Source organism: Streptomyces sp. NPDC004539, from assembly GCF_040610055.1.
Classification (GTDB): Bacteria; Actinomycetota; Actinomycetes; order Streptomycetales; family Streptomycetaceae; genus Streptomyces.
The window spans coordinates 1-57,671 of the sequence record NZ_JBEXLS010000009.1; the positions used below are offsets into that span (position 1 = coordinate 1).

Annotated in this window: 42 protein-coding genes and 2 pseudogenes; 21 read left to right on the forward strand and 23 right to left on the reverse strand. The window is 71.2% G+C overall.

The genetic code is table 11. The features are described 5' to 3' along the window. Positions 1-233: 233 nt before the first annotated feature. The 9 genes from ABZX85_RS20005 to ABZX85_RS20045 form a co-directional block, all read right to left on the reverse strand. A complete protein-coding gene (locus tag ABZX85_RS20005; RefSeq protein ID WP_355870013.1) occupies positions 234-1,751 on the reverse strand; it encodes a family 43 glycosylhydrolase in 1,518 nt (505 codons plus the stop codon). After that, positions 1,748-2,980, reverse strand: coding sequence for an MFS transporter (locus ABZX85_RS20010; protein WP_355870016.1), 1,233 nt, complete (start codon positions 2,978-2,980; stop codon positions 1,748-1,750). The genes ABZX85_RS20005 and ABZX85_RS20010 overlap by 4 nt, the downstream gene beginning before the upstream one ends. A 54-nt stretch (positions 2,981-3,034) precedes the next feature. Further along, complete coding sequence (locus tag ABZX85_RS20015) at positions 3,035-5,437, reverse strand: glycoside hydrolase family 3 N-terminal domain-containing protein (RefSeq protein ID WP_355870018.1); 2,403 nt, start codon at positions 5,435-5,437, stop codon at positions 3,035-3,037. A gap of 53 nt (positions 5,438-5,490) precedes the next feature. Beyond that, the gene (locus tag ABZX85_RS20020) at positions 5,491-7,545 is read right to left on the reverse strand and encodes a PKD domain-containing protein (RefSeq protein WP_355870021.1); all 2,055 of its coding nucleotides are present in this window, start codon (positions 7,543-7,545) and stop codon (positions 5,491-5,493) included. A gap of 104 nt (positions 7,546-7,649) precedes the next feature. Continuing rightward, a complete protein-coding gene (locus ABZX85_RS20025) occupies positions 7,650-8,480 on the reverse strand; it encodes an ATP-binding cassette domain-containing protein (protein ID WP_355870024.1) in 831 nt (276 codons plus the stop codon). A 3-nt stretch (positions 8,481-8,483) separates the two neighbouring features. Further along, a complete protein-coding gene (locus ABZX85_RS20030; protein ID WP_355870027.1) occupies positions 8,484-10,250 on the reverse strand; it encodes a dipeptide/oligopeptide/nickel ABC transporter permease/ATP-binding protein in 1,767 nt (588 codons plus the stop codon). After that, positions 10,247-11,188 (reverse strand): ABC transporter permease, encoded by a 942-nt coding sequence (locus tag ABZX85_RS20035; protein WP_355870030.1) that lies wholly within the window; start codon positions 11,186-11,188, stop codon positions 10,247-10,249. Before ABZX85_RS20035 ends, ABZX85_RS20030 begins: the two co-directional genes overlap by 4 nt. Positions 11,189-11,218: 30 nt before the next feature. After that, positions 11,219-12,754, reverse strand: a complete 1,536-nt coding sequence (locus ABZX85_RS20040) for an ABC transporter substrate-binding protein (protein ID WP_355870032.1) — start codon at positions 12,752-12,754, stop codon at positions 11,219-11,221. A 309-nt stretch (positions 12,755-13,063) separates the two neighbouring features. After that, positions 13,064-14,113 carry a LacI family DNA-binding transcriptional regulator gene (locus ABZX85_RS20045; RefSeq protein WP_355870035.1) on the reverse strand — a complete coding sequence of 350 codons (1,050 nt, stop codon included), beginning with the start codon at positions 14,111-14,113 and terminating at the stop codon, positions 13,064-13,066. Positions 14,114-14,376: 263 nt separating this feature from the next. Between ABZX85_RS20045 and ABZX85_RS20050 the strand changes: the two genes are divergently transcribed. The 3 genes from ABZX85_RS20050 to ABZX85_RS20060 are packed head-to-tail and all read left to right on the forward strand — an operon-like array spanning position 14,377 to position 20,683. Beyond that, positions 14,377-17,190, forward strand: coding sequence for a glycoside hydrolase family 78 protein (locus tag ABZX85_RS20050; RefSeq protein ID WP_355870037.1), 2,814 nt, complete (start codon positions 14,377-14,379; stop codon positions 17,188-17,190). 33 nt (positions 17,191-17,223) lie between these two features. After that, positions 17,224-19,623: a glycoside hydrolase family 3 N-terminal domain-containing protein gene (locus ABZX85_RS20055; protein ID WP_355870039.1), complete on the forward strand. Its 2,400-nt coding sequence runs from the start codon at positions 17,224-17,226 to the stop codon at positions 19,621-19,623. After that, entirely contained in the window at positions 19,616-20,683 is a 1,068-nt protein-coding gene (locus ABZX85_RS20060) for a family 43 glycosylhydrolase (protein WP_355870041.1), read from the forward strand. Before ABZX85_RS20055 ends, ABZX85_RS20060 begins: the two co-directional genes overlap by 8 nt. 106 nt (positions 20,684-20,789) lie before the next feature. On the opposite strand, the gene ABZX85_RS20065 is transcribed toward ABZX85_RS20060, so the two are convergent. Beyond that, a complete protein-coding gene (locus ABZX85_RS20065; protein ID WP_355870043.1) occupies positions 20,790-21,722 on the reverse strand; it encodes an alpha/beta hydrolase fold domain-containing protein in 933 nt (310 codons plus the stop codon). A gap of 262 nt (positions 21,723-21,984) precedes the next feature. Between ABZX85_RS20065 and ABZX85_RS20070 the strand changes: the two genes are divergently transcribed. The 3 genes from ABZX85_RS20070 (at position 21,985) to ABZX85_RS20080 (ending at position 24,823) form a co-directional block, all read left to right on the forward strand. Continuing rightward, entirely contained in the window at positions 21,985-22,593 is a 609-nt protein-coding gene (locus ABZX85_RS20070; protein ID WP_355870045.1) for a TetR family transcriptional regulator, read from the forward strand. Between the two features lie 192 nt (positions 22,594-22,785). Continuing rightward, positions 22,786-23,766 carry a zinc-binding dehydrogenase gene (locus ABZX85_RS20075; RefSeq protein ID WP_355870048.1) on the forward strand — a complete coding sequence of 327 codons (981 nt, stop codon included), beginning with the start codon at positions 22,786-22,788 and terminating at the stop codon, positions 23,764-23,766. 61 nt (positions 23,767-23,827) lie between these two features. Next, complete coding sequence (locus ABZX85_RS20080; RefSeq protein WP_355870050.1) at positions 23,828-24,823, forward strand: alpha/beta hydrolase; 996 nt, start codon at positions 23,828-23,830, stop codon at positions 24,821-24,823. Between the two features lie 72 nt (positions 24,824-24,895). Here the strand turns inward: ABZX85_RS20080 and ABZX85_RS20085 are convergent. Beyond that, positions 24,896-25,217 (reverse strand): annotated as a pseudogene (locus tag ABZX85_RS20085) (IS5/IS1182 family transposase); the annotation flags it as partial. A 202-nt stretch (positions 25,218-25,419) separates the two neighbouring features. Further along, positions 25,420-25,617, reverse strand: a pseudogene (locus ABZX85_RS20090) (winged helix-turn-helix domain-containing protein); the annotation flags it as partial. 515 nt (positions 25,618-26,132) lie between these two features. On the opposite strand from ABZX85_RS20090, the gene ABZX85_RS20095 reads away from it, so the two are divergent. Together ABZX85_RS20095 and ABZX85_RS20100 are read left to right on the forward strand one after the other, a co-directional pair. Then, on the forward strand, positions 26,133-26,939 hold the full coding sequence (locus tag ABZX85_RS20095) for a pectate lyase (RefSeq protein WP_355870053.1): 807 nt from the start codon (positions 26,133-26,135) through the stop codon (positions 26,937-26,939). Positions 26,940-26,950: 11 nt separating this feature from the next. Further along, a complete protein-coding gene (locus ABZX85_RS20100) occupies positions 26,951-27,760 on the forward strand; it encodes an endo-1,4-beta-glucanase (protein WP_355870056.1) in 810 nt (269 codons plus the stop codon). A gap of 173 nt (positions 27,761-27,933) precedes the next feature. Here ABZX85_RS20100 and ABZX85_RS20105 read toward each other — a convergent pair whose 3' ends face one another. Then, positions 27,934-28,587: a transposase family protein gene (locus ABZX85_RS20105; RefSeq protein ID WP_355870059.1), complete on the reverse strand. Its 654-nt coding sequence runs from the start codon at positions 28,585-28,587 to the stop codon at positions 27,934-27,936. Positions 28,588-29,076: 489 nt separating this feature from the next. Beyond that, on the reverse strand, positions 29,077-30,054 hold the full coding sequence (locus ABZX85_RS20110) for a LacI family DNA-binding transcriptional regulator (RefSeq protein WP_355870062.1): 978 nt from the start codon (positions 30,052-30,054) through the stop codon (positions 29,077-29,079). Between the two features lie 168 nt (positions 30,055-30,222). Here ABZX85_RS20110 and ABZX85_RS20115 point away from each other — a divergent pair, with 168 nt between their 5' ends. Both ABZX85_RS20115 and ABZX85_RS20120 read left to right on the forward strand, forming a co-directional pair. Then, a complete protein-coding gene (locus ABZX85_RS20115) occupies positions 30,223-31,749 on the forward strand; it encodes an FAD-dependent oxidoreductase (RefSeq protein WP_355870065.1) in 1,527 nt (508 codons plus the stop codon). Between the two features lie 87 nt (positions 31,750-31,836). Then, positions 31,837-32,304, forward strand: coding sequence for a DIP1984 family protein (locus tag ABZX85_RS20120; protein ID WP_355870067.1), 468 nt, complete (start codon positions 31,837-31,839; stop codon positions 32,302-32,304). 309 nt (positions 32,305-32,613) lie between these two features. On the opposite strand, the gene ABZX85_RS20125 is transcribed toward ABZX85_RS20120, so the two are convergent. From ABZX85_RS20125 to ABZX85_RS20140, 4 genes are all read right to left on the reverse strand, one after another. Beyond that, the gene (locus ABZX85_RS20125; protein ID WP_355870070.1) at positions 32,614-33,048 is read right to left on the reverse strand and encodes a hypothetical protein; all 435 of its coding nucleotides are present in this window, start codon (positions 33,046-33,048) and stop codon (positions 32,614-32,616) included. A 276-nt stretch (positions 33,049-33,324) separates the two neighbouring features. After that, complete coding sequence (locus ABZX85_RS20130; RefSeq protein ID WP_355870073.1) at positions 33,325-33,885, reverse strand: TetR/AcrR family transcriptional regulator; 561 nt, start codon at positions 33,883-33,885, stop codon at positions 33,325-33,327. Between the two features lie 688 nt (positions 33,886-34,573). Further along, positions 34,574-35,041 carry a bulb-type lectin domain-containing protein gene (locus ABZX85_RS20135; RefSeq protein ID WP_355870076.1) on the reverse strand — a complete coding sequence of 156 codons (468 nt, stop codon included), beginning with the start codon at positions 35,039-35,041 and terminating at the stop codon, positions 34,574-34,576. A gap of 221 nt (positions 35,042-35,262) precedes the next feature. Beyond that, on the reverse strand, positions 35,263-37,590 hold the full coding sequence (locus tag ABZX85_RS20140; RefSeq protein ID WP_355870079.1) for an immune inhibitor A domain-containing protein: 2,328 nt from the start codon (positions 37,588-37,590) through the stop codon (positions 35,263-35,265). 294 nt (positions 37,591-37,884) lie between these two features. On the opposite strand from ABZX85_RS20140, the gene ABZX85_RS20145 reads away from it, so the two are divergent. After that, positions 37,885-38,523: a histidine phosphatase family protein gene (locus ABZX85_RS20145; protein ID WP_355870082.1), complete on the forward strand. Its 639-nt coding sequence runs from the start codon at positions 37,885-37,887 to the stop codon at positions 38,521-38,523. Between the two features lie 37 nt (positions 38,524-38,560). Here the strand turns inward: ABZX85_RS20145 and ABZX85_RS20150 are convergent, their stop codons facing one another. Next, entirely contained in the window at positions 38,561-39,172 is a 612-nt protein-coding gene (locus ABZX85_RS20150) for a helix-turn-helix domain-containing protein (protein ID WP_355870085.1), read from the reverse strand. Positions 39,173-39,237: 65 nt separating this feature from the next. On the opposite strand from ABZX85_RS20150, the gene ABZX85_RS20155 reads away from it, so the two are divergent. From ABZX85_RS20155 to ABZX85_RS20180, 6 genes are all read left to right on the forward strand, one after another. Further along, complete coding sequence (locus ABZX85_RS20155; protein WP_355870088.1) at positions 39,238-39,741, forward strand: MaoC family dehydratase; 504 nt, start codon at positions 39,238-39,240, stop codon at positions 39,739-39,741. Beyond that, positions 39,738-40,895: an acyl-CoA dehydrogenase family protein gene (locus ABZX85_RS20160; RefSeq protein WP_355870091.1), complete on the forward strand. Its 1,158-nt coding sequence runs from the start codon at positions 39,738-39,740 to the stop codon at positions 40,893-40,895. The genes ABZX85_RS20155 and ABZX85_RS20160 overlap by 4 nt, the downstream gene beginning before the upstream one ends. After that, a complete protein-coding gene (locus ABZX85_RS20165; RefSeq protein WP_355870094.1) occupies positions 40,892-41,371 on the forward strand; it encodes a MaoC family dehydratase in 480 nt (159 codons plus the stop codon). Before ABZX85_RS20160 ends, ABZX85_RS20165 begins: the two co-directional genes overlap by 4 nt. Then, positions 41,368-42,267, forward strand: coding sequence for a CoA ester lyase (locus ABZX85_RS20170; RefSeq protein ID WP_355870097.1), 900 nt, complete (start codon positions 41,368-41,370; stop codon positions 42,265-42,267). Before ABZX85_RS20165 ends, ABZX85_RS20170 begins: the two co-directional genes overlap by 4 nt. Further along, the gene (locus tag ABZX85_RS20175) at positions 42,264-43,805 is read left to right on the forward strand and encodes an AMP-binding protein (RefSeq protein WP_355870100.1); all 1,542 of its coding nucleotides are present in this window, start codon (positions 42,264-42,266) and stop codon (positions 43,803-43,805) included. Before ABZX85_RS20170 ends, ABZX85_RS20175 begins: the two co-directional genes overlap by 4 nt. A 63-nt stretch (positions 43,806-43,868) precedes the next feature. Beyond that, complete coding sequence (locus ABZX85_RS20180) at positions 43,869-45,170, forward strand: DUF3533 domain-containing protein (RefSeq protein ID WP_355870103.1); 1,302 nt, start codon at positions 43,869-43,871, stop codon at positions 45,168-45,170. Positions 45,171-45,218: 48 nt separating this feature from the next. Here the strand turns inward: ABZX85_RS20180 and ABZX85_RS20185 are convergent, their stop codons facing one another. The 3 genes from ABZX85_RS20185 to ABZX85_RS20195 form a co-directional block, all read right to left on the reverse strand. Then, complete coding sequence (locus ABZX85_RS20185; RefSeq protein WP_355870106.1) at positions 45,219-46,112, reverse strand: VOC family protein; 894 nt, start codon at positions 46,110-46,112, stop codon at positions 45,219-45,221. A 138-nt stretch (positions 46,113-46,250) separates the two neighbouring features. Then, the gene (locus ABZX85_RS20190) at positions 46,251-48,239 is read right to left on the reverse strand and encodes an acetate--CoA ligase family protein (protein ID WP_355870109.1); all 1,989 of its coding nucleotides are present in this window, start codon (positions 48,237-48,239) and stop codon (positions 46,251-46,253) included. A 224-nt stretch (positions 48,240-48,463) separates the two neighbouring features. Continuing rightward, positions 48,464-49,258, reverse strand: coding sequence for a GntR family transcriptional regulator (locus ABZX85_RS20195; RefSeq protein WP_355870112.1), 795 nt, complete (start codon positions 49,256-49,258; stop codon positions 48,464-48,466). 215 nt (positions 49,259-49,473) lie between these two features. Between ABZX85_RS20195 and ABZX85_RS20200 the strand changes: the two genes are divergently transcribed. The 4 genes from ABZX85_RS20200 (at position 49,474) to ABZX85_RS20215 (ending at position 57,008) form a co-directional block, all read left to right on the forward strand. Then, positions 49,474-52,686: a glycosyltransferase family 39 protein gene (locus ABZX85_RS20200; RefSeq protein WP_355870115.1), complete on the forward strand. Its 3,213-nt coding sequence runs from the start codon at positions 49,474-49,476 to the stop codon at positions 52,684-52,686. A gap of 155 nt (positions 52,687-52,841) precedes the next feature. Continuing rightward, positions 52,842-53,378 (forward strand): TetR family transcriptional regulator, encoded by a 537-nt coding sequence (locus ABZX85_RS20205; RefSeq protein WP_355870118.1) that lies wholly within the window; start codon positions 52,842-52,844, stop codon positions 53,376-53,378. A 79-nt stretch (positions 53,379-53,457) separates the two neighbouring features. Then, positions 53,458-55,485, forward strand: a complete 2,028-nt coding sequence (locus ABZX85_RS20210; RefSeq protein WP_355870121.1) for a M36 family metallopeptidase — start codon at positions 53,458-53,460, stop codon at positions 55,483-55,485. Positions 55,486-55,580: 95 nt separating this feature from the next. Then, positions 55,581-57,008 (forward strand): amidohydrolase family protein, encoded by a 1,428-nt coding sequence (locus ABZX85_RS20215; protein WP_355870124.1) that lies wholly within the window; start codon positions 55,581-55,583, stop codon positions 57,006-57,008. Positions 57,009-57,119: 111 nt separating this feature from the next. Here ABZX85_RS20215 and ABZX85_RS20220 read toward each other — a convergent pair whose 3' ends face one another. Beyond that, a complete protein-coding gene (locus ABZX85_RS20220) occupies positions 57,120-57,572 on the reverse strand; it encodes a cupin domain-containing protein (protein ID WP_355870127.1) in 453 nt (150 codons plus the stop codon). Positions 57,573-57,671: the final 99 nt, after the last annotated feature.

A 57,671-nucleotide genomic window follows, 5' to 3' on the forward strand; every position in this document is an offset into this window, starting at 1 on the left:
AGATCAGACGGGTAAGCATCCCCAGCAGCACTCACACACCACCCAACGACTCACCCGTACAGCCGATACGGCAGATCTCAGACACGCTCTTAGATTCGCCCCGGATTCGACCCCGAAGGTTTGTTCAGCTAGTAAACATGGACTCTGACCTGCGGAAGTACGGAACGGCAGACGAGCCGGGCCGTACGCCGGGTAGTAGGCCGCGCCGAACAGGACGCCGCGAGGCAGGGCGGTCACGACGAGCCTTCTCCGTGGTAGCGGAAATCGGTGAAGTGGACGGTCCCGTGCTCGGCGAACATGCCGGTGACGCGGCCGGTGAAGGGGGCGGCGAGTTCCACGGACCAGAAGCGGCCGTCCAGTTCGGCGAGCAGTGTCTCGGTCCCGGACCCGTCCACGGCGACGAGCCGGATCGTGTCCCCCGGCGGCAGCCAGGGCACCTCGTGCGGGGCGGGGACACGGGTCTCGATCCGCAACAACACCTGTTCGCCCGCCAGTTCCCTGGTCCACGCCTGGGACATCCCGGGCAGGTCGCCGCGGGCCGTGACGAGAGTCCGGCCGTCGGCCGGGGCGCGCTCGGCGACCAGGCTGACCGTGAACTCCTCGTCGAAGCGCAGACCGAGCCCGCCGCTGCCCTCGCCCGGCTCGACGCGGGCCTCGAACACGCTGTTCAGGTGGCGCTGGCGGCGGCCGACGAAGTCGGGCCGGAAGACCCTGAGGCCGCCGGAGTCCGCGGTCAGGGTGAGGCAGTCGGGGCGTTCGGTGAGCGAGGCCACCTCGCCGGGGGCGCGGCCCACCGCCAGCCAGCCGGGATCGGCCAGGGCGACCGGGTCGGTGAACTCGAAGTACTCGTCAAGGGGTTCCGGGCGCGGGTTCAGCTCCACGGGCGCCGGGCAGGGCCAGCCGTCGCGCCACTCCACGCCGGTGACGAACGTTTCACGCCCCAGGGGTGTGGCCTTGCCGGCCGGGCGGGTGCCGAGCAGCACCAGGACGTCCTCGCCGTGCGGCCCGCGGACCAGGTCGGCGTGGCCCGTGCACTGGACGGGGCGGTCGGTGCCCGAGGCGCACAGCACCGGGTTGCCCGGCGCGCCTTCGAAGGGCCCCTCGATGCCCGGTCCACGGGCGACGCTCACCGCGTGCCCGTACCCGGTGCCGCCCTCCGCGATCATCAGGTACCAGTGGTCGCCCCGCCGGAACACGTGCGGTGCCTCGGGGGCGACGAGTCCCGTTCCGGACCACAGCTCACGGGGTGCCTCCAGCACCCGTCCCTCGGCGAGGTCGACCCTGGCCTGGAGGATGCCCCGGTGCTCGACGACCGTCGTGCCGTCCAGGTGCAGGCCGCTGTAGGTGACGTACGCGGCGCCGGTGTCGTCCCAGGCCAGGTCGGGGTCGATGCCGATGATGCCGTCGAGGGCGGTGCCGTCGCTCCACGGCCCGGCGGGGTCGGTGGCGGTGAACACGACACAGCCGCGGGGGCTGACGGCCACCGTGACGATCACGTGGAAGAGGCCGTCGTGGTGGCGGATCGTCGGCGCCCACACTCCCCCGGAGTCCGGTACGTCCGCGACTCGCACCTGCTCCTCACGGGTGGCGACGTTGCCGATGTGCTCCCAGGTGACGAAGTCGGTGCTGCGGTGGACCGGCAGCGCCGGCAGGTACTCGAACGACGAGGTGACGAGGTAGTAGGTGCCGTCGACGAGCACACAGCTCGGGTCCGGGTTGAAGCCCGGGATCAGCGGGTTGGGAAGCGTCATGTGCGGTCGTGCCTTTCCGTGCTGGAGGGTGTTGCGGGGCGGGTGTGCGGATGCGCCGCGTCGTCCGGGTCGGCGGCGCCGCGCCCGGGCCGGGTCCACGGTTCGCAGACGAGCGCGGCGAGCAGGCCGAGCCCGCACGCCGCGACGAGCGGGGCGCGGGCTCCCCACTGGGTGATCAGCAGGCCGCCGAGTGCGGTGCCGGCCACGTTCCCGGCGGCGAACATGCTGTTCATCCATCCGAACGCCTCGGCGGCCGAGCCGTCGGGCACCGTCGCGGACAGCCGCTCGAACAGGCCGGACATGGCCGGGGCGACCGTGAGTCCCCAGAAGAAGAGGAGGACGGTCAGGGTCGCCTCTCCGGTGGCGAGCGGCAGGACGGCGAGCCCGGCCGTCAGGAGCAGCATCAGGTGCCGCAGTCGTGCCCGGTGGCCGCGGGTGCCGTGGACCAGTCCGCCGACGAGGGAGCCTAGGCTGCCGACGGCGATCACGAAGCCCGCCTCCGAGGACACCTGCCGTCCGCTCACCGTGGCGACCACGCCGAGCACCTGACCGGCCAGCGCGCCGGTCAGCAGGAATCCCGTCGCGTACAGGCGCGGCAGTCCGGGCCGCCGCAGCAGGCTCCCGCCCTTCGCGGCAGCCGCCGTGGTGCGTCCGGCTTCGGCGTTGCGGTCCCGTACGTAGGCGAGCGTTCCGACGAGGACCAGGGCGCCGCAGGCGCCGAGTGCGAGGCGGGGTCCGCCGAACGCGGCGAGCGAGGACGTGATCACCGGTCCGGCCACGAAGATCACTTCCTGTGATGTCGCTTCGAGCGCGAAGTAGGTGCGCCGCTGGCCGGAGCGGAGCAGTGTCGGCAGGGCGGCCCTGACCGCCGACGTCATCGGTGGCGTGCAGAGGCCGAGGAGCAGGGACAGGCCGACCAGTGCGGCCGGCCGCGGCGGCGCCAGGATCAGTGCCGCCATGGCCGCCGTGTGCAGCGCGGTGGTGGCGGTGAGGACCCGGCGGCGTCCGTGGGTGTCGGCGAGTCTGCTCAGCAGCGGCCCGGCGACGACGGCTCCGGCCACACCGGCGGCCGACACCGCGCTGTAGACCGTGTAGCTCGCGTGCTCGGTGGTGAGCATCATCAGCGCGAGGCCGGTCATGCCCTGGTGGAAGCGGCCCACGATCGACGTGACGAACAGCCAGGGCACCGAGGGGGTGCGCATGAGCTCCCGGTAGGCGGCTACCGGCACGGCCGGGGCCCCGTCGCGGAGGTGCCGTGCCGGAGGTCGCGCGGGCCGGCGCGGTCAGACACGCTCGACCGCTGTCTCGGAGAGGAAGGTGCGCTCAGCGCTCGCGAGCACCCGCTCCTCGCCCCGGATCTCGAACGACCCCTCGGCGCGCCGGTCGTCGGAGTCGAAGCCCAGGAAGAAGTCCACGCGCGCGGGTTCCACGACGAAGTCCCTCGCCGCGTTCGTGTGTCCGAGCTGGGCGGCCCGCACCTCGAACGTGACTCGGCGGGACTCCCCCGGTGCGAGGCCGACCCGGCGAAAGCCGGCCGACTGCTGTGCGGGGCGGGTGACACCCGAGGTGTTGATCCGGACGTAGAGCTGGACGACGGCCGCGCCCTCGGCCGCGCCGGTGTTGGTGACCGTGGCGGCGATCCGGACGGCGCCGGAGGTGTCGGCCCACGCGTCGTGCTCCAGGTCGGCGAGGGTGAAGTCGCCGTAGCTCAGGCCGTGTCCGAACGGGTACAGCGGGGTGGCCTCCATGTCGAGGTAGAGCTGTGTGGTGCCGGGCGGCAGCGGGTTGCGGTAGCCGGTGCCGGCCTTCTGGTGGTGGTACACCGGGATCTGCCCCGTGTGCCGCGGAATGCTGTAGGGCAGTTTTCCGCTGGGGTTGACCGCTCCGAAGAGAACCTCGGCGACGGACTTCGTCCCGAAGGGGCCTCCGTAGGGCGCCACCACGATCGCGGCGGCGTTCCTGACCACCTCGGGCAGCGCGTAGGCGCGCCCCTGGAAGAGGACGACGACGAGGGGGGTGCCGGTGGCGGCCACCGCCTCGGCCAGCCGGGTCTGTGCGGCGGGCAGGGAGATGTCCGCCGAGTCGCTGCCCTCCCCCTCGGTGCGTTCGCCGTTGAACCACAGGCTCGCCCCGCCGAGGGCCAGCACGACGACGTCGGACCGTCTCGCGGCGTCCACGGCCCGGTCGAGGTGTTCCTGGTCCAAGGGCTGTGTGAGCGTGCTGCCCGCCTCGGTGAGGACGTGTCCGGCGAAGTCGGCGATCTCCTCGGCGAGCGAGCGTGCCCCGTAGCGTTCGCGGACGAAGCTCTCCGTGTCGGCGCGGCCCAGCATCGCGTCGTTCCATGCGGTGTGCGCGGTCTCCGCGCCGACCATGTTGATCATCTCGCCCCGGCCCATGGCGAACGCGGCGTCCCGCCAGGCCGGATAGGTGTACGTCGGGAACTGGAGCGCGGCGGCGTCGGCGTGCGGGCCGATCACGGCGACGGTCCGGCCGCGCGGAGCGAGCGGGAGGATTCCGTCGTTGCCGGCGAGCACGACCGACCGGCGGGCCAGTTCCCGGGAGAGGTCCTCGCCCTCGCCGGCGACGGCGGCCACGTCGATGTGCTCCCGCGGGTACGGGTTCTCGAACAGCCCCAGCTGGAACTTGGCCCGCAGCACGCGCAGGACGCACACGTCGACGTCCCGCTCGTCCAGCGCGCCGCGCCGCACCTCCTCGGCGAGGGAGCCGTAGGCGTACGGGGTGGGGAGTTCGACGTCGAGACCGGCGAGGACGCCGAGGCGGGCGGCCTCACCGGGTGTCGCGGCGGCCCGCTGGCGGGTGACGACGTGTTCCAGGGTCGTGTAGTCCGAGGAGACGAAGCCGTCGAAGCCGAGGGTGTCGCGCAGCAGGCCGGTGAGCACCTCGCGGGAGATGCCGACGGGGATGTCGTCGACGTCGGCGTAGGAGTTCATCACGGACTTGAGGCCGGCGAGCTGGATGGCTGCCTCGAAGGGGTGGGCGAACAGGTCCCGGGTCCTGCGGGCGCCTCCCTCGTAGGCGGACAGGTTGATCCCGCCGGCCGCGAGGCCGTAGCCGAGGAAGTGCTTGGCCGTGGCGGCGACGCCGAGCGCGAGGTCGTCGCCCTGGAGTCCCTGGGTGTAGGCGACGGACAGCGCGGCGCAGAGGTAGGGGTCCTCGCCGTACGTCTCGTGCACGCGTCCCCATCGGGGGTCCAGGGCGACGTCCATCACCGGGGACAGCGCCTGGGCGAAGCCGAGGCGGCGCATCTGGCGCCGGATCAGGGCGCCCATCTCCTCGACGAGGTCGGGGCTGAAGGCGGCGGCGAGGCCGACGGGGGTCGGGAACACCATGTGCCCGCCGGTCATGAACCCGTTGAGCGCCTCCTGGTGGATCAGGGCCGGGATGCCGAGGCGGGTGCGGGTCACGAACTGGCGCTGGACGGCGCCGACGACGCGGGCGAGCCGCACCGGGTCGTCGCCGGCCAGGGCCGGGACATGGCCGGGCGGACACCGCAGCAGCGTCTCCACGCCCTCGGCGTCCTTGCCGTCCGCGTCGACGAACGTCCACGGCCAGGCTCCGCCGAGCTGGCCGCACTTCTCCTCCGGCGTCATCTCCTTCAGGAGCAGTTCGGCGCGGGTGTCGGCGGACAGTTCGGGGTCACGGTGAGTTCGGGGTGATGCGGTCACGATGGTCCTTCTGTCGGGAGGTGCGTGTCAGGTGCGCGGGGCGGGCGGGCCGGTCATCTCACGACCACACGCACCCGGCCCAGGTTCCGCACTCTGGCGAACGGTGTGTGCGCGTCGCCCTCGCGTTGGGCGGTCGCGCGCAGTGCCACGAAGTACGTGCCGGGTCTGTCGTAGGTGAAGGACGCCTGTACCTCGGCGGTCTCCCGCGCGGGGCCGCAGGGGTGTGCGGTGAAGGTCCCGGAACCGGTGAAGTCCCATTCGGCGGCCACGATCCGGCCGGCCTTCGGGGGCGTCTCGATGCGGGCCCGGAAGACGACCGGCCGTCCGGCGACGGCCTCGATCCGGTCCCGGCCGTGCGCGGTGAGGTCGACGACGGGCTGGACGCCCAGCCGGGCGCGGGCCCGGGCCGGCACGGCGATCTGGCTGTCGCTCACGCGGTAGGAGGTGGTTCGTGCCGGTGCCCTGCCCTGTTCCACCCAGGCGCACAGGTCGCGCAGGGCGTGCTCCAGGATGCCGGTCCAGTCCACCAGCCGGTTCGTGCCGGCCCCGGTGGGGGGTTCCTCCAGGTGGTTGGCGCTGTCGTTGTACCAGAGCCGGAAGGTGTCGTCGAACCGGCCGCCCATGGCCTGCTTCACCTGGGTGCCGTACCAGTCGCCGGGCCAGGGGCAGGCGTCCGGGTCCAGCAGGTTGGCGACCACGATGACCTTGCCGTTGACCTTGCCCGTGTGCGTGCCGCCGCCGCTGGTGTTGGCGGACACGAGCGGGCCGATCTGGACCGCCCGCTGCGGGTACAGGGGCTTTCCGTCCGGTCCTCGGTACTGGTCGAAGGTGTAGAGACCGGGCCGGGTCGGAACCTGGTACCGGTGGTAGGCGTGCAGGGCGAGGAACCAGTGGTTGTCGGCCCGGAGCCGGTCGCCGCTGTCCAGTGCCTTGAGGACGTCCGCGCTGTTTCCGGCCGCGAGCGTGAACACCTTGGCGGCGACGTCCAGCGAACCGGTCAGCGTGCCGATGCTCGTCGTGCCGTCCGCACTGCGGACCGTGAAGTCGAGGGGTGTCCTGATCTCCGTGGCCGGCACGCTGTCGAGGAGCAGCGCCGTCGGCATGCCGCCCGCGTCGCGGCGCACCTCGGTGACGGTCGCCGTGTGGTCGATCCTCGCGGCGCGGACCAGGTCGCCGAGGGGGGAGCGCTCGGTGCCGAGATAGCCCGGCTTCGACCAGAAGTCGTCCGCGTACGTGGGATCGATGCCGCGCACGATGGCCCCGATGCCCAGCAGGTTGTCGGGGTCCACCGGCAGCCGGAGCACGTAGGAGTAGTCCTCCCACGTCCGGAGCGGCACGCCCATGGTCGACACCTCGCGCAGCATGGCGCGCTCGACGCCGTCGAGCCCGGCGTAGGGGTCGCCCGAGCCGCCGGGGGCGACCGCGTCGCCGATGCGGGCGGCCTTGTCCCGCAGTACGAGTCTGGCCAGGGCGCGGACGGTGAAGCTGTTGGGGACGGACACCGGGCTGCCGGGTATGAACGGCACCGCTCCGTCCCACACGCCCACGGTGTTCTCGATGGCGCCGATGGTCTGGTAGGAACCGCCGCTGCCGCCGTAGACGTAGCCGTAGATCCGCCGGCCGGAGCGGTAGTACTTCGCCGCGACCGTCCGGGAGAACTTGGCCGCCGCCGCCTCGACGCGGTAGCCGATGCCTCCGTTGGTCTGGACGGTGTAGGCGCCGCTGGCCGCGCCGAAGGCGACGAGGGCGTCCGGGGCCTGCTCGTCCTGGGTCGGGTAGACCTTGTGGAAGAACCTCCCCTGCCACTGCTTCTTGGGGGGCAGGTAGATGGTGAACTTCTTGGAGGTGCCCTCGAAGTGACCGGACACCTTCCGGTGCCGGACGGGGGTGGTCAGGTCCTCCTCGCTGTCGATCACGGGACGGTCGTACTGCGGGTCGTCGCAGTCGGGGGTGATCCGCATGGGGCCACCGGGGCCGCTCGCCGAGCACACCGGCCGTGTCTCGGCCGAGGCTGGCGTGCTCAGCAACGGTGTGGCACCCAGCGCGACGGCCGTGCCCGCGGCCGAGGCGCGGACGACATCACGTCGGGAGGGTCGTCGTACGCTCATGTGCTGCTCCTGGAAAGGGAGATGCTGCGCTGGTTTCTGGTGCGGGGCATGCCGGGGAGCCGCCGGTGCTCGGCGGTGTACGGGCCGGCCGGCGTGGCGGTGTGTCAGTGGGCGTCCGTGGGCTCGGCGGCGAGGCTCAGTCGCTTCGCCCGGCGCAGGCGCTGGCGCTTCGGGTCCGCGACCGGTGCCGCCATCTGGAGCTTGCGGGTGTAGGGGTGCTGCGGGTTCGTGGCGACGTCGTGGGCGTCGCCGATCTCGGCGATGCGCCCCTGGTTGAGGACGGCGATCCGGTCGCTCACCTGGTTCACCACGCCCAGGTCGTGGCTGATGAACAGATACGCCACGCCTCTCTCGCGCTGGATGTCCTGGAGGAGTGTGAGGACCCGGGCCTGCGTCGTGACGTCCAGGGCGCTGGTGGGTTCGTCGCAGATGATGACCGAGGGGTCCAGGGCGAGGGCCCGCGCGATGGCGACGCGCTGACGCTGCCCGCCGGAGAACTCCCGCGGGTGCCGTCCGCCGGAGTCGGCCGGGAGACCGACGGCGTCCAGGAGCTCCCGGACCCGCGTGCGCCCGTCCCGGGAGCCGGCGGCGAGGAGGGGTTCGGCGAGGATGTCCTCGACGGCCATCGACGGGTTGAGCGACGAGTACGGGTCCTGGAAGACGACCTGGATGTCGCGGGCGACCTTGCGGCGGCGGGAGCGGGAGATGTTGCTGATGGGCTCTCCCCGGAAGCGGACGGAGCCGGAGGTGACCGGGGCGAGCCCGAGGATCGCCCGGCCGATCGTCGTCTTCCCCGATCCCGATTCGCCCACCAGACTCAGGGTCTCCCCCGCGCGCAGGTCGAACGAGACGTCGTCGATCACCGTGGTGCTCCTGCCCCGGCGCCCTCCGTAGCACACGACGAGGTTCTCGACCTTCAGAACGGTCTCCGTCATCCGTCACACCTCCGCGATCTCGACACGGCGTGCCGACGAGAGCAGTTCCCTCGTGTACGCCTCGGCGGGCGCCTCGAACAGCGGGTCCACGTCGCCGCGTTCCACGATGTGGCCGTCCTTCATCACGCTGACCCGGTCGCAGAGGTCCGCCACGACGCCGAGGTTGTGCGTCACGAGGATCACGGCGAGGCCGCGTTCGTCCCGCAGTTCGCGGAGCAGTTCGAGCACCTCGGCCTGAACGGTGACGTCCAGGGCGGTGGTCGGTTCGTCCGCGACGATCAGGTCGGGGCCCGAGGCGATCGCGCCGCAGATGAGGACGCGCTGGGCCATGCCGCCGGAGATCTCGTGCGGGTACTGCCCGAAGACGCGTTCCGGGTTCTTGATGCCGACGCGCGTGAGGAGGGCCAGGAGTTCCCGCTCCGCCTCCCGCTTCGTGAGGTTCTTCACCGCGCGCAGACCGTAGGTGAGCTGCGCGCCGACCGTGAAGCAGGGGTCGAGGTTCGACATGGGTTCCTGCGGCACGTAGGCGATCCGCCGGCCGCGGGCCTCACGCATGTGGTGCTCGTCGGCGAGCAGGTCCTTGCCGTCGAGGACGATGCTGCCGCCCAGGACGACGGCCTCCCGGGGCAGGATGCCCAGGGTGGAGAACGCGATCTGCGACTTGCCGGACCCGGACTCGCCGACCAGGCCGTGGATCTCGCCGCGCCGGACGTCGAGGTCGACGCCGTGCACCACCTCGGTCACCCCGCCCTCGCCGTCCGGGTAGCCGATGCGCAGGCCGCGTACCGACAGGACCGCGTCCGCCGGAGCGTCCGTCTCGCGCGCCCCCGCCGTCAGGTCCCTTGCCTGCCGGGTCAGTTCACGCGGTCGGCGCGGGGTGACCGTCCTGCTGTGGGCGGACGACTGGAGCACGTCGCGCAGGGCGTTGCCGAGCAGGACGAGCGACAGGACGGTCAGGCTGATGAGGAGCGCGGGCCACAGGACACCGGCCTTGTTGTTGTAGATGTTGCCGAACGCCTCCTGGAGGACGCCGCCCCAGGACGCCTTGGCCGGGTCGCTCAGGCCGAGGAAGCCCAGTCCGGCCTCGATGCCGATCGCCGAGGCCAGGACGAACGCGCTCTGGATGATCACGGGCGCGCGGACGGCCCAGAGCACATGCCTGCCGACGATCCGCAGGTCGGAGAGTCCGACCACCTTGGCGGCGTCCACGTACAGCTCGCCCCGGACCCCGAGGACGACGTTCCTGACCAGACGGAAGTAGGACGGTGCGACGATCAGCCCGTAGGTGGCCATCGCCGCCACGATGTCCGCGCCGGTCCGCGTGTAGAGCGCGATGAGCAGGATGATGCCGGGGGTGGCCATCACGACGTCGGAGGCCCAGTTCGACACGGCGTCGACCCTGCCCCGGTAGAAGCCGGCGACGAGGCCGGTGGTCACACCGAGCACCATGGAGACGAGGAGCACCACCAGGCAGGCGAGCAGGGTCTGCTGGGTGCCGCTCATGAGCCGGGACAGGATGTCGCGTCCCGTGGAGTCCGTTCCGAGGAGGTGCCCGGCGGAGAACGGCGGGGTGTTCACCGAGTTGACGTCCGTCACGTTCTGGCCGTGCGGGGCCAGCCAGGGGCTGGCCAGTCCCGCGAAGGTCACGCAGCTCAGGAAGGCCAGGCAGATGACGGCCTGCGGGTTGGTGAGCAGCCGCCTGACGAGCGAGGCTCCCTTGGCGGCCGGCTGGGCCGGTCCGGCCGTGGTCAGCGGGGGCGTCGTGGTCATCGCTTCCTCGCTTTCGGGTTGACCGCCGCCATGACGAGGTCGCCCAGCAGGTTGACGACGAGGACGACGAAGATGGTCACCAGCACGCATCCCATGACCAGAGGCACGTCGCCCTTCTGGGCGGAGGTGTTGCTGAGGTCGCCGAGGCCGGGCAGCGCGAACACCGACTCGATGATGACCGCGCCGCCGATGAGCCCGAGGGTCTGGAGGCTGAGGGTGGTCAGTCCGGGGCCGGCGGCGTTGCGCAGCACGTGCCGGAAGACCACCCGTGACTCGGGGACGCCGCGTGCCCGCAGGGTGCGGACGTAGTCCTGCGAGAGCGTGTCGAGGACCGCTCCGCGGAACTGCGCGGCGGCGTTGGCGACGGAGCCGATGAGCAGCGCGATCACCGGGAGGGTGATCGATTCGAGCCAGCCGCCGAGGCTCTGGTCCGGCGACACGTACCCCGTCGCGGGGAACATCCGGACCGAGACGGCGAAGGCGAAGACGAGGCCGATGGCGATGATGAACGGCGGTACGGCCGCGCCCAGCACCGACATGAACTGCACCGTCCGGTCGATCCACCCGCCGCGGACGGCGGCGGCGACCCCGATGAGGACGCTCACCGCCGTCGTGAGCGCGATCGTCAGCACGATGAGGGCCAGGGTCACCGGGACCCGGGACGAGAGGGCGGACGTCACGGACTCGCCCGTGAAGAAGGACTCGCCGAGGTCACCGGTGACGGCCCCTTTGAGCCAGTCCCAGTACTGGACCAGGAGCGGCTTGTCCAGCCCGAGCTTGACGACCTGGGCGTGGACGTCGCTCTCGGTCGCTCGTACTCCGAGGACCGACCGCGCGATGCCTGTCGCGTTGCCGTACATCAGGGCGAAGGTCGCGAAGCTCACGAGAAGCAGCACGCTCACCGCGCGGACCAGTTTCCTCACCACTGCACCCAACATCTGCGGCTCCGTTCGTTCCCCTCCGCCGGTCTACTGGAAGTCCCACAGCATGGGGTGCAGACCGGACGGGTCGCTGGACTGACGGACGTCGACCTCGGGGTTGTAGGCGTAGTGCATGCTCGCCTGCACCATGGGCACGAACCATGCCTGGTCGACGATGTAGCGGTTGAGGGCCTGCTGTTCCTCGGCGGACTGGGCGGCATCGCTGGTCAGGATCTTGTCCCAGCCCTCGGCCACCGTCGCGTCCTTCTGGTGCATCACGTTCCAGATGCCGTCGGGCAGCAGGTAGTCGCTGATGTCCTGGAGCGAGTCGCCGTAGTTGCCGAGCTGCCAGAACGGGACGGGGTACTTGCCGCTGAGCAGTTCGCTGATGGCGTTGGGGCCGGTCAGGTTGACCTGCTTGACCTTGATGTTCAGCAGGCCCAGCTGCTGGATGACGACGGGCATCAGCGGTTCGAGGTTCTGGCCCTGCATGAACGGGATCTCCAGCTCGAAGCCGTTCGGGTAGCCCGCCTTCTTCATCAGGGCCTTCGCGGCCTCGACGTCGAAGGGGTAGGGGTCCTTGAGGCCGTCGAGATAGGCCGCGCTGCCCGGGCGGAAGATCTGGGCGGCCGGGTCGGCCAGCCCGCGGTAGATGTTCTTCGCGATGGCCGCCTTGTCGAAGACCATGTTCATCGCGCGGCGCACGTCGACGCTGCCGAGGGCCGGGACCTTCTTGCCGAGGTGGTCGGTCAGCAGCAGCCGGGTCACCTGGGACTTCTGCGACTGGATCTTCAGCTTCGCGGCCTCGGCCTGGCTGTAGGTCGCCTGGGTGATCAGGGAGCCGTCGATCTGTCCCGTCTTGAGCGCGTTGATCGCCGCGGTCTCGTTGGTGAGCACCTTCAGGACGAGCTTCTTGTACGGGAAGGTCTTGGAGTCCCAGTAGGCGTCGTTCTTGACGAAGGTGTACACCGAGCCGGCGGTCGTCGCCGAGGCGTCGAGGGTGTAGGGGCCGGAGCCGACCGGGGCCTTGTTGAGTTTCCCCGAGGCCAGGTACTTCGGGCTCGCCACGCGCAGTTCGCACAGGCGGGCGACGAACAGCGGGTTGGGCTTCGTGGTGATCCTGAAGGACAGGTCGCCCTGCGCGGAAGCCTTCCAGCCGGCGAACCGGGCGCCCGTGGCACCCTTCGCCTGGATGAAGTCGACCATCGCCTTCACCGACTCCGCGTTCACGGGCGTGCCGTCCGAGAACTTCATCCCCGGGTGCAGGGTGAACGTTCCACCAGTGTTGTCCGGGTTCAGCTGCCAGGACTTCACGGCGCCCGGCTGGGGCTTGCCCTGCCTGTCGCAGCGGAGCAGGGTGTCGTAGACGGCGGACGCGCCCCAGCCCTGGTAGCTGGGCTGGTTGGTGGGGTCCCAGCCCTGGATGTCCTGGCTCATGCCGAGCGTGAGGGTGCTCTTGTCCTTGCCGCCGCCCCCGCCGCCCGCGCTGGAGCCGGCGTCCGTGCAGCCGCTCAGCGCGGCGAGTGCGGCTGCGGCCGTGATCATGGTGACCGCTCTGCGAGCGGGTCGGATGGTGCGCCTCATCGTGGACTCCTTCGGACGCGAATGAGGGTGCCGCCGAGGCTGTGTGCCATCTGGCGGGAAATCGTCCCAGCGCCTCGGGGCAGAACGGCGCAGACCGGACGGGAAGAGGAGATGTAAAACGTTCTACGCGGCAACGTACGGAGCCGACTCGGCCACGTCAAGAGGCTGCTCCGGCCCGCATGAGTAACAGTTCCGCAACGCCCCCGTAGCCTCGCGTTCGCACACGCGGACGCGAGGACACACGTCACCGCCGACGCGGAGACCACCGCTGAACAGGGCGGATACCGACCACAGGCGCGCGAGCGCCGCTCAGTCGAACACCTTCGCGGGAGCCGCGCTGGTCCCGCGCGGCAGGAGCCGGGGCGCCACGACGTAGTGGACGGGCCGGGTACGGCCGTCGAGCCGTTCCAGCAGAAGGCGGGCGCTCGTCTGCCCGGTGAGGTGGCCGGACTGGTCGACGGTCGTGAGGGAGACCCTGCCGATCGACGAGGCGTTGACGTTGTCGTATCCGGTCACGGTGAGGTCCTCGGGCACCCGCAGACCGCGTTCCTCCGCCGCCCGCAGCACACCGAGGGCGGCGATGTCGGCGCCGGCGAAGATCGCGGTGGGCGGCTCCCGCCTGGAGAGGGCTTCGAGCGCGGCGCGGTGGCCGCCCTCCTCGGTGAAGGAGGTCTCGATGACGTCGGGTTCCAGGCCGTGCCGTCTCATCGCCGCCACGAAGCCGTCCAGCCGCGCGGTGTGCGCGAGGACGTGCGGCCGTTCCAGCGCGCCCATGGGGTGCGTCGTGTGCACGATGCGCCGGTGCCCGAGAGCCACGAGGTGGTCGACCATGAGGCGCGCGCCGCCCTGGTCGTCGTCCACGACGGTGTCGAAGCCGGCCGCGCCGCCGTGCCGGGCGACGACCACCGTGGGCAGGGTCGCCCCGAGCCGCTCCAGCCAGGGCGTGCTCATCGCGGGCGAGATGACGACGAGGCCGTCGACCCCCCGGTCCATCAGTGCCTCGACACTGCGCTGCTGACGTTCCCGGTCGAGCCCGCCGGTGATGAGTATCTCCTGGTAGGGGGTGGGTTCCAGTTCGTCCGTGACGCCCTCGACGATCTCCGGCTGGAACGGGTGCGACAGCGCCACGAGCATGACGCCCACCGTGTACGAACGGCCGCGCATCGCTCGGGCCCCGGCCTGCGGGCGGTACCCCAGCTTCTCGATCGCGGCGGTGACCTTGGCCCGCATCTCGGGACTGACGCCGTAGGCGTCGCGCAGCACCTTGGACACCGCCGAGACGGAGACCTGCGCCTCCCTGGCCACGTCCTGGATGGTGACGCGGCGGACGCCGGAGGGTCCGCCCTGTACCGCAGTCATCTCGCCCCGCCCCCCGTCAGCAGAGCTGGTGTCCACACGCCCCATGCTACAAGCGCCGTCTTCCCCGGTTTCCTCATGGATCGACGTCCTCCCTGTCCCTTGACACGCGCGAGGAGCGCTCCCTACGCTGCCCGACGTAGAACGTTATACAACACCGGCCCGCCAGACAGCGCCTTCATCACCGCGCGCGGGCGTTCCTGGGCAAGGCCACGAAGCCTGCTCCAGGCCCGGTCACCGACTGCCCAAGAAGTCTGGAGACTCGCATGGCCGTGGCAGCCGCTCCCCACGCACCCCGCTTCGAACACCTCACCGACCGCTCCCCGCTCCGGGGCATCGGAACCGGCTCACCCCGGCTCTCCTGGACCGTCCCGCACGCGGACACGGACTACCGGCAGACCGCCTACGAGGTGGAGATCCTGCGCGGCGGGCACACCGAGCGCCACCGGGTGAACAGCGCCGAGCAGGTGCTGGTGCCCTGGCCCGCCCCGCCTCTGGCGTCCCGTGAGTTCGCCTCCGTCCGCGTGCGCGTCGCCCACGGCGACGACTGGAGCGAGTGGAGCGAGCGTTCCGTCGTGGAGGCCGGACTGCTCGACGCCGCCGACTGGTCGGCGGCCTTCGTCAGCCCGGTGGACCTCGGCGGCCTGCGCATGCCGGCGCCGGTCCTCCAGGGGTCCCTGCACGTCCCGGGCGAGGTGCGCAGGGCCCGCCTCTACGCCACCGCGCACGGCCTGTACACCGCCACCCTCAACGGTCACCGGGTCGGCGACCAGGTCCTCGCACCGGGCTGGACCGCCTACGAACACCGGCTGCGCTACCAGACGTACGACGTCACGGAACTGGTCCGCGAGGGCGCCAACGACCTGCATGTCCTGCTGGGCAACGGCTGGTACCGCGGACGTCTCGGCTTCAACGCCGAACGCGCCCTGTACGGCGACCGGCTCGCCCTGCTGGCCCAGCTGGAGGTCACCACCGCCGACGGCCGGATGCACGTGCTCGCCACCGACGGCACCTGGACCGCCCGGGAGAGCGAGGTGCTCGCCGACGACCTCTACGACGGCCAGCGCACCGATCTGCGGCGGCGCGGCACGCGCTGGCCCGTGGCCGCCGGCGCGGTGGAGGTGGTGGCGGGCGACCTCGGACGCCTCGTCGCACCGGAGGGGCCGCCCGTCCGGGTCAGCTGTCTCCTCCCCGCGGAGAAGGTGTGGACGTCCCCCTCCGGCCGCACTCTGGTCGACTTCGGCCAGAACGCGGTGGGCTGGGTGCGGTTGCGCGTGCGCGGTCTGGTGCCCGGCGGCGAGGTCGTCGTCCGGCACGCGGAGGTCCTGGAGAACGGTGAACTGGCGACCGCTCCCCTGCGCTCCGCCGAGGCGACGGACAGCTACCTGGTCACCGGCGCGGCCGAGGAGACGCTGGAGCCCTCCCTCACCTTCCACGGCTTCCGGTACGCGGAGGTGTCGGGCGTGCCCGGTCTGCGCGCCGAGGACGTGGACGCCGTGGTGATCGGCTCCGATCTGCGCCGCACGGGCTGGTTCAGCTCCTCCCACGCCCTGCTCGACCGCTTCCACGAGAACGTGGTGTGGAGCATGCGCGGAAACTTCGTCGACGTCCCCACGGACTGCCCCCAGCGCGACGAACGGCTCGGCTGGACCGGGGACATCCAGGTGTTCGCGCCCACGGCCATGTTCCTGTTCGACAGCGCGGGCTTCCTCGGCTCATGGCTCGGGGACCTGGCCGCCGAGCAGCAACCGGACGGGTCGGTGCCGTACGTGGTCCCGGACGTGATCCGCACCCCGTCGCCCGCCGCGACCGCGTGGGGTGACGCCGCCGCGCTGGTCCCCTGGACGGTGTATCTGCGCACCGGTGACCGTGGGCTCCTGGAGCGTCAACTGCCCAGCATGCGCGCCTGGGTCGACCATGTGGCGGGGCTCGCCGGGCCCGACCGGCTCTGGTCGGGCGGCTTCCAGTTCGGCGACTGGCTCGACCCGACGGCCCCCGCGGAGGACGCGGCCCGCGCCAAGGCCGATCCGGACGTGGTGGCCACCGCGCACCTGGCCCGCTCGGCGGAGGTCGTGGCGCAGGCGGCGCGCGTGCTCGGCCGCACCGCCGAGGCCGACCGGTACGCCGCGCTGGCGGCCGAGGTACGGACGGCGTTCATCCACGCGTACGTCACCCGGACCGGCCGCGTCCTCTCCGACGCCCCGACGGTATACGCGCTGGCCGTCCAGTGGGCCCTGCTGCCCGACGCCGAGCACCGCGCACACGCGGGCCGGCGGCTCTCCGACCTGGTGCGCGCGAACGCGTTCCGCATCAGCACCGGCTTCGTGGGGACTCCGCTGGTGACCGACGCGCTGGTCGCCACCGGCCACGTCGACGTGGCCTACCGCCTGCTGTTGCAGACGCGGTGCCCGTCGTGGCTCTACCCGGTGACGATGGGCGCCACCACCGTCTGGGAGCGCTGGGACAGCATGCTGCCCGACGGGAGCGTCAACACCGATGGGATGACGTCGTTCAACCACTATGCCCTCGGCGCCGTCGCGGACTGGCTCCACCGCACCGTCGCCGGACTGGCCCCCGCCGCGCCCGGCTACCGCGAGATCCTCGTCGACCCGCGCCCCTCCACCGATCTGACGTCCGCGTCGGCCCGCCACCTCACGCCGTACGGCGACGCCCAGGTCGCCTGGGAGAGGGAGGCGGGGACGTTCCGCCTGACCGTGCGCGTCCCGGTCGGTGCCCTCGCCCACGTGCGTCTGCCGGGAGCCGACGAGCCCCGGACCGTCGGGCACGGGGAGCACCTCTGGGAGGTGCCCGATCCACTGGCCGGCGACATCACGGCCGGCACGCCGGCCACGGTCCGCGATCTGCTCGACGACGCGGACGTCTGGTCCGAGGTCGTGGCGTCGGCCGTCGACACCGGTGTCGTCCCGGGAGGCGAGCAGGAGGTCGCCGCGCTCCTCGCTCCGTACCTCGACGCGCCGGTGACCGCCGTCCCGAAGGCCCTCGCACCGCACGTGGTCTCCCCGGCGACGAGAACGATGGAACAGCGGCTGGACGCGATCCTCGGCCCGCGCACCGCCTGACGCCCCGTTCCGCACCACAGGAAGAACACCCACATGTCCAGCAACGACCACCTCGACATCCGGCTGCCGGCCGGTGAACGCGCCACCCTGCTGCTGCGGGAGCTGACGGTCGAGGAGAAGTGCCACCAGCTCGTCTCCGTCATGCCCTGGAGTCTCGTCCGCGCCGACGGTTCGGACTCCGACGAGGCCGAACACTGGCTCGCCCACCCGCCCGGCCACGTCGCCCAGCTGATCACCGACACACCGGCGAAGCTCGCGGAACTGGTCGGCAGCATGCAACGCCAGGCTCTGGAACGGACCCGGCTCGGGATTCCGTTGCTGTTCCACCAGGAGGCGCTCAGCGGGTTCCTGGCCGGCGGGCACATGTCCTTCCCGACCGGTACCGGGCTGGCCGCCGCCTGGAGTCCCGACCTGGTCCAGGAGATGACCGAGCTGATCCGCCGCCAGATGATCAGGACGGGCATCAGGCACGCGCTCTCCCCGGTCATGGACGTGGCGCTCGACCCGCGATGGGGCCGTGTCCACGAGACCTACGGAGAGGACCCCTACCTGGCCGCCGCGCTCGCTGTCGCGTACACCCGTGGCCTTCAGGGCGACGACCTGCGCCAGGGGGTCCTCGCCACCGGCAAGCACTTCCTCGGCTACGCCCTGCCCGTCGGCGGCGTCAACACCTCGGCGTACGAGGGAGGTTCGCGGCAGACCCGGGACCTGTTCGCCTACCCCTTCGAGGCGGCGATCCGGCTCGCCGGTCTGCGGTCGGTCATGAACTCCTACGCGGACGTCGACGGCATCCCCGTCGGAGCCTCCCGGGAGGTCCTCACCGGCCTGCTGCGCGATGTCCTCGGCTTCGACGGCTTCGTGTCGTCGGACTACACGACCCTGGACCAGCTGGTCGAGCGCCAGCGGGTGGCCGACACCCCCGGCGAGGCGGCCTGCCTCGCCATCGCGGCCGGCCTGGACGTCGAGATGCCCAAGCCGTACGGCTACGGCCAGGTGCTCGCGGAGGAGGTCGCGCGGGGCAACGCGGACCTCGCCGACGTCGACACCAGCGTGTGGCGGGTGCTGCGGGCCAAGTTCGAGCTGGGGCTCTTCGAGAACCCGTACCCGCAGGAGCGCATCGACGTGGCCGCCGTCGCCGCGGAGGGGACGGAGCTGTCGCGGGAGCTGGCCCGCCGGTCGGTGGTGCTCGTGAAGAACGACGGGCTCCTGCCGCTGGCCCGGGGCCTGGACGTCGCGGTGATCGGACCGCACGCGGACGCCGCGAAGCTCCAGTTCGCGACCTACACCTACGCCGCCTGGCGGGAGGCGACCGACTCCGTGCTGAGCGGGGAACTCGGCAACATGCTCGGCTCGGACGACGTCACGACTCCCTGGTACAACGCGCTGGTGACGCCCACCGACCCCGAGCGGCTGGTCCACGAACGGTTCGGTGCCCGCTCGATCGCGGAGGAGATCACCGGATACGCCGCGCGGGTACGGACCGAGCGAGGCACCACGCTGACCCGTTCGCTGGGGCAGGACGCCGTCGACCGGGCGGTGGAGATCGCCCGCGAGGCGGACGTGGTGGTGCTCGCCCTGGGCGGCGCGAGCCTGTGGTTCACCGGGGAACGCACCGAGGGCGAGGCCAGCGACACCGCGGACATCTCGCTGCCGGCCGTCCAGACCCGGCTGGCGGAGGCCGTCGCCGCCACCGGCAAACCCGTCGTGGTCGTACTCGTCCAGGGCCGGGCCTACGCGCTGCCCGAGGTGTTCCGGGACGCGCGGGCCGTCGTCATGGGGTCGTACGGGGGTCCGTTCGGTGCCCAGGGGATCGCCGAGGTCCTCTTCGGGGTCACGAACCCGAGCGGCAAACTGCCCTACAGCATCCCGCGCCACTCCGGCCAGATCCCCGTGTACCACCACCAGAAGGCCGGCTCCGGCTACCGCAACCCGTTGCCGCCGAGCGTCGACCAGCACTACCTGGACCTGGAGGCCACGCCGCTCTACCCCTTCGCGCACGGTCTGAGCTACACCGACTTCGCGCTCGACGACCTGACGAGCGAGCCCGAGGTCGCCACGGACGCCACCACCCGGATCGGCCTGACGGTCACCAACACCGGCCCGGTGGCGGGGGCCACGGTCGTCCAGCTGTACGTCCGGGTCAACGCGAAGGGGGGTGTCACCCGGCCCGCCCAGCAACTCGCGGGGTTCTCCCGCGTCGAGCTGGAGTCCGGCGCGTCACGCCGCATCACCTTCCATCTCGCAGCGGCCCAGTTGGGCCACACCAACGCCGCCCGCGTCTTCGCCGTGGAACCCGCGCGCGTCGACTTCTTCCTCGGCCTGGACTCCGACGACCGGCGACTCGAAGGCTCCTTCGACCTGGTGGGCTCGGCACGTGAACTGTCCGGTGCCGAGCGGGAGTTCCTCTCGGAGGCGGTGAGCGAGCGTGTCTGAGAGGTACGACTCCATCCGGCCGGGGCGGGTCTGGCTCGACACCGACGGCAAGCGCATCCAGGCGCACGGCGGCTCCGTCCTGTTCGAGGACGGCACCTTCTACTGGTACGGCGAGAACAAGGAGCACACGAAGCCGGGCAGCGACATCTGGACGTGGGGCATCCGCTGCTATTCGTCCACCGACCTCTACAACTGGGAGGACCGCGGGCTGATCATCCCCCCGGTCTTCGACGACCCCGCCTCTCCTCTGTATCCGTCGCAGTTCATCGACCGGCCGCACATCGTCCGCCACCCGCGCACGGGAAAGTACGTGTGCTGGCTCAAGATCATGGGGAAGGACGGCGGACAGCGCTCCACCGTCCTCACCGCCGACTCTGTCCTCGGCCCCTACACGATCGTGCGCACCGGCCTGCGTCCGCTGGGCATGGACGCCGGTGACTTCGACCTCGTCGTCGACCCGGTGGACGGCAAGGCGTACTACTACTTCGAGCGGGTCCACAGCGAACTCATCTGCGCCGACCTCACCGACGACTGCACGGACGTCACCGGCTACTACTCGACACACTTCCCCCACCGGCATCCCCCGGCGGTCCGCGAGGCGCCCGCGTACTTCCGGCGCGACGGCAGGCACTACCTGATCACGTCCGGCACGTCCGGCTACTTCCCGAACCGCTCCGAGGTGGCCGTGGCGGACACCTACCACGGCCCCTACACCGTGCTCGGCGACCCACACCCCTCCGACACGAGCGGCACGTCGTTCCGCTCCCAGGTCAGCTCCGTCTTCCAGCACCCGACACGGCCCGACCTGTACATCGCGGTCGCCGACCGGTGGCTCCCCCACCTGTCGGCGGAGGAGTCCGACCAGACCGAGGCGTTCCACCGGTACTTCGCCGAGCAGGCGAGGGGCGGGACCGGTGCCTCCCTCCCGCCGCAGGAGTTCGACACCTCGGTGGCCGACTACGTCTGGCTCCCGCTCCGGTTCGACGGGGACGTGCCGGTGATCGAGTGGTACGACGAGTGGCGGATCGACGACATCCCGGGCCCGGACGCCGGCTCCTGACCGGAGTCACACATGCGCCACGACCCGGTTCCGTCCTTGCCGAAGTCCCGCTCGTCGAACGGGCGGTAGCCGTCTGCCGCTGCTCGGCTCTATTTCCGCCGGGCTGTCAGGGCGTTTCCGGGGAGATGGCTTCGCGTACGTGGCGGGCGATCAGAGCGTAGATCTCCCTCGCGGTCTCCGGGTCCTTCTGGTCGTAGCCGTGGTCGGCACCGGGGACGTCGTGATGTTCCACCAGGGCGCCGGCCTTGCGCAGTCGCTCGGCGTAGCGTGTGCCTTCGGCCCGGAGCAGGTCGTGCTCCGCGGTGACGACGACGGCGGGGGCGATGCCGGTGAGGTCGGCGGTGTCCGACGGGTGGGCCGGAGAGGCCAGGGGGTCGCTGCGGCGGGTCCGGTCCGGCAGGTAGGCGTTGTCGAAGATGTCGGCCATCCACGGCCGGAGCATCGGTTTGGCGACGACGGAGCGTTTGTCGCGGGCGTCGGTCGCCAGATCGAGCGGGGGATAGTGCAGGACCTGGAGGGCGACAGACGGAGTCCCCTTCTCCAGGGCCTGGCGGGCGACGGCCGCGGCGAGCGCGCCCCCCGCGCTCTGCCCTCCCACAGTCAGCCGGCCCCCGTCCCAGCCGTTGTCGGCCCCGTTCTCCGCCACCCACCGCACCACCTCGTACGCCTGGCGGGGCGGCGCGGGGAAACGGAACTGCGGGGCGACGACGTACTCCACGTTCACCACCGCCACCCCGGCCTCCGCCGCGAGGAGACGGCACAGCGGGTCGTCGAGTTCGATCGGGGGCAGCACATAGCCACCGCCGTGGAAATTCACGTGGACCGGTACCGGCGTGTCCTTCGGAGGATGCGGCAGGTACACGACGGCACGGGCCGGGGCGACGGAGGTCGGGATGGTGAGCTCGAATCCGGTGCGCGGGTATTCCGGGTACCGCGTGTGCAGGTGCTTGGCCACGTGCCGGCCCGACAGCAACGCGTCGAGACGCTGAAGCACCCTGGCCGCAGCCGCGGCCACGACCGGCCTGGAGAGAAGAGACATCGGGGGGTCCGTTCGACTGGCTGGGGTTTCTCGGCCGACCTCGGTATCGGTCCGGGTCTTCGGGCTCTTCTCGGGAAGGGCGAGGAGGACACGGCCAGGTTAGGCATCTCCGGCCGCACGGCCACACGACCACGGACCCGAAACGGCGCTCTCGCCCGGTACCGGGGTACCGCCTGGCCTCCACCTGGAGGATGACTGTCCCGAAGGGCCGACCGGAACGACGGACGCCGCCGTCGGCCGGGCCTGTGCTAGCTTCCGGGAGGTGAGCATCCAGCCCGATCTGCGGGAGCGCCGCCGGCGCGCGACACAGGCGGAGATCGAGGACGCCGCGATCGGCCTCTTCGAACGACAGGGTTTCGACCGCACGACGGTGGACGAGATCGCCGCCGCGGCCGGGGTCTCACCGAGCACCTTCTTCCGGCACTTCCCGACGAAGGAGGACACCGCGTCGGGTGCCAACCGGGCCTTCGAGGCCGCGCTGACGGCACGCCGGGACGCCTTCGGGCCAGGCGTTCCGCGGCTGCGGGACGTGGAGGCGGTCGTGGCGGATGCGCTGGAGGAGTTGGTCACCGCGCGCGCCGACGTGACCGCGCGCATGGTGCGCGTCCGCCGTGTGGTGATGGGGGACGCGGTGCTGCGCGGCGCGATGCTGCGCCGCGAGGTCGAGCAGTGTGAGCGCTTCGTCCGCCTGCTCTCTCCTTCCGCCGGCGAAGTCGACCCTGCGGTCCGGATGCTGGCGGAACTGGTCAGTTCCGGTCTGCGGATCACCTTCGACGAATGGGCGGCGCGACAGGGTCAGGACGGCGGCCCCGGCCTCGTCGAGGTCTACCGAGGCACCTGTTCCCTGCTGCGCACGGCCGTTTCGGACTGACAGCCGCTCTTACTTCGCAGGAAGAACTCCGGCCCGGTGCAGGGCCGTTCATTGGGCTGCCCTCCCGAAAGTGAAAGTAACTATCTTCATGGGAGTCACTGTCATGATGACTCATGCTAGCTTTGTGAATGTCGCTCCCTGTTCTGGCTTTCCCCCCTCCCCCGACTCGCCCCCCTCAGGAGGAAGTACCTCATGCGCGCATTGGTACTGGACCGGCCGGGCACCTGCGACACCCTGCGCGAGGCGGAGCTGCCGGTCCCCGAACCCGGTCCCGGACAGGTGAGGGTCAGAGTCGAAGCCTGCGGCCTCAACCCGTCGGACTACCAGCGGGCCGCCTACGGCATTCCGGAGTGGGAGTGGCCCGCGGTCCTGGGCCTGGACGTGGTCGGCGTCATCGAGGCCCTGGGTGACGGAGTGACCCATGTCGGGGTGGGGCAACGGGTGGCGTACAGCGGCGACATCCGGGTGCGCGGCGGGTTCGCCGAGTACACGGTGACGGACTCCGCGGCCCTCGCTCTCGTCCCCGAAGGGCTGGAGCCGGCCAAGGCCGCCGCCCTGCCGTCGGCCGGGCTGACCGCCTATCAGGCGGTGGTCCGTCGTCTTCGTGTCGGTGAGGGCGACACCGTGCTGATCACAGGAGGCGCGGGCGGAGTCGGCGGGTTCGCGGTGCAGTTGGCGTCACACAGGGGAGCCCGCGTCCTCGCCACCGAGGCAGCCGCCAACACCGATCATGTGAAAGCACTCGGCGCCGACGAGGTCCTGGACTTCCGCAACGACGACATCCCCTCCCGCGTGCGAGAACTGACCGGCGGACGAGGGCTGTACGCCGTCGTGGACACCATCGGCCCAGACTCCGCCACCGCGAACCTCAAGTTGCTGGCACACGGCGGCGGCCTCGCCGCTGTCGCGGGACGCCCCGACCTCACCGCCGTACCGCCCTTCGGCATGGCCCCCTCGGTTCACGAGATCGCGCTCGGAGCCGCGTACACGGTCGGCGACGACCGCTCCCGCAGGCAGCTGTCCACGATGCTCACGGAACTGCTCGGACTGGCCGCCGAGGGCCGGATCGATCCGATGCTCTCGCGGACCGTCGCTCTGGAGGACGTCCCGGCGGCCCTGGTCGAACTCTCCGGCCGGGGAGTGCGCGGCAAGGTCGTCCACGTCAACGGCTGAACCACCGGCTTCGGCCGGCGGAGTGCGTCCCGCCCAGGCATCCGACACCGAGGAGAAGCCCATGACAGCGCTCCCGACCTCGCCCGCCCTCGACCCCGAGGTGGCCGCCGCGCTGGCCGCGATACCGGGTCCCCTCCTCGGTGACTTCACCCCGGAGGGAATCGCGGCGGTGCGTCGTGGCGTGGCCGCCGCGTCCCCCACGGACGAACAGTTGAGCCAGAACGGGTACTTCGAGGTCGAGGACCGTCCGGTGCCGGGCCCGCCGGGAGCTCCCGACATCACTCTGCTGATCTGCCGGCCACGAGGCGCCACGGCCTCCCGTCCGGTGCTCTACCACGCTCACGGCGGCGGAATGATGTTCGGCGACAGGCGGTCGGGGCTCGACACCCTGCTGCGGTCGGCGCGTGAGCTGGAAGCCGTCGTGGTGTCCGTCGAGTACCGGCTCGCGCCGGAACACCCGCACCCCGCACCTGTCGAGGACGTCTACGCCGGCCTCGTATGGACGTCCGGCAACGCCACGGGGTTCGGAGGTGATCCCCATCGGATCGTCCTCGCGGGCACCAGCGCGGGCGGTGGGCTGGCCGCCGCGACGGCTCTCCTCGCCCGCGACCGGCAGGGCCCGCGCCCCGTCGCCCAGTTGCTGCTGTGCCCGATGCTGGACGACCGCGACGACTCCCCGTCCGCTCGCGAGACCACGGACCTCGCGACCTGGAACCGGGCCGCCAACAAGGCGGGCTGGACGGCTCTGCTCGGTGACCGACGCGGGAGCCCGGATGTCCCTCCGTACGCGGCACCCTCGCGGGCCGACGACCTCTCGGGACTGCCTCCCGCCTTCCTGGACGTCGGGTCGGCCGAGATCTTCCGCGACGAGGTCGTCGCCTACGCCTCTCGCATCTGGCAGGCGGGCGGAGATGCCGAACTGCATGTCTGGCCCGGCGGGTGCCACGTCTTCGACGAGTTCGCCCCACAGGCGGCGATCTCCCGGGCGGCGCTGAGCGCACGGTCCGACTGGCTGCGCAGAATCCTCGCGCAGGCACCCTCCGTGTCCGGGCGGTGAATCAGGATTCGGTGCCGGCCGAATGCACGGGGCCACCCTGCTCCGAGGGTCGAACGCGTCGTGCGGGGCTTTGGGCGTGGTCGTGGGGCGGCCTACCGGTCTGGGTACGCGGAAGCGGTTCATGACCTGGGTGAACGCGGGTGCGTCGCCTACCTGGCAGGGTGAGACGACGAACGCCGGCGGTCGGGAGCGGCTGTCCGCGGCGAGGTGGACTGGTGGTCGGCCCGCCGCGGGACCGTCCGAGGCATGGCCACCCGGCCGGCCCCTTTTGACGTGCCCCGGCGGCGTGTGGGTGAGCACGGACGACGGCCGAGCCGACCGCGACGACCCGGCCGAGGTCGCCTTCGGCATCGGCATCGGCATCGGCATCGGCGAGCAGAGCGGTGAACACTTTCGTCGTGGCGGGGCCGGTAGATCAGCCGGGTCCGCCGTCGGGATCGGCCACAGACTCGGATGACGGGCGTGTGGCCTCGGCGGGCCCGGGCATGGGCGACCAGCCGCGTCATAGAGAAGCCGGGCTCGCCCTCGGAGACGATCCCAGGCGTCGGGCGCAGCCACCGGGCTTCCACGTGCGGCCAGGTCTCCTTCACCCTTCCGGTGACATGGTCTTCGTCGCGTTGGGCAGCCCGTCTGGCCGGCACCTGGCAGGGGAAGCCGTGTCGGATCAGCAGGTCACGCACTCTTTGCGGGGCGCAACTCTTGTGAAGGCGACGGCCGATCGCCGTCTTGATCCTCGACACAGTCCAGCCGCTGGTCGGGCCGGCCGAACACAGGGCCCGGGGAGCGCAGAACATCGACGAACTCGCCGAGTGGACTCAGCGTGCTTCGAACGTACTCCTGACAGCGATCGGGATCTGCCGCCATCTGCTCAGGTGCCGATGTACTCCGGCGTCGGCCACGATCGGCCGCGTGCTGAGGATGGCGGTGACGCCCTGGACCGGGCGGTCGGCACCGTCGACGCCCCGCACTCGGTCGAGGCGCACATCTCCTGACTGGTCGAGAGCAAGAAGGTCCACTACATCGCGGTGACCAAGACCAACCAGCCCACCGCCGACGCTTCACCGCCGCCGGGGCGGAAATTCATGGGTGACATCAAATTGCCGACGCTCAAAATACGCGAAGGTCCACAACCCTGGACTCGGACGCCCCGGGCTTCGCTCTCGCCTCGGACGCGGCTCGCGGGGCTCTCAACCCGACGCGAGCCCCGCACACCACCGTGACACCCCGGTTCTTCCAGGCACGGCGCGCCCGAAACACGTTCGGATCACTCGGCGTGCACATGACGTGGACTCATAGTGATGCTTCCTGCATGAAGCACCGCACACACATACTCGCTCCGCTGGCCGCCGTACTCCTGGCCGCCGGACCCGGTCTCGCCGTCGCCGACTCCTCGGCGGGGTCTGCCGACGAGGCCGTCACCAGACCCACCGCGGACTGGCCGGCGGCCAAACGCACACAGCGGGTCTCCGCGACCATCCCGGTCAGCGGGAACCGCAACTTCGACTTCACGCGCTTCGTGGGGAGCGGCGCGCTCGGGGGCGGGGACCAGAGCGAGAACCAGCCGCCGGTTCTCGAACTCGCCGACGGAGCCACGGTCTCGAACGTGATCATCGGCTCCCCGGCCGCGGACGGCATCCACTGCCGGGGGACCTGCACACTGCGCAACGTCTGGTGGGAGGACGTCGGCGAGGACGCGGGAACCTTCAAGAGCACGCGCGCGGACCAGACGATGACCGTCGACGGCGGAGGCGCGCGCAAGGCCGCGGACAAGGTGTTCCAGCACAACGGTCCCGGCACGTTCGTCATCCGCAACTTCCAGGTCTCGGACTTCGGAAAGCTGTACCGCTCGTGCGGGGTCTGCAAGAAGCAGTACCAGCGCCACGTCGTGATCGACAACGTCACGGTCGGCGCGCCCGGGGTCGACGTCGTCGGCATCAACCCGAACCTCGGCGACACGGCCAGGATCACCCGGGTCACGATCGTCGGAGACCGGAGCCGGAAGATCGTCGTCTGCCAGAAGTTCCGCGGGGTGACCTCGGGTGAGCCGGTCAAGACGGGTGCCGGACCCGACAGCAGGAACTGCCTCTACCGCACGTCCGACATCAGCTACCGGTAAGGACCGAGACCATGACCGTTTCCCGACCGCGCGCCCTGGCCCTGGCCGCCGCCACCGCCGTCGCCGCTCCGCTGCTCCTCGTCCCGCAGTCCGCTCAGGCCGCCGACAACTGCACGGCGTTCAACACGATCAGCGCCTCGCCGTACTACCTCAACAACAACGTGTGGGGCCAGCAGGGCGCCAGCGGCAAGGAGTGCACCTGGCTGAACTCCTACCGCAACGGCAGCCTGAACTGGGACACCACCTTCGACTGGACCGGCGACCGCACGAGCGTGAAGGCGTACGCCAGCGCGGTCCTCGGCTGGCACTGGGGGTGGAAGGAGAAGAACACCCGGCTGCCGATCCGCCTCGACAGCGGACGGCACGTCACCTCCAACTGGTCGTTCAAGCTCACCCAGAACAGACCGTCGATCCTGAACGTCTCGTACGACCTGTGGTTCCATCAGAAGGCCGACCCGGACTGGAAGGACCAGCCGCACGACGAGATGATGGTCTGGCTCAACCGCCAGAACGGCGCGGGTCCGCTCGGCACCAAGCGCGAGACGCTCAGCGTGGGCGGGGTCGCCTGGGACCTCTACGTCGGGAAGATCGTCAACAAGGACTCGGCCGGGAAGATCACCAGCAGCTGGAACGTCTACTCGTTCGTCCGCCGCGCCAACACCACCAGCCAGACGACCGACCTCACCGGCCTCACGGACGCCCTCGTCCGCCGCCGCCTCCTGTCCGGGACGTCTTACCTGACGAGCGTGGAAGCGGGCACGGAAGTCTTCACCGGCACCGGCCGGCTCACCACGACGGCGTACTCCGTCAACATCCGCTGACCACAAGGTCCCCGAACAACCGAAGGGCTCTACCGGACCTCTCCGGCAGAGCCCTTCGGCCACGGAACTCCGCATCGTCAAGCCCTGCCACACACAAGGCACAGTCTCAGACGATGAGGTTGTCGTGACACTTCTCCTCGGGAACGGGCAGCACGATGCCCCAGTGAGCTTCTTCAGTGTTGCCGCTCCAGCGTGAGGATGGCCTTGGCGATCGACGTCATTCGATTCGGGCTGCATCGAGACCTGCGGAAGATGCGCCAGGACTTCAGGCGGGCGACGCCGCGCTCGACCGGCGCTCGTGCAGCGGCCAGTACCCGGTTGAGGGTCGCGGATGATCCGGTGGGTGCGGGCTGGGGGCACCCCCTCTGGGGGACGGTCAGGTCGTGAGTGCGGCCCGGCAGAGCGGGTGAGAGCCACGGCAGCCGACCGTCGGGGTCGGTGACGACCTGCACGTTCACGCTGTGGCGCCGGTGTTTGTGGGAATAGTCGGCCCGTCCGTCGCCGATCCGGTCGCACTCGGCGAGGGTGCCGTCCAGAAGGACGAAGTCCGCCATGGTCTCGCGCAGGACCCTCAGCAGACCCGGTGCCCGGCCGGCGAGCAGGTCGACGACCTGGCTGGTGCAGGCGTGGGCGGTGGACTCGCTGATCCCGAACCCGGCGGCGATCTTTGCCAGGGTGGTGTGTTCGCGCAGGTACACCAGTGCCACCATCACGCGTTGGGACGGGCGGAGCTTGCAGCGGCGGTCGCCCTCACGAGTGACGATCAGCATCGTCACCCACTCCACCAGGGCGTGCGGCAGGTCGAGTGCGGCAGGACGGATGACCAACGAGGCCCCCGAGCAATGTGATGGAGACGTCAGACATCTCGATCAACAGCCCGGGAGCCTCGCTCGTTGCGTTTCACCGGCCATCACCTGATCGGTAGCCAACTCGAAGAAGCTCACTCAGCCGCATACACGGAAGTGCTGCTCGACAGGTGCGGGCCACGTCACCGAAGGCCCGCACGGTGAGGATGCCGTCGGACGAGGTGAAGAAGCCCGTGCCGGTGGTCTTCGAAGCGGTTCGGCGTCGATGATCTGGACCTCCCAGGCCGAAGCCGGCGAGGGCGACGGTTCCGAAACCGACCCGGACCTGAGCCCACTGCGGGAGGAGGTGAAGAGCGACATTCTCATCAGCCTTGCCTATGGGCGTCCACTCACGCTCCATATGCATCCTGCACCGGTGCACGACCAGGGGCATTTGCCCTCAGCCTCACAAGTGACCCCGCCAGTCACCAGCGGCACGAGGCCGACGCCGGCGATCCTCGGGAACCCCGGTCACCGTACGAGCGTGGACGAGGCGCGGACCGTGAGCCGGACGGGGGCGGTCGTGGGGGCCGGGGTGGGTGTGGGTCTTTCGATCAGCCGGACGAGTGCGGTCACGGCAGCCGCCATGGACACGTCGGGGGCGAGGGACAGGGTGGTAACCGGAGGGGCTGTGCCCATGTACGCGGGGTCCTCGCTCGCGCAGACGAGCAGCAGGTCCTGGGGTATCCGCACGCCGACGCGGGCGGCGCTCTCCAGAACGCGGCGACCGCAGTAGTCGTAGATCCCGAACACGGCATCGGGACGGTCACGTGACGAGAGGAGGCTGTCGAGGTGGCCGCCGGGTGCCTTGGAGTAGGTGTCCGGCACGACCTGGGGTGCGCGACCGTGTTCACCGCACCAGTCCGTGTAGGCGGCCACGCAGGTCCGCGTGTAGTGCTCCTCTCCCGGGCCCGCGAGGAGGGCGACATCGCGGGCGCCCTGGGCGGTCAGATGGTCCAGGACGAGACGGGTCGCGGCCGTGTGGTCGTTGTCCACCCACACTTCCCCCGGCATCGGCTCGGCGGGACGGCCGTCGAAGGCGAGCGGAACGCCACGGCCTCTCAGGGCCTCGGCGATCGGGTCCCCCGCGGGACTGTCGATCAGGACCACCCCGGCGACATCCAGCGCCGGCCACAGATCCTCGTCGCTCAAGGACGGGAGCGTGGTGAGCGCGTAGCCGTGACGGTGCGCGGTGGCTGTGGCCGTGACGATCGACTGAGCGAAGTACGGAACATGCATGAAGTTCCAGTCCGTACGGCCGTACGTCGTCACGGCCAGACCGAGCGTGCGCGCGACCGCGGCACCGCCGTAGCCGAGCAGCGAGGCCAGTGCCCGGATGCGGGCACGGGTGCCGGGAGTCATGCGGCCGGTGCCCTTCAGGGCGTGCGACACGGTGGCCGTCGAGACCTCGGCGGCGCGTGCCACTTCGGCCAGGGTTACCCGGGTCATAGGTCACAGAGTACGAGAAGCGTTGTTCACGCGGTTCAGTTCGACGGATTTCGTCGCGAGAGGGAGGTGGCAGTCAAGGCGTTAACCAAGCAGGGTTCTCACTGCACCGCGCGGCCGTCCCCCCTTCGGACAGGAGAACTTCTCATGCCTTCTGGTGGCACACCCTGGATGAGGGCGCTTCGCGCGCGGCGTGACGCGGCGGCGCAGAGCTCGGCCGAGGAGACAGGCACGACCCGGCGTACCGTGCTGCGCGGTTCGCTCGCCATGACGGGGGCGCTCTCCGTCGGCGCTGTGGGACAGTCGGCCTTCGCAGCGCCCGAGACGGTGCGCAGCAGCCCGCACGACGCACGCGTGGTCGTCGTCGGCGCGGGCCTCGCGGGACTCACCGCTGCCTACCGGCTCGCCCGGAAAGGCGTCCGGGCCCAGGTGTTCGAGGCGAGAGCCGACCGGGTCGGCGGTCGCTGCTGGACCGCGCGGGGCTTCGCGAGCGGCCAGGTCGCCGAGCACGGCGGTGAACGCATCGACACCCGGCACACCCACATTCGGAAGCTGGCCGCCGAACTCGGCCTGATTCTGGAGGAGGAGAATCCCGACCGGCGGCACGGCGAGCGCGGGGTCACCTACCTCCAGGGCGCGGTGCGGAACGAAGCCGCGGTCTACCGGGACATGGACCTCGTGGAGAAGCGCCTCAAGGCGGACGCGCAGCGCATCGGCAGCTACTTCGCCGACCACGCCTCCCGCGCGGCCCGCGACTTCGACCAGCTCACCGTACGCGACTGGCTCCAGGCCAACGTTCCCGGCGGCATGGGCTCGTTGCTGGGCGCGGCCATCGCAAACGGCGTCGCCACGTTCTATGGCAACGACGCCGACGAGCTGAGCGCCATCAACCTCATCGAGCAGTACTTCGGGCCCGCCGGAGCCGATGAGAAGTACCACGTCAGGGGCGGCAACGACCTGATTCCCCAGAAGTTGGCCGGCGCGCTGCCGAAGTCGGCCCTGCACTTCGACGCGCCGCTGCTCGCCGTGCGCCGGACCGGCGACACCTATCGGCTGCGTTTCGGAGGCGTCCAGCGGGAAGTGGTCGCGGACCACGTCGTGTTCGCGCTGCCCTTCACCACTCTGCGCCGTGTCGACCTCGACGGCTCGGGGCTCAGCGCCCGTAAGCGTGAGGCGATCGACAACCACGGCATGGGCACGGACGCCAAACTGCTGCTCCAGTTCGACCGGCAGTTCTACCGGTTCGACGACTTCAGCGGGCGGATCACCAGCGACAACCCCTTGTTCACGAGCTGGGACACGTCCTCCTACCAGACGGGCGCGGAGGGCCTGCTCACCCTCTTCGTCGGCGGCTGGACCGGCTCCTCCCAACCCGCCGAGCGTCCGCACGCCGTGCCGTCGGCCGCCGTCACGGCCGCCGCGCTCGGCCATCTCGACCGGCTTGTCCCCGGCCTGAAGCGTTCGTACAACGGCAAGGGGTGGCTGGACTCCTGGGTCGACGACCCGTGGGCCCGCGGTTCGTACTCCTCGTACCGGCCGGGCCAGTACACGAAGTACTGGGGCTGGACCGGCCGCCGCGAGGGCCGGTTCCACTTCGCGGGTGAACACACCAGCACGCACAGCCAGGGCTACCTCAACGGCGGTGTGGAGAGCGGTGAGCGGGTCGCGCGCGAGGTGCTCACCGCACTGGGCCGATAGGGGGGCGATGTTCGACGCGTGTGCCACGGCTGGATCAGCTTTGTCCACTCGCATGCACTCGGGGGAGATCAGGAGTTGAAGGGACCAGTGAAACTTGCCGAGGCTCTCGCGGAGCGCGCGGAGGCCACACGCCGGCTGGAGCAGTTGCGGGCGCGGATCGTCACGAACGCGCGCTACCAGGAAGGGGAGGTTCCTCCCGAGGACGCGGCCGAGTTGCTGGGCCAGGCGGCCGAGGTGCTGGACACCCTGGAGACCCTGATCCGGCGGATCAACCGGACGAACGCCACCGTGGAGTTCGGGTCCGGCACACTGACCGACGCGCTCGCCCGCCGGGACGTCCTGCGGATGCGTCACTCCGTGATCACCGCGGCGGCGGACGCCGCGGCGGGCTCGGACGACTACGGCTCCGGTCGGCAGCTCCGCTCCGAGCTCAGGGTGCTCTCCGCTCTGCCGGTCAAGGAGCTCCGCGCGCAGGCGGACGGGCTCGCCCGGGACATCCGGGAGGTCGACACGGGTATTCAGCAGGCGAACTGGACGGTCGATCTCCTGGACTGATCTCTCCGGTACATCACAGCGTGTGGAGCAGGTAACTGTTTCGGAGGCGTGCACACACCGAGGGCCGGCGGTTCCGGCCCACTTGTGGGGCGTGAAGAGCAACGCGGGGTTCGAATCCCCTTGAACAGCGCAGCTCAGCACAGAACACAGGTGACAGCGCATGCCGCACAGCACATCACCACGTGCAGATCCGAAGCAGTGAGGGCGGGTCAGGGGATTCCACAACGCAGGGCGCCGTACAAGTACGAGCAGTCGCCCCACTCCGCAGCACGGGCCTGCCACTGGTGCCGGGCGAGTGTCGGTCCGCGGTCAGCCTTCGGAGCGTCGGCCGCGTTCGACGGTGCCCCGGGGCAGCACGTAGCCCCACCAGTCGGCGACCATGGCCGGTGTCTCGGCTCCCTCGACCTGGAAGGTGCACCGCCTCAGCACCTTGTAGCCGCCGTCCTTGGGAACGACGTCGAGGACCTCGAAGGTCGGCAGGATGCGCTGGCCCAGATGGACCGGCGAGATGAAACGGACCCTGTCCAGGCCGTAGTTGAGCGCCCACGTCGCCGTGGAATCGGTGCTCGTGGACAGGCGTGAGACGGCGTCGACCATGGCAAGCAGCCAGAAGCCCTCCACGAGGGTGTCGGGGAACTCCTCGACGTCGTCGGGATATGCCGTGTCGAGCCAGGTGGCTTTGTGGAAGTACCGGCTGTCCTCGGCATCCAGGGTGAAGGGCTCACCCTGGATCGTGGTACCCACGGTGCTCGGCAGATCATGGAAAGAAGTCCCGGTGCCGTTCATGGCTGCACTCCGATCAGTTCGGCGAGTCGGTCCCACGCGGTGATGGTCCGGCGATGTCCGTCGGCCTTCAAGGTGTTCTGGCACACATGATGAAGCACACGATATACAGCAGTCGCTATATTTTAAAGCGCCGAGCCACACCGTCGTGGAAACCGAGCCGCACGCGTCAGCAGCGGCCGTCTACCGAACAGGCGAAGCGGACCCGCCGATCCACGGCGCATCCGCCTCCCCGGCTCAGCCCGTCGGAAGTTCCGCCGGGGAGAACATCCCGATGAAGCGCCGCAGCACAGCCATCTGGCGCTCGGGGGTCCAGATCTCCGGGTGCTCCACCACGGACAAGGCCATCCCGGACACCCAGACCCTCACCAGATCGACCGCCCCGTCCAGCTCGTCGGCCGGGACCATCTCCTCAAGCCCTCGCACCAGGACTGCCCTCATCGCCGGCTCCATGCGCCGCAGGTGCTCACCGATGATGGGCTCCGCGCCCTGGTGTGTCAGCAGCGCCACCCGTGCGCGCTCCTGCAACAACCCCTCCTCGGTGTCCGGCAGAAACCACTCAAGGGCGACCCTCAGCCGTTCACGGGGGTCCGTGATCTCGTCCAGATCACCGAGGATGGCGTCCGCATCGGCCAGTACGTATTCGAGAACAGCGTTGAGCAGGGCCTCACGGTTGGCGAAGTAATGCGTGATCAGCGTGATCGATCCCCCCATCCGCCGCGCGATCTTCCGCAACGTGAGTTCAGTCAGCCCTCCCTCGCTCAAAGCCTTCAAGGACGCCACGACGATGTCGCGCACGCGCTCTTCCGGGTCCACATATCTCGGCACCAAGACCTCCCCGCCGCTCAGCCGTACACGTTACCGGTCATCGTTATACAACAGACGCAACATAGTCGAGGACTCATAGAGCGCCGTTAGCCGTGGTCCGCCAAACCCGGCGGCGGTGCGGGTAGGTCGGCACTGCAACCATGCGCGTGGGCCGGCGGTGGCTGGGCAAGACCGGCATCGTCACAGTCACCGCGGTGTGGACCGACGGCCGGTTCCACTACCAGTCTCCCACGGCCGGCTACGGCCCCGACAGCCACTGCCGCTTGATCGTGGCCACCACCACCCCGGGCTCCTGCCCGACAAAGCCATCTGGTGGCTGACCACCGACCTACCCCACCCCGACGCCCCGCGCGCCTGCCGCCGGCCCGCACGCGCTGGGACGGTCCGCCACGTACAACTCCCGGCAGATGACCTCCAGTTCACCAGAGGCTCGACGAAGCCGCCGAGCCCGGTGCCGGCGGGCCGTCTCTCCTTCAGCCTTCTCAAGGCCCCAGCGGTCCCGCGCCCGTACGGGTGACCGGCGCGGCGGCATCCCGGCAGACGGATCTGGGGTGATTCGTGCCGATGGTGGCAGCACGAATCACCCCAGATGAGGTGTCTCATGGTCGCGGCGTACCGCAGAGGTCCCCGAAGAGGTCGGGGGTGATGTGCCGGTGGGTCAGTGGTTGGTGCCGGAGGCCCAGATCGCCTGGCTGCCGTCGTAGATGACTACGTTGCCATCGTCCTGGACGACGAGGCGGGAGCCGGGGTGGCCGGCGGTGTTCGAGGCCCAGACCGCTCGGTTGGAGGCCGTGTAGACGACGAAGTTGCCGTCGGTCTGGAAGCGGGCCGTCCAGCCCTGGTTGACGGTGTTGGAGGCCCAGCGGGCACGGTTGAACTCGTCGTAGATGACGAGGTTGCCGTCGTTCTGCATGATCAGGCGGGCGGTGTTGGAGCTGACCGAGTTGTTCCGGTTGAAGGTGTACGGCGCCGTGATCGTCCGGTTGGCGCGGAGCGCGGGGCTCGCCGCCGTCGTATCGGCGCCGGTGGCTAAGACGCCTGTGGCGGGGGCCGCGCCGGCCTGGCTGACGAGGGTCAGAGAGGCGAGGGTGGCGGTGGCGAGGAGTGCGATGACTTTCCGTCTCACGAGCGAACTCCTTGAGTCAGATTGCGCATCCAGCGATGCCCTGACCGGGCACCGCACCCGAACTCTGGCACCCCGGCGGGGCGGCGGGAGGCACTCCGCGCGGCGGTGACTTGTTCGCGGCCACGTTTGACCTGAAGCCGCAGGCACCGCCGACGCGCCGGACGGCCACGGGCACCGTCGAAGCGGTGGCCGTGGCCGTCGGAGGCGGGGGCGGTGGACGGTTACCTCGCCGCGGTCACGCGGACCGTGATCGTGGAGCCGTCGAACGCCTCACCGAGGATCTCGATCCTGGTGTTGGTGTCGGTGACGCGGACGCCCCCGGTGGGGTTGGTCTCGTCGTAGTAGGTGTGGGCCCGGTCGTCGAAGACGGGGTTGCCGCGCCGGGACGGGATCTCGGTGGGCTCGCCGCGGCGGTGGAGGGTGATGCCGTCCGTGCGGTAGCGGCTGAAGGGCGAGTCGTAGCTCTGGATGCCGTTGTCCATGAGTTCGCCGTCGGACCACTTGAGCGGGGCGGGGTGGGCGTCGACCGGGAGGAGGCGGCCCGTGCCGGGGTGCGCGCTGGTGTTGTTGTCCTCCTGCGAGGTGTCCCACTTCCAGATCAACAGGCCGTTCTGGTACGGGAAGTGCTCCACCCAGCCGGCGGCGGTGAAGTTCATCGGGCCGACCTTGAGGGTCCTGTCGTACGACACGTACTGGCGGTTCTCGGCGATGTAGTACTGCGCGTGGTCGGTGGTGTAGGTGTCCCCGGTCCGGGAGAAGCCCTGCGCCGTCCACGCGGAGTCGGCGCTCTCCGCGTCGTCCGAGAAGAGCGGGGTGCCGTCGGCGACGACGGTGATCCGGTCGGCCGCGAAGCCCTTCTGGTCGACGATCTCGTCGGTCCGGTAGCGGAAGCGGACGTCGATCTGGCGGCCCGCGTACGCGTCCAGCGGGTACGCCAGCCTCTGGTACCCGGTGGAGGTTCCGGTGAGGGCCGGCTTGCCCGCGGTGTCGCGGGGGATCGCCGTACCGTCCGCCGTGCCGTCGAGCGCCGTCCAGTCGGCGCCGCCGTTCGTGGAGACCTCGGTGTAGAGGTAGTCGTAGTCGGCCTCGATGTCGTACCAGCCGTCGAGTTCCAGGGTGGCGGAGGAGGCGTCCGTCAGGTCCACGGACCGGGTCAGGGTGTTGGAGAGTTTGTTGCCCCGGCCGCTCCACCACTGGGTCGCGCCCTGTGCGGGGGCGACCAGTTCGGCGGTGACCCGCTTCTTCGGCAGTTCGACGACGAGGGCCTGTTTGTCGGCCGTGTTGAACTCGGCGTACCCCAGCTTGTGCGTCGACGTCGTCGCGGCCCTGGCCGTGTCGTGGTCGAGCCAGCCGAGTTGGAGCTTGTCCCAGGCGGTCATGTCGCCGGGCAGGTCACCGATGGTGTCCTTGCCGGTGCCGAGCCAGGAGCCGGCGGACATCACCGTCCAGAAGGCGGTCGAGTTGGAGCCGTTCCTGCTGGTGTCGTAGTGGTCGGGCAGGCCGAGGTCGTGGCCGTACTCGTGGGCGAAGACGCCGAGTCCGCCGTTCTCCGGCTGGATCGTGTAGTCGCCGACCCAGATGCCGGTGTCGCCTATCGCGGCCCCGCCGAGCCGGTTGTCCTGCGGGCCGGACGTACCCCAGCCGTCGCCGTACGCGTACCAGCGGTGGGACCAGACGGCGTCCTCGCCCTGCGCGCCGCCGCCGGCCTCCTCGCCCTCGCCGGCCTTCACGATCTGGAAGTGGTCGATGTAGCCGTCGGGTTCGTTGAAGTCGCCGTCGCCGTCGTGGTCGTAGCGGTCCCACTGGTCGAACCGGGCCGTATCGGCCTGGATCTGGGCGGGGGTGCGGCCCACCGCCCGCTGCTGTCCGACCCAGGCGTCGAGGCCGTCGCGGACGAGGTCCCAGATGCAGTTGTCGCACTTGTTGGTGCCGTAACGGGCCTCGTTGTAGGGGACCTTGACCCAGTCCGAGACCTCGCCCTCGATCGAGTAGCGGCCCGAGGACTGCTTCTCGTAGTACTTCTTCACCGACTCGACGCCGTCTCCGGTGGCGTAGTAGAGGTCCTCGTAGTGCTGCCGGTCGTAGTCGGCCTCCCATGCCTTGCTGTTGTTCACGGCACGGTCCGGCTGGGGTATCCGGTTGTGCAGCGGGCCGGGTGCGCCGCCGTAGCGGGTGTCGGCCTCGTCGCCGAACTCGACGAGGATCGTGAAGATCCTGTCGGTCCGCTCGCGGCCCAGTTCGACGTACTTGCCGCCCGACTTGCCTCCGCCGAGCCGCACGACCCGTGAGCCGTCGCGGTCGTCGACCGCGGTGTCGCCGGATATGAGCTGTTCCAGGGCCTCTTGGCGCTGCGCCTCCCGGGTCCGGCTCAGCGGGCCTTCGAGGTCGTGGGCGCGCTCAGGGTGCGCGGGAGTCGTCGGGGTGCCGGGGACGGAGGTGGGGCGGACGTCGGCGGTCTGCGCCGCCGCGAGGGTGGGGAACGTCGCCGTGACGGTGGTGAAGGCGATGCCTACGACCGCCGCCCTGAACGTCCAGGGAGCGTTGGTCACTTGTGGGGGGTCCTTCCGGAAACGCGCCCCGTCGCGGGCGGTTGGCGGACCGGACCGGCCCGCCGCTCTCGCGGCGCGGATGCGCTTGAGGTTTCAAGTAACCTTATGCGGCGGCGAGTTGATCTGTAAAGGATTCCCTTTACCTCGACCTGGTCAACTCATGGCGTTCCAGGCCGGGTTGGCAGTGTTCTGCACACTCTGTCCACGGATCGGCCGGACGATGCGACCGGCACAGCAGAAGCGGCACAGTTGAAGCAACGAGCAGTATCCGCACCGCACAGAACGGGAATCCCCTTGCGCCTCCTGCTGATCCGTCACGGCCAGACCCCCTCCAACCTCACGCACCTGCTGGACACCGCCGAGCCGGGCCCGGCACTGACCGACCTGGGCCGCGAGCAGGCGGAGGCGCTCCCCCGCACTCTCGCGGAGGAGAAGATCGGGGCCCTCTACGCCTCCACGCTCGAACGCGCCCGGCTCACCGCCGCGCCGCTCGCCGCCGCGACGGGCCTCGACGTCCAGATCCGGGGCGGCATCAGGGAGTTGAGCGCGGGAGACCTGGAGATGCGCGGCGACGACGAGGCCGTCTCCGTCTATCTCACGACCGCGTTCGCCTGGTCCTCGGGGGACACCGGACGCCGGATGCCGGGCGGTGAGGACGGCACGGAGGCGCTCGGGCGCTTCGACTCCGTCGTCCGGGAGGCGGCCGGGTCAGGGGCGGACACGGTCGCCATGGTGAGCCACGGCGCCGCGATCCGGATGTGGGTGGCCGCCCGCGCCGCGAACGTCGACGTGTCCTGGGCGTCGCGGCACACGCTGCGCAACACCGGTGTCGTCGTCCTGACCGGCTCGCCGGACGAGGGCTGGCAGGCACTCCGGTGGGACGGCACGCCGCTCGGCCGGCCGGACTCCGCCGATCCGCTGACGGCCGCCTGAGCGGCACCTACGCACAGCACACCACGCCCCCGGCGCGTCACGCCTGCGGCGCCCGCGCGAGCAGCGCGTCGACGAGGCCGTCGAGGCCGCGCAGCGCGTCGTCGACGGGGACCGCCTCGGGGTCGAGGAGGGACTGGTAGACGGCGCCGCGCAGGGCGCCCACGATGAGCACGGCGGTCGCGGCGGCGTCGATGTCCGCCCTGGCCTCGGCCACCCGCCGCCCGATCGTGTGGCGCAGGTCGCGGTGGAGAGCGGCCATCCGCTCCCGGAGGAACGGCGTCGGGAGCACCGCCTCGAACATGAGGACGTACAGCGCGCTCATCTGGTGCGGATTACGGTCCCAGCTCACCCGCAGCTCCTCGAAGAAGCGGTGCAGCGCCGCGGCCCCGGTGCGCTCCCCCACGGCCGGTGTGAGGGTCTCGTCGGCCCAGACGACGGTGATCCGGTCCAGCAGCGTCGCGAGGAGGCCCTCCTTCGAGCCGAAGCGCGCGGTGACCAGCGCGGGGCTGTAGCCGGCGCGCTTGCCGATCGCGGTGAGCGTCATCCGGTCGTAGCCGCCTTCGGCGATCAGTTCGGCCGCGGCGTCCAGGAGGCGGGTCGTCGACAGTTCCGAGCGGGTCTGTTTGGGGGCCGGAGGCGTGTGCGTCATACCGGACAGGCTACCCGAAGAAATAATGTGGTTGACCAACCACATTTTGGTGTTACGTTGAATCCATGAACTCGCACGAACAGGTGCTGGAGCCGTCGGCGTTCCCTGTGCGAACCCGTGGCCGCCAGTACGAGGACTTCCAGGTCGGACAGCGCCTGGACCATCACTGGGGGCGAACGCTGAGCGCGGGTGACGCGACGCTGTTCGCGACCGCGACGCTCGCCTACAACCCCCTCTACTTCAACGCCGAGCACGCCCGCGAGGAAGGCCACCCCGATCTGGTGGTGCACCCGCTGCTGGCGCTGTGCACGGTCGTCGGGCTGAGCGTCGAGGACCTCTCCGAGGCCGGCGGGCCCTTCCTGGGCATCGACGACCTGACCTTCCACCGGGCCGTCCACCCCGGCGACACGCTGTCCTCGGCGAGCACGGTCCTGGCGAAACGGCCCTCCGGTTCGCAGCCGGGCTTCGGCATCGTCACCTGGCGCACCGAGGGCCGCGACCAGCACGGCGATCTCGTCGTCGCCTTCACCCGGTCCAACCTCGTCGTGATGCGGGAGGCGCAGTCGTGAGCAGCATCCATCTCACCCCCGAGCGGCTCGAACTCCAGGCGCGGGCCCGTGAGTTCGCGATGACCGAGGTGCTGCCCGTCGCCGACGAGCTCGACCGGCGCGGCGAGGACATCCCGGACTCGCTGATCGAACGGCTGGCCAAGGAGGGCTACTTCGGCATCCGGGTGCCCACCGAGTACGGCGGGCTGGGGCTCGGCGTCTTCGAGTACGCCCTCGTCACCGAGGAGCTGGGGCGGGCCTGGATGAGCGTGCCGAGTCTGATGGCGCGGGCCAACGGGTTCGGCTGCCAGGTGACCGACCCCGAGCGGCGCGCGGAGCTGCTGCGGCGCAGTGCCCGGGGTGAGTGGATCGGGGCGTTCTCCGCCTCCGAGCCGGGAGCCGGCTCCGACCTCGCCGGGGTCTCCTGCCGTGCGACCCGTGACGGCGACACGTGGGTGCTCGACGGCGAGAAACGCTGGACCGGCAACGCCGTCCGGGCCGACTTCATCGTCCTGGTCGCCCGGGAGCGGGACCCGGAGCCGGGCGAGCACCGGGCGACCGGGCTGGTCGCGCTGGTGATCGAGAAGGAGCCGGGCACACTGCCCGAGGGGATGACCGCCACTCCGATCGACAAGGTCGGCTACCACGGGATCACCACCTACCAACTGCACCTCGACGGCGTACGGGTGCCGCTCTCGGCGGGCACCGAGGGGAACGCGTTCGCCGAGGTCGTCCAGGGTCTCAACGTGGCGCGGGTGCACACCGCCGCGCGGGCGGTCGGTCTGGCGCGCGGCGCGCTGGAGGACACCCGGGAGTACCTGCTGGAGCGCCGGCAGTTCGACCGTCCGCTGGCGAGCTTCCAGGCGCTGCGCTTCACCCTGGCCGACATGGCGGCCGACGTCGAGGCCGCCCGCGCGCTCACCTATCAGGCGGCGCACGCGCTGGACGCCGGGGACGAGACGGCGACCCTGCCGTCCATGTGCAAGCTCGTCGCCACCGAGACGGCCGTCCGCGTCACCAACCAGGCGATGCAGTTGCACGGCGGCAACGGCTACACGACCGAGCGGCGCGTGGAGCGGTACTGGCGGGACGCCCGGCTGACCACCATCTTCGAGGGCACCTCGGAGATCCAGCGCACCCTGATCGCCGACGCCCTGCTGGGGAGGAGACGATGACCCGCTTCGAGGACTTCACGCCCGGCGACCGGATGCGGCACGTACGGGGCTGCACGATGACCGACATCGAGGGCCAGCTGCTGTCGAAACTGGTCATGAACTCGGCGCAGGCGCACTTCAACGACGACGCGATGGCGGGCACCCCGTTCGGGGAGCGGATCGTGTTCGGGCTGCTCAGCGCGTCCGTCACGATCGGCCTCGCGACGCAGGACACCGCCGAGGACGCGATCGCGGAGGTGGCGCTCGACAAGCTGCGTTTCCGTGCCCCCGTCGTCGACGGCGACACCCTGTACGCCGCCACCGAGGTCCTGTCCGCAGAACCAGCGCCCGGCCGCGAGGACGCCGGCCTCGTCCGCTTCAAGCACTGGGGTTTCAAGCCCGACGGCACGATCGTCTTCGAAGGCGAGCGCACCGTCCTCCTCAAGCGCGCCAGCCACCACCCCCGTGCCGGCCACCAGTCCAGGGAGTCCCGATGAACCGCCTGCGCCGCTCCGAGCTCGCCGTCCCCGCGTCCAGCGAGAAGATGATCCGCAAGGCCGCCCAGAGCGACGCCGACCTCGTCTTCCTCGACCTGGAGGACGCCGTCGCCCCCGCCGGCAAGGAGGAGGCCCGCGAACAGGCCATCCACTTCCTCAACCACCTCGACTGGGGCAGGCGGGTGCGTGCCGTCCGCGTCAACGACGCGCAGAGCCCGTGGGCGCACGACGACGTCATCGAGGTCGTCACCCGCGCGGGCCACAACCTGGACGTGCTGATCCTGCCCAAGGTCGAAGCCCCCCGGGACGTGTGGTTCTTCGAGACTCTGCTCACGCAGCTGGAGGCGAAGCTCGGGGAAGCCCTGCCGATCGGGTTCGAGATCCTGATCGAGGAGGCCGAGGCGCTGGGCCGCGTCGAGGAGCTCGCCGCCTGCTCCCCCAGGCTGGAGGCCCTGATCCTCGGCTTCGGGGACCTCGCCGCCAGCCTCGGCTTCCGCTTCGGGCACGTCGACGACCCCGCCCACGCCTACCCCGGCGACCCCTGGCACCACGCCCGTGCCCGCGTCATCGCCGCCGCACGGGCGAACGGCCTGGAGGCCATCGACGGCCCGTACCCCCTCATCGGCGACACCGACGGCTACCGCACCCAGGCCATCTGGGCGAGCACCCTCGGCGCGACCGGCAAATGGGCCATCCACCCCAGCCAGATCGCCCCCGCCAACGAGGTGTTCTCCCCCACCTCCCAGGAGGTCGAGACCGCCAGGTACATGTGCGACGCCTACAAGAGCAGCGACGGCTCGGCCGCCGCACAGGGTGCCCTCGTCGACGCCGCCACCGCCCGGCTCTTCGGCGCTGTCCTGCACCGCGCCGAACTCATCGAGGAGCGCGCCTCATGAGGCCCACCGACGTCGTCGACCGCGCGGCTCGGGCCCATCCCGACCACGTCGCCCTCGTCTGCGGCACCGAGCGCGTCACCTACGAGCAGCTCCACGCACGCTCCTGCCGGATCGCCCAGGCCCTGCACGCCCACGGCTTCCCGCCCGGCACGCACGGCGGTGTCCTGGCCCCCAACGACATCACCGGCTTCGTCTGCGCGCTGGGCCTGATGCGCGCCGGCGTCACCTGGGTGCCGCTCAACCCGTACGACGCCGTCCCCCAGATCGGCCTCCTCCTGGAGCGCTTCGACGTCGACGTGCTGTTCCTCCACCCCGACTACCGTGAGCACATCGGCGAACTCCGCGCCGCGGCTCCCGGCCTGCGGGAAGTGATCGTCTACGACACCGATCTCGACGACTGGCTCGGGGACGCGCCCGCCCAGGACGTGACCGGGGTCGGTGATCCCGACGCGATCGCCGCGATCTACCCCACGAGCGGTACGACCGGCCTGCCGCGCGGCGTGATGCACGACAACCGGCGCTTCGCGTTCTTCGTCGAGGCCCTCGCCGACGAGGCGGCGGACTCGGGCGGCGAACAGGACGTCTTCCTGGCCGCCGCCCCGCTCACCCACGTCTCCGGCCGGATGGCGCTGGCCGCCATGTACCGGGGCGGGACGGTGGTGATCCTGCACCGCCCCGGACTCGACACCCTCCTGGACGCCCTCGAACGGCACCGGGTCCACTCCACGATGCTCCCGCCGACGGTCCTCTACGCGATCGTCGACGTCCCCGGCATCGAGCGGCGCCGCTTCCCGGACCTGCGGCAGATCAGCTACGGCGCGGCGCCGATCCGGGTGGAGAAGCTCAAGCAGGCCCTGGCCCTCTTCGGCCCCGTGCTCCGGCAGGGATACGGCCAGACCGAGGCCCCCATGCTGATCACGGCGCTCACCGCCGACGAGCACCTGGTCGACGGCAGGCCCGCGCCCGACGAGCGGCTCTCCAGCGTCGGCCGCCCCACCAAGGTCTCCACCGTGGCGATCCTCGACGACCTGGGCGGGGAGCTGCCGCCCGGAGACATCGGCGAGATCTGCGTACGCGGTGACTTCGTCATGGTCGGCTACTACCAGGACCCGGAGGGCACGGCGGAAGCCTTCCGCGACGGCTGGCATCACACCGGCGACGTCGGCTACTTCGACGACGGGGGTTATCTGCACCTCGTCGACCGCAAGAAGGACCTCATCATCAGCGGTGGTTTCAACGTGTACCCCGCGGAGGTCGAGCGGGTGATCGCGGAGGCTCCCGGAGTCGCCGACGTGGCGGTCATCGGCGTGCCCGACGCCCGCTGGGGCGAGGCGGTCACCGCCGTCGTCGTCGCCAGGGCGGGCGAGACCGTCGACGAACAGCAGGTCATCGCGCACACGAAGAAGACGCTCGGCTCGGTCAAGGCCCCCAAGCGGGTCGAGGTGTGGCCGTGGCTGCCGCGCAACGCCACCGGAAAGGTGCTCAAGCGCAGCATCCGCGAGCGGTACGCACAACCGGGCGAGTCCCCCACCGACTGACCGCACACCCGCTACTCCCTCCACTCCCCCTCCCCCACAGCAGCACGCCCGGAGAGCAGAACCATGGTTGCCGAAGCAGAAGTCCCCGGACACGGACCGGGCCTTCGCCTGTGGCTCGTCCCGTCCCTCGTGGTCGCCGTCGTCATGGCGGCGCTGGCCGCGATGTACCTGGGCGGGACCGTCAACTCGTCCGACGAGCTCCACCGCTTTCCCGTGGCGGTCGTGAACGCCGACCAGGGCGCCACGACGGCGACGGGGCAGCGTGTCGGCACCGGCGCGCAGATCACCGCGGGCCTGCGTGAGCAGGTCGACCACGACAAGTTCGACCTGCGGGTCCTCAGCCTCGCCGAGGCCAGGAAGCAGCTGGGCGAGGCCAAGCTGTACGGGGCGATCGTCCTGCCGCCGGAGCTGAGCCGGGAGCTGGGCGCACTGACGGCGGGCGCGGTGTCCGGTGGGGCCGTCGAGCGTCCCGTCGTCACCGTCTACACCAACCAGCTCGCCAATTCCTCCAGCGCCTCCATCGTGAACGCCTTCGCCACCCAGGCGCTGGCGGGCGCGAACCGGACGGTGGGCGGGCAGCTCCTCACCCGGGCGACGTCGGCGGGCGCCGGCGCCGCGAAGGTGTCCGGCGCCGCCCGGCTCGTCCTGTCGGAGCCCATGAACGTGCGGGTCACACCGTTCCAGCCGGTCCCCGGGGGCACGGGCAACGGGGTGTCCGCCTTCTACTACGCCCTGCTGCTGGTCCTGGCCGGGTTCACCGGCTCACTGATCGCCGGCAATCTCATCGACGTCCGACTCGGCTTCCTGCCCTCGGAGATCGGGCCGCTGTACCGGCTGGAGGACCGTTCGGGACGCAGCCGTCTGGCGACCCTCACCCTGAAATGGGCGCTCATGGCGGGCGTCGCGGTGATCGTCAGCACGGCCTACCTCGGCATCGCGGACCGGCTCGGCATGCCCCTGCACCATCCGTGGGCGCTCTGGCTCTTCGGCATGCTGGCGATCTGGGCCGTCGCGGTCGTCACCCTGACGGTGACCGCTCTCTTCGGGAACCTCGGCATGGTGGTCAACCTCTTCCTCTTCATCGTGCTGTCGATCCCCAGCTCCGGGGGTACCGCGCCGCTGGAGGCCACCCCGGCGGTCTTCCGCTTCCTCGGCACGTTCGAGCCGATGCGCCAGGTCTACCTGGGGACGCGTTCGATCCTGTACTTCGACGCCCAGGGGGACGCCGGCCTCGGCCGCGCCCTGCTCGCCTGTGCGGTGGCCCTGGTGGCGGGCCTGCTCGTCGGCGCCCTGGTGACCCGCTGGTACGACCGCAAGGGTCTCGACCGGCTCCACGTCCCGCGCGTCGTCGGACAACAGGTCTGACCGACGGCAGGAGGGCCCGCCTCACCGAGGCGGGCCCTCCTGCCGTTCTCACACCATCCGGTCGATTCCTCTGTGGCCCCACGCGGTGTCGGACCTGGAGATGTCGTAGGACTCGGTGCGCCAGGTGGCGGGGTCGATGCCGCGCGATCCCCACCCGTACTCCATGTGCCAGCCGGAGGGCGTGCGGAAGTAGCAGGAGAACGTCCGGTCGTTGCGGTGTCTGCCGAGGGCGGCCGAGACGATGTCCCGTTCCTCCGCCAGGTCGTAGGTCGATCCGACGGTGTCGATGTCGTCGGTCTCCATCAGCATGTGCTGCATGCGGCGCGGGTTTCCCCACGCGCTCAGGAAGCCGAGCGAGTGGTGCCGTTCGTTGCAGTGCAGGAACGCGGCGACGTTCCCGAGCCCGGGGGCCACCTCCCAGTCGGTGACGCCGAATCCGAGCACGCCGGTGTAGAACCGCACCGCCGCGTCGAGGTCGGTCACGTACAGCACGACATGGCCCATGCCCCGGTCGCCGGTCACGAAGCCGCCCATCGGGCGAGCCGGTGCGAATCTCGGCCGGAACTGTGTCTCGGCCCCGGTGAACAGCTCCATCCGTACGCCGGTGTAGGGGCAGTCGAACCAGAGGAGGTCGATCACGCACCGCTCGCGGCGCTCCTCGTCACCGCCGCTCGTCACGGTGACGCCGGCCGCCTCCAGGGCCCGGCGCGCCGCCGCGAGGGCGGTGGAGTCACCCACGTCCCAGCCGACATGGGCGACGTCGTCGGTGTCTCCCGCGTAGACGGTCAGCCGGTGGTGCAGCTCGTCCATCTTCAGGTAGAGCCGTGAGCCGTCGCTGTCGGGCAGGGTCTCCAGGCCGAGGACGTCGCGCGCGAACTCGCGCCACGCGCGCAGGTCGGTGGTGTGCGCTCCGATGTAGCCGAGCGACTTCACGTACCTCATATCAGCCCGCCGATCGGGGGCAGCAGGGGGCGGAAGGGGGATTCCGGTCGGGAAATTCGGGTGTCGCTCTGTGGGGGCAGAGGCATGTCGTCGGCTCCGGACGTCGATCGGTGGGGGGTGTCGAAGCGGTGGGGGGTGTCAGTCGGTCATCAGCAGCACGGCGTCGAGTGCGACGACGTCGCCGTCGGGAAGAATCCGCAGGGAGCCGATCTCGCACTCGGCGACGCGTTCGTCCGCGCCCAGGCAGGCGAGCGCCAGCAGTACGCCGCACAGGTGCGAGCGGTCGATCCCGGCGACGTCGTGGGCGCCGAGGATCAGGTCGAGCGTGACGAGTTCGTCGAGCATCGTGTGGGTGTCGATGACCGACAGGGGCGCGAGGCGCAGGGAGACGTCACCGAGCGCGGCGGCGGCCGGTCCGCCCGCGCCGAGGGAGACGACGGGGCCGAAGGCCGGGTCGCGGCGTACGGCGACGGCGAGTTCGGGGCCGTCGGGGACGGCCCGCTCGATGAGGAGGGTCAGTCCGGGGAGGATGCCCGCGAGGACGATGTCGAGTTCCTCGTGCGTGCGGAGGCGGACCTCGATCCTGTGCGGGTACCCGGCATCGAGGCTCTTCAGCACGACCGGCCCGCCGAGTTCGTCGAACGCGCGGTGCGCCTCGGCGGGGTCGGCGCACACCCGGCCTTCCGGGACGGGGACGCCGAGTTGGGCGAGGAGGCGTTTGGCGGTGTGCTCGTCGACGGCGCCGCTGAACGGCAGCGGGGGGAACGTGGGCGGGGTGATGTCGGCGGCTGCCAGGCGGGCGCGCGCCGCCGCGTCGTCCACCAGGGCGCGGACCATGGTCGTGCCGGCGGCGGCGGAGGGGGCGCAGGGGACGCCGGCCCGGTCGAGGACCTCGCGGGCGCGCCGCAGTTCTTTCGGGGGGCCGCCCAGGACGGCTATCAGGGGGGTCGCGGGCCGGGTCTCGCCCAGGGCTGCCGGGAGGTCCGTCGCGGTGGGTCCGAGGAGCGTGTGGACCACGGTGACGTCGATGCTCGGGTCCTCGGAGACCCGTTCGACGACGTCCGGGAGCGCGGGCAGGGGGTGGCCGGCGTCGACGGGGTTGCGCTGCCCCGTGGGGGCGGGCAGCAGCCCGTCGAGCAGGCCCGCGGTGCACTTCACCAGCGGCGGGAGGTGGACGTCCTGTGCGCGCAGGTTCTCGGTGAACAGCAGCCCCGGGCCCGCGTGGGTCGTGACCAGGCCGACGCCGGGGCGCGGACGTGGGGGAAGCCGTGTCCGGCCGAGCGCCGTCACGGCGTCCACCAGGTCGCGTTCGTCGTCCACGAGCACCGCTCCCGCCTGGCGCAGCGCGGCACGGGCGACGCGCCAGGACGCCGGGCCGCCGACGCCGCCACTGCGAACGACCAGCGCCACGACCGGAGTTCGTCCCACGAGGCGCCGTACGGCGTCGGCCAGCCGGCGACCGCTCGCGACGCTCTCCACGTGCAGGGCGACGGCGCGGACGCCGTCGTCCTCGGCGAGGTGGCGCAGGACGTCGGCGTGGGTGACGTCCACCCCGTCCCCGACGCCGACCCCGAGCCGCAGGCCCACGCCCGCCTCGGCCAGCGCGAAGGCGAGCGCGTAGTGCGTGCCGTCGTCCCCCGTCACCAGCGCCACCGGGCCCGCCTCGACGGCCGTGATCCCCGGCGCGGGACCGGCGGCCAGCCGCAGGCTCGGGACGACGAACCCGGACGCGCCGGGTCCGAGGACCCTGATGCCGGTCTCCCGTACGGCGTCGGCCAACGCCCGCCGCTCGGCGGCGTGTTGGGCGTCCGTCGCGGCGGGCCGACCGGAGTGGAGGAGGGCCGCGCGGGCTCCGGCGGTCGCCGCCTCGCGCAGGGCATCGGCGGTCGAGGGGCCCGTGGCGCAGGAGACGACCAGGTCCGGCACGGTGCCGTGCGCCTCGACCGCATTCGCGAGCGTCGCGTGCACGTCCCGCTCGGGGTCCGGGCGGTCGGCGTCGATCTTGAGCAGCGGCCCGGGGAACGAGGCGAGGGCGGCGGTCAGCGCCGCCTCGCGCTCGCCGTCTGTTCCACGGACCCCGAGCACGGCGACGGCCCGGGGCGCGAACAGAGAGTCAAGGGGGTGCATGGGGTGGGCTTCCTGGTGAGATCGCTGCGGGCCGAACCCGGCCTCAGCCAACCTACCGTCAAACTGTGCACACCTTCGGATGCAAGCGTCAAAATCTTGCACACACGGGAGTCAGTTGGTCACCAAAACACCGCGCCGATTAGGCATTTGGCCGGAAATACCGTGGTACGACCGCGTGCCCCTCTCTCCGCTCCGGGGATTGTGCATACACCCTGACCGTGCGGTCACGCGGGAAAGCCGCCGCCGATCACCATCGCCAGTCCGGTGCGTGTCGACCTGGGTTCGTACTCGGGGGACAGGTCCGCCAGCATGCTCAGGCCCGTCCGCGCGAAGTGCCGGGCGAGCACGCGGACGGCTTCCGCCGGATCGTGTGCGCGCAGGGCCGTCAGCAGGGCTTCGTGCTCCTGGTCGGCGCGGGCGCACGAGACGGGGCCGCCGAGATGCGCGAGCCGGGTGTAGCGCTCGCTCTGCTCGGCCAGCGACGCGAGCATCCGCTCCATGTGCACCCCGACCGCCTGGGTGGGGATGCGGTGGAACTCCTTGTGCACGGCGTGCCAGTCGTCCACGCCGCCGGTGTCCGCGAGTTCCCGCATCCGGCGCAGGGCGTCCGCCATGCGGTCGAGGTCCTCGGCCGTCAGCGTGGGCGCGGTCACGGTCACCGCGAGGGATTCGAGCACGATACGGGTGCCGTAGACGTCGTCGAGGTCCTCCGGGTCCACCGCTCGCACGCGGGCGCGCTGGTCGGGCCGCGCGCAGATCAGCCCCTCCTCCTGGAGCAGCCGGAACGCCTCGCGCATCGGGGTACGGCTGACGCCCAGCTCACGGGCCATCGCCGCCTGCGGCACCACCGAGCCCGGGGGCAGTTCGCCGTTGAGGATCATGGCCCGGAGCCGCTGGTGCACGTCCAGGGCGAGCCGGCGGCCAGGCGCGAGCTCACCGGCCGGGTCGTCGGGCGGCACGGACGGCTCCGCGCCCTCCCCCGCCCGCGCGCCGAGTGCGTCGCTGCTGCTCCTGTCCACGGCCGGAGTCTACCCAGGCGTCTCCCGGGGGCCGGCGGTCCGTGCGGGGCGTGGGAGTTCGGCCAATGTGGGAGTGGCCGGGCATGCGGCAGTCGCTCCTGGAGACCCGCGTGAGCGCACACCGGCGACGCGTCGGCCCGGCATCCGTGCGGACACGTGCCGTCCCACCACCACCTCTCACCCCCGAGGAACCCATGACGCGGAAATCCAGTGGCATGCGTACGGCGCGCGACCTCCCGCCGTGGCCCCCGGCCGACACGGCGACCGTCGAGGTCGTGATCCCCGTCCACAACGAGGAACGAGCGCTCCCGGGCTGTGTCCGGACCCTGCACGCCCGGCTCTGCGACGAACTGCCCTACACCTGGCGGATCACCGTCGCGGACAACGCCAGCACCGACGCGACCCTCGCCGTGGCCCGCGGACTCGCCGAGGAGCTGGACCGGGTCGACGTCGTCCATCTCGACCGCAAGGGGCGCGGGCTCGCGCTGCGCACGGTGTGGGGGGCGAGCGACGCGGAGATCGTCGCCTACATGGACGTCGACCTGTCCACCGGCCTCGACGGACTGCTGCCGCTGATCGCGCCGCTGGCCAGCGGCCACTCCGACCTCGCCATCGGCAGCCGGCTGGCGCGCGGTGCCCGTACCGTGCGCGGCCCGCGCCGTGAGCTGGTCTCCCGCTGCTACAACGGCCTGATCCGGCTGACCCACGGCGCCCGGTTCACCGACGCGCAGTGCGGGTTCAAGGCGGCCCGCACCGAGGCCCTGCGCCCGCTGCTCGCGAGGACCGAGGACGACGCCTGGTTCTTCGACACCGAACTCCTGCTGCTCGCCGAGCACAACGGGCTGCGCATCCACGAGGTCCCCGTCGACTGGGTCGAGGACGTCGACACCCGGGTGAACGTCGTCTCGACCGCCGCCGCCGACCTCAGGGGCCTGTGGCGGATGGCCCGGCTCAAAGCCTCCGGCGCCGCGCACGTCCCCTTACCGGCCCGCCCGAGACCGGCCGCCGAACACCCGGACGCCGTCCTGGCCCCGGACACCGGACGCTCGCGGCTCACCTGGGAGATCGTCTGCTTCGCCGCCGTCGGGATCGCGTCGACCGCCGGACAGGCCCTCCTGTACTGGATGTTGCGTACGTGGTGGCCGCCGGCCACCGCGAACTTCGCCTCCCTGCTGGTGCTCACGCTCCTCAACACGGAGGCCAACCGCCGTCTCACGTTCCGCCACTCCACGGCCGGCGCCGGACGGGCCCACCTCGGTGCCGGGGCGCTGTTCCTCCTCGGCTACCTCGTCACCTCGGCCGCCGTTCTCGTCTACCGCGACGCCGTGCCCGGCGCGTCGGCCGGTGCCGAGACCGTCGTACTCGCCGTCGCCTCGGTCCTGGTGACCGGCGTCCGCTTCCTGGTGCTGCGGCTGGCCGTGTTCCGCACGCACCTCGTGAACCCGCCCGCCCGGGACCGGAGAACGGCTCCCGCCGCCGCGCTGGCCGCGATCCTGCTGCTGTCCGCGCTGCTGTACGGCTGGGCGCTCGGCTCGCTGGGCTGGGGGAACGGCTACTACTCGGCCGCCGTGAAGTCGATGGGCGGCGGCTGGACGAACTTCCTGTTCGGTTCGTTCGATCCGGCCGGGGTCGTCACCGTCGACAAGCCCCCCGCCGCGCTGTGGCCGCAGGTCGTCAGCAGCAAGGTCTTCGGTCTGCACGGCTGGGCCCTGCTCCTGCCCCAGGTCCTGGAGGGCGTCGCCGCCGTCTTCGTCCTGCACCGGACGGTACGGCGCTGGGCGGGCGAGGGCACGGCCCTGCTCGCCGCCCTGGTGATGGCCCTGACCCCGGTCACCGTGGCGATCAACCGCTACAACAACCCCGACACCCTGCTCGTCCTCTTCCTGGTCGGGGGCGCGTACGCGCTGACGCGGGCGCTTCAGGCGGAGCCGGGGCGGCGCGGTACGTGGTGGCTGTGCGCGAGCGGGTTCCTGGTCGGCTGCGGGTTCCTCACCAAGATGGCGGCGGCCTGGATGGTGCTGCCGGCGTTCGCGGCGGCGTGGCTGGCCGGTGCGGGCGGGCCCTGGCTCGCACGGTCCGGGCGGCTGCTCGCCGCCGGTGGGGTGTGTGCCGTCTCGTCGCTGTGGTGGGTGGCGGTGGTCGCCTGGTGGCCGGTGGGGAACCGGCCGTACATCGGGAGCAGTTCCGACGGCGGGGCCTGGGAGCTCGTGATCGGGTACAACGGGCTCGGCCGGATCTTCGGGGAGGGCGCGGGGAGCGCCGGCGGGGCCGGTCTGAGCAGGGCCGTCAGGAGTGAGCCGGGGCCGCTGCGGCTGTTCGGCGAGCAGGTGGCCGGGCAGATCGGCTGGCTGCTGCCGGTGAGCGCGGTGGCGGTGGCGGTCGCCGTGGCCGGGGCGGTGCTGCGGCGGCGCGGCAGTGGCTCGGCCGGGGAGCGGCTGCCGGGGTCCGGGTGGGTGCTGTGGGGGACCTGGCTGTTCGTGTGCGGGCTGCTGTTCTCCGTCCAGGAGGGCACGTTCCACGTCTACTACACGACCCAACTCGCTCCCCCTGTCGCCGTGTTGAGCGCGGGGCTGGTGACGGCGCTGGTCCGGGCGCACCGGGCGGGGGCACGGTGGGCGCTGCCGGTCGGGGCCGGAACCGTCCTGGTGAGCGCGATGTGGGCGGTGGCCGTGGTGCGCCGGGTGCCGTCCTGGAACGGGTGGCTGGGGTGGGCGGTGGCCGTGGTGGGGGTGGTCGCGGTGGGGCTGCTGCTCGCGGCGGTGGCGCGGCCCCGGCTCTCGGTGGCCGCGCTCGGCGGGGCGGTGCTGGCGGTGCTGCTCGCGCCGGGCGCCTGGGCGGTGAGCGTGCCGGCCGAGGCGGGAACGGTGCCGGTCGGGGTGCCGCCTTCGGCGGGGCCTGTGTCCTTCGGCGGGCGGATGCTGGGCGGCGGCGGACCCCTGCCGCAAGGGCTCACGATCCCCGGCGACGGAAGCCTGCCCAAGGGGTTCGTGCTGCCGCAGGGCTTCGGCGGCACCGCCCTCACCGCCGACCACCGCAAGATCCTCGCCTACGCGGCGCACCACTCCGACGGCGCCCGCATCACCCTCGCCGTCGACGGCGGGGCCGTCGCCGCGGGCGCCTTCGTCCTCAACACCGACGCCACGGTCATCGGCATGGGCGGCTTCGTCGGCGCCGACGACGTCCCCTCCGTACGGCAGCTGGCCGAGTGGACCGGTGACGGCAAACTCCGCTACGTCCTCGGCGCGGCCGACGGCATCGCCGCCGTGCAGGGTGGCCGAGCCGCCGCCGAACGGTCGAAGTGGATCGCCGGGAACTGCGCGAAGGTCCCCGCGAGGGCGTACGGCGCGACCGGCGCCGCGCGGGACCGCATGGCGGGCGGCGCCGGCACGACGCTGTACGACTGCGCCGCCGAGCCCCGTACCGAGTAAGCCCTCTTCGACGGAACGGGCCCCTCGACCGCGACTTCCCCTCGCGGTCGAGGACGCCCCGCCTCTTCCCAACTCTCCTTACCAACTTGTAAGTTGGCTCGCATGATCGCGTCAACCACCCGAGCGGTGGCCCACTCGTGACTCCCGAGGCTCCCGTGCGCAAGCCCGCGGCGGTACGGCGGGCCGAGATCATCGAGGCGGCCGGCGTCGAGTTCGCGGAGCACGGCCTGGCAGGGGCGCGACTGGAGGCGATCGCCGGACGGGCCGGGGTCTCGCACCCGCGCGTGGTGCAGATGTTCGGCTCGAAGCGCGGCCTGTTCCTGGAGGTTCTGGACGCCGCCTTCGACAAGGTCGAGGCGGCCTTCGAGGAGGCCGAACGAACCCTGCCCGCACTCGGTTTCGCGTACGGGCGGCTCCTGCAGGCCGAGCGCACGGTCGGGCTGGTCATCCTGCACGGCTACGCGGCAGCCGCGGACGACGGCGTACGCGAGGCCGTGCGCGAACGTCACCTCGGCCTCCAGGAGGCGGCCGGCCGTCTGACGGGCTGCGACCCGCTCCAGGTGCGGACGTTCCTCGCCACCGGTCTGTCCGTGACCGTCTCCATCCTGCTCGACCTCCCCGACCGACGCGTGGACGCGGCATGGAGCACCTGGCTACTCGACCTGGCCGCCCCCGCCGACACCCCTCGATAGGAGAGCGCCCCACGGCTGCCACCCGCACCCCCGACCCATTTACGTGACAGGTACACGACATACTATTTTGAGGCGTGACGTGAAGAGACCCCCCACACGCAGAACACGCGCGACCCTGCTGGCGACGACCGCCGGCCTCGCGCTGGCCGCCGCCGTCCTTCCCACGACCGCCGCCGGGGCCGACCAGCTGCCCGGCGTACGACAGTTACGCGCACAGCTCGGAACGCACGGCGTGCTCGCGCTCGACCCGGACACCGGCACCGCACGCCAGGTCGCCCGGCTCGACGGCTATCTGACCCGCCCCACCCACGCGGACCCCGCCGACGTCGTCCGGGACTACCTGCGCGCCCACCCCGACGTCTTCGGCCTCTCCCCCGCGCAGATCGACGCGCTGACCCTGCGCAAGCGGTACACCGACATCGCCGGCACCCACCACCTGTCGTTCATCCAGTCGGTCGACGGCGTCCCGGTGTTCGGCAACGGGGTCAAGGGCCACGTCTCCCGCGACGGACGGCTGATCAGCGTCCTGGGCGCCCCTGTATCCGACCTGCCCGCGAAGCTCGCTCCCGCCCGGGTGACCGGGGCGCAGGCGAAGACCTCCGCCGCCAAGGACCTGGCCGACCCCGAGGCCGACCCCGACGCCACCGTCAAGCAGGTCGCGTACGTGGCGCCCGACGGCGCCGTACGGCGTGCCTGGCGGACCGTCACCTCCCCGGAGGGGCAGGGCATGTGGCTGCACGTGATCGACGCCGCCACCGGCGAGGTGCTGCACCGGCAGAGCCTGTCCGCCGACTTCGACGCGCCGCAACCGGCCGCCCGCCCCCTCCTCGGCCCCGCCGCCTACGGACCAGGGGTGGTCCTCGCGTGGGACCACGCCCCGGGCGACCCGCGCGGCGGCGAGCAGCTCCCCCGCGACCTGGTCGCGCGAGGCTGGCTCCCAGCCGGCGCGCAGACCCTCAACGCGAATCCGGCGCACGTGTACAGCGACGTCAACGACAACAACAGGGTGGACGCCGGCGAGGAGATCACCCCGGCGGCCGACGGGTCGTTCGCCTTCCCGTTCACGCCGTTCACCGGACCCGGCTGCGGGACTCCGGTGCCCTGCTCCTGGGACGCGAGCACGCCCAACTCCTGGCAGACCAACCGGGCCCAGGCCGGGGCGCAACTCATGTACTTCCTCGGCAAGTTCCACGACCACCTGCTGGCCGAGCCGATCGGCTTCACCCGGGCCGCGGGCAACTTCGACGCCCGCGACGGCGACGCGGTCGAGGGGAACAGCGACGACGGCGCGGCGCGGAACGCGGGCCTGCCGGACGGCATCCGCCGCAACGACGCCCGTATCAGCACCCCGCCGGACGGGCAGCCGCCCAGGATTCACCTGTACCTCACGGCCCCTCAGGCGGGCTACCCGATCGTCCAGGGCAACTACAGCGACAACGCCATGGTCGTCTACCACGAGTACACCCACGGCCTCTCCCACCGGCTCGTCACCGACGCCCACGGCGTCGCAGCCCTCTCCCCCAGCCAGTCCTGGGCACTGGGCGAGGCGTGGAGCGACTGGTACGCCCTCGACTTCCTCGCCGCCGAGGGCCTGCGGGAGGACGATCCCGGCGTCGACGGCGAGGTCAAGATCGACGTGCCGGGCTGGATCGACGCGGTGCCGACCCGCACCCAGCCCCTGGACTGCCCGGTCGGCTCCGCCTCGCCGAAGTGCCCCGGCACCCCGACGGCCGGGCCCGGCGGATACACCTACGGCGACTACGGCAAGATCCGTGCCACGGGCCGCGAGGCCCACACCGACGGCGAGATCTGGAGCGAGACCCTCTGGGACCTGCGCACCGCGCTCGGCAGCAAACTCACCGAGTCGCTGGTGACCCGCGCGATGGAGCTGTCGCCCGAAGGCCCCTCCTTCCTCGACCAGCGCAACGCCGTCCTCCAGGCCGACACCGTCGTCAACGGCGGCCGGGCTCGCGACACGATCTGGAAGGTCTTCGCCGGCCGTGGGATGGGTTACCGCGCGGTGTCGCTCTCGGGCGCCGACGTCAACCCCGTCGAGGACTTCTCCCTGCCGCCCGGCACGAACACGCCGCCCGCCGCGCGCCCGTAGCGCGGACACCGGCTCCGGCGGTGTCGACCGACGCCGCCGGAGCCGGGACGATCAGCGGCAGAACACCCCGCGTACGACGCCTGAAAGGGACGATCATGAGCACCATCCTCATCCGGGGCGGCCACGTCCTGACCATGGACCCCGGCCTGGGGGACCTGCCCGACGCGGACGTCCTCGTCCGGGACGGCCGCCTCGTCGACGTCGCCCCGGGCCTGCCGGCGGGCGGCGCGCACGTGGTGGAGGCGGCCGGGCGCATCGTCGTACCCGGCTTCGTCGACGGGCACCGGCACCTGTGGCAGAGCCTGCTGCACGGGTTCGCCACCGACATGGGTTTCCCGGCGTACATGCGGCAGGTCCGCGGCGGCTACGGCGGGTGTTTCGACGCCGAGGACGCCTATCTGGCCAATCTGCTCGGCGGTCTGGAGTCGCTGTCCGCCGGGATCACGACCGTCGTCGACCACAGCCATCTCCAGACCTCCGCCGACATCTCCACCGCCCTGCTGCGGGGCATGTGGGACAGCGGTGTGGGCGGCTGCTTCGCCTACGCCTTCCAGAACGCGCCCGACTGGGTGGCGGGCTCCCCGACCACTCCCGAGGCGCTCGGCGACCTCCTCTCGCGCGCCCCGGACCCCGGGCACGACGAGCAGTACCGGCGGGTGCGCGCGACCCTGGCCGACCTGGACAAGGCCGGCTCCCACCGGATCAGGCTCGGTGCGGCCCTCCCCGAGACGGCCCCCTACCTGCCGGTCGACCTCGTCCGGCCCGTCCTCGAACGCGTACGCGCCCTGGAGCCCGCGCTCGTGACCGGGCACTGGAACGCGCTGGTGCACGAGGGCCGGTACGTCTCCACCCTCGGGCAGCTCGTCCAGGAGGGGTCCTTCGAGGGGACCACCGTGCTGTCGCACTGCAACCAGTTCGACGAGGCCGACCTCGACGTCCTGTCCCGCGCCGGGATCGGCCTGGTCACCACGCCCGGCACGGAGGACGGCATGGGACTCGGCCCCCTCCTCGCGCGACGGCTGGTCGAGCGGGGCGGGGCGGCGGGGCTCGGCGTCGACGGCACCTGTTACGCGCGGGCCGACATCCTCGGCGAGGCGCGGGCGCTGCTGACGGCGGAGCGCCGGCGCGCCGCCGTCGTCTCGGGCGGCATCCCCCAGGAACTGCCGCCCGCACGCGCCGCGCTCGAACTCGCGACCAGCACCGGGGCCCGGGCCGTGGGTCTCCAGGACGAGATCGGGTCGCTCACCCCCGGGAAGCGCGCGAACGTCACCGTCGTCCGGCCCGACGCCGTCCGCGTCCGGCCCGGCACCGATCCGGTGGCCGCGCTGCTCTTCTACACCGGGCCCGGCGAGGTGGAGACCGTGCTCGTCGACGGTGAGATCCGCAAGCGGGCGGGGCGGCTCGTCGGCGTCGACACCGACGATCTCGTCCGGCGGCGCGCGGAGTCCCTCGCCGGCATTCGCGGGCGGTTCGCGGCGCTCCCCGCCGAGGTGATCGAGGGGGCGTGGCGGGGGATGTTCTGAGAGGCGGGGGATGCTGAGTGACGGGGGATGTCGAGTGACGGGGGATGTTGAGTGACAGGGGCTCTCCACGTCGGCTCGGCGCCGGCGTGGAGGGCGGAGACCTCTGACGGGTCAAGGGCACCAGGTCTCGGTGGCGTAGTTCTTCATCACCTCGGCGACGTCGGCCGGGTCGAGGCCGTCAGGGCCGGGCTTGAGGCGCTGGAGGTCGCGGAAGTACTGGATGTACAGGTCGGGGGTGGAGGTGAACAGGAGGGTGGCGGGCTCGTCCCTGTCGGGGTTGTTGAACGTGTGCGGAGTCCCGATCGGGGCGGTGACCAACTGGCCCGCGCCCACGCGGTGGGTGTCGTGGCCGGAGACGAACTCGACCGTGCCGGAGAGGATGTAGAAGGTCTCGTCGTGCTCACGGTGGAAGTGCTGGGGCGGGCCGGGGTAGCCGGGGTTCAGGGTGACCTCGGCGATGCCGAGCCGGTGGCCGGTGCGGGAGCCGTCCTCAAGAACCCTCAGCGCACCACCCCGTACGTCGATGAGTTCCCCGTCGCTGTTCGGGACGATGTTGATGGTCATGGCCGAGAACCTCTTTCGTAGGTGAAAGGGCCGATGTCTCAACGCTATGGGGCTGCGCGGAGTGCTTTCCTCCATGAAAGTGACTCTCGCGCTCTCTCG

What these genes read in the sequence shown, in the direction of transcription:
- ABZX85_RS20175 (WP_355870100.1), top strand. Translation starts at nt 42,264, where the DNA reads ATGAGGCCCACCGACGTCGTCGACCGCGCGGCTCGGGCCCATCCCGAC.
- ABZX85_RS20040 (WP_355870032.1), bottom strand. Translation starts at nt 12,754, where the DNA reads ATGAGGCGCACCATCCGACCCGCTCGCAGAGCGGTCACCATGATCACG.
- ABZX85_RS20215 (WP_355870124.1), top strand. Translation starts at nt 55,581, where the DNA reads ATGAGCACCATCCTCATCCGGGGCGGCCACGTCCTGACCATGGACCCC.
- ABZX85_RS20035 (WP_355870030.1), bottom strand. Translation starts at nt 11,188, where the DNA reads ATGTTGGGTGCAGTGGTGAGGAAACTGGTCCGCGCGGTGAGCGTGCTG.
- ABZX85_RS20080 (WP_355870050.1), top strand. Translation starts at nt 23,828, where the DNA reads ATGACAGCGCTCCCGACCTCGCCCGCCCTCGACCCCGAGGTGGCCGCC.
- ABZX85_RS20100 (WP_355870056.1), top strand. Translation starts at nt 26,951, where the DNA reads ATGACCGTTTCCCGACCGCGCGCCCTGGCCCTGGCCGCCGCCACCGCC.
- ABZX85_RS20075 (WP_355870048.1), top strand. Translation starts at nt 22,786, where the DNA reads ATGCGCGCATTGGTACTGGACCGGCCGGGCACCTGCGACACCCTGCGC.
- ABZX85_RS20005 (WP_355870013.1), bottom strand. Translation starts at nt 1,751, where the DNA reads ATGACGCTTCCCAACCCGCTGATCCCGGGCTTCAACCCGGACCCGAGC.
- ABZX85_RS20155 (WP_355870088.1), top strand. Translation starts at nt 39,238, where the DNA reads ATGAACTCGCACGAACAGGTGCTGGAGCCGTCGGCGTTCCCTGTGCGA.
- ABZX85_RS20050 (WP_355870037.1), top strand. Translation starts at nt 14,377, where the DNA reads ATGGCCGTGGCAGCCGCTCCCCACGCACCCCGCTTCGAACACCTCACC.
- ABZX85_RS20045 (WP_355870035.1), bottom strand. Translation starts at nt 14,113, where the DNA reads ATGACTGCGGTACAGGGCGGACCCTCCGGCGTCCGCCGCGTCACCATC.
- ABZX85_RS20180 (WP_355870103.1), top strand. Translation starts at nt 43,869, where the DNA reads ATGGTTGCCGAAGCAGAAGTCCCCGGACACGGACCGGGCCTTCGCCTG.
- ABZX85_RS20190 (WP_355870109.1), bottom strand. Translation starts at nt 48,239, where the DNA reads ATGCACCCCCTTGACTCTCTGTTCGCGCCCCGGGCCGTCGCCGTGCTC.
- ABZX85_RS20170 (WP_355870097.1), top strand. Translation starts at nt 41,368, where the DNA reads ATGAACCGCCTGCGCCGCTCCGAGCTCGCCGTCCCCGCGTCCAGCGAG.
- ABZX85_RS20220 (WP_355870127.1), bottom strand. Translation starts at nt 57,572, where the DNA reads ATGACCATCAACATCGTCCCGAACAGCGACGGGGAACTCATCGACGTA.
- ABZX85_RS20020 (WP_355870021.1), bottom strand. Translation starts at nt 7,545, where the DNA reads ATGAGCGTACGACGACCCTCCCGACGTGATGTCGTCCGCGCCTCGGCC.
- ABZX85_RS20025 (WP_355870024.1), bottom strand. Translation starts at nt 8,480, where the DNA reads ATGACGGAGACCGTTCTGAAGGTCGAGAACCTCGTCGTGTGCTACGGA.
- ABZX85_RS20200 (WP_355870115.1), top strand. Translation starts at nt 49,474, where the DNA reads ATGCGTACGGCGCGCGACCTCCCGCCGTGGCCCCCGGCCGACACGGCG.
- ABZX85_RS20185 (WP_355870106.1), bottom strand. Translation starts at nt 46,112, where the DNA reads ATGAGGTACGTGAAGTCGCTCGGCTACATCGGAGCGCACACCACCGAC.
- ABZX85_RS20055 (WP_355870039.1), top strand. Translation starts at nt 17,224, where the DNA reads ATGTCCAGCAACGACCACCTCGACATCCGGCTGCCGGCCGGTGAACGC.
- ABZX85_RS20030 (WP_355870027.1), bottom strand. Translation starts at nt 10,250, where the DNA reads ATGACCACGACGCCCCCGCTGACCACGGCCGGACCGGCCCAGCCGGCC.
- ABZX85_RS20115 (WP_355870065.1), top strand. Translation starts at nt 30,223, where the DNA reads ATGAGGGCGCTTCGCGCGCGGCGTGACGCGGCGGCGCAGAGCTCGGCC.
- ABZX85_RS20110 (WP_355870062.1), bottom strand. Translation starts at nt 30,054, where the DNA reads ATGACCCGGGTAACCCTGGCCGAAGTGGCACGCGCCGCCGAGGTCTCG.
- ABZX85_RS20095 (WP_355870053.1), top strand. Translation starts at nt 26,133, where the DNA reads ATGAAGCACCGCACACACATACTCGCTCCGCTGGCCGCCGTACTCCTG.
- ABZX85_RS20165 (WP_355870094.1), top strand. Translation starts at nt 40,892, where the DNA reads ATGACCCGCTTCGAGGACTTCACGCCCGGCGACCGGATGCGGCACGTA.
- ABZX85_RS20065 (WP_355870043.1), bottom strand. Translation starts at nt 21,722, where the DNA reads ATGTCTCTTCTCTCCAGGCCGGTCGTGGCCGCGGCTGCGGCCAGGGTG.
- ABZX85_RS20150 (WP_355870085.1), bottom strand. Translation starts at nt 39,172, where the DNA reads ATGACGCACACGCCTCCGGCCCCCAAACAGACCCGCTCGGAACTGTCG.